Source organism: Arthrobacter globiformis, assembly GCF_003261175.1.
Classification (GTDB): Bacteria; Actinomycetota; Actinomycetes; order Actinomycetales; family Micrococcaceae; genus Arthrobacter; species Arthrobacter globiformis_A.
Genome location: NZ_QLNP01000097.1, coordinates 1 through 42,556 on the forward strand (window position 1 = coordinate 1; position 42,556 = coordinate 42,556).

Genomic DNA, 42,556 nt, shown 5'->3' on the forward strand with positions numbered 1-42,556 from the left:
CAGCTGATCCACCCCGGCATCAACGAAGCCGGCGCCGTGGCAGCCTTCACCGCCGCCGGCACCGCCTACGCCACCCACGGCGTGCCCCTGGTCCCGGTCTACGTGTTCTACTCCATGTTCGGCTTCCAGCGCACCGGCGACGCCTTCTGGGCCGCCGCCGACCAGATGACCCGCGGCTTCATCATCGGCGCCACCGCAGGACGGACCACCCTCACCGGCGAAGGCCTCCAGCACGCCGACGGACACTCCCCGCTGCTGGCCTCCACCAACCCGGCAGTGGTCACCTACGACCCCGCCTACGGGTACGAAATGGGCCACATCGTCCGCGACGGCCTCGAGCGCATGTACGGTCAGGCCGCGAGCGGCCAAGGAACCGGAACTGCATCCGATAAAAACTTGATGTACTACATCACCGTCTACAACGAGCCGATCGTCCAGCCCGCGGAACCGGAGAACCTCGACGTCGAAGGTGTCCTCAAGGGCATCTACAAGCTCGCAGCCTCCACCGCCGAAGGCCCCAAGAGCCAGATCCTCGCCTCCGGCGTCTCCGTCCCCTGGGCCCTCGAAGCCCAGCGGATCCTCGCCGAAGACTGGGGCGTCTCCGCCGACGTCTGGTCCGTCACCTCCTGGAACGAACTGCGCCGCGACGGCCTCGCCGCCGAAGAGAAAGCCTTCCTCAACCCCGGCAAGGACGTCCGCCAGCCATTCGTCACCCAGCAGCTCGAAGGCGCCCAGGGCCCCGTCGTCGCCGTCTCGGACTACATGAAGGCCGTCCCGGACCAGATCCGGCAATTCGTCCCGAACGAGTTCGCCACCCTCGGCGCCGACGGCTTCGGCTTCTCCGACACCCGCGCCGCCGCCCGCCGCTTCTTCAAAAACGACATCCACTCCATCGTCGTCAAAACCCTCCAGCTGCTGGCGGCGAGGGGCGAAGTGCAGGAGGGGGCGCCGTCGTACGCCATGGACCGCTACAAACTCCTGGACGTCACGGCCGGAACAACAGGAGGAGCCGGCGGCGACTCCTGACCCAAACAAAAAATCGACGGCGGCCCTCACCTGATGGTGGGGGCCGCCGTCGTGCTTCTTTGGGTTAGGTCAGGGACGCCTGCGATCGACAACGAAGCCGGTTGCTGCGCTCTCGCGGACCGCCGTGATTCCGGCAGTGACTGCCTTGATGTTGGAAAAGCTGGGCGAAACCGCCACCACGGTTCCGTCATCGGCCGTCAGCCTGAACCGGTATTGCCCTGCGCCTGCTGTCTCGATTACGAATGTGCCTGCCATAGATGCTCCTTCCGACAACTGCACCATTGCAGCCGCCATTACGACCCCCAATTGCCAACACGACATGTCCGACGTTAGCCGCCGTTCACTGGACAAACCACCCCTACTACCGGGTAATCTTTGCGCCTTAAGGTAGTAAGCATGGTTTCCTTCCTTCCGTCCACCACTGGTGTGCTGCTGTCAGCGGGTGCCGGCACCCGCTTGGGCCGGGGCCCAAAAGCCCTGCTTCCGTTCCGGGGCCGCACCCTTGTAGAGGTGCTCGCCGACGTGCTGCTCGACGGCGGCTGCCGCGAGGTTGTGGTGGTGCTGGGTGCAGGTGCCGCGGACGTCGTAGGGCGGACGGACCTGGCCCGGCACACCGTCGTGGAGAACCCGGAGTGGGCCGGCGGAATGGGCAGTTCGTTCACCGCGGGACTGGACCGTGCACGCCCAGAAGACGATGTGCTGGTAGCGCTCGTGGACCAGCCGGGGCTGACGGCGGAAACTGTCACCCGGCTCCTCCGGGCGCACCGGCCGGGCCGGGTGACGGCCGCCGCGTACGCCGATGCATCCGGGACCCTCCGCCGCGGCCACCCGCTGCTGCTCGATGCAACGCTGCGGGCCCGGGCCTCCGAATCTGCAAAGGGCGACGCCGGCGCCCGGCTTTTCCTGCAGGCGCACCCGGAGCTGATCGACCTGGTGGACTGCACTCTGCCACCCGGTTCAGGCCAGTCCGGCGGCGAAGACCTGGATACCCCGGACCAACTGCACCTGTTGGGCTAGTTCGTGGCCTTAACGGCCTACCGGATCATCCCCGCCGCGTGAAGTTCCTGCAACCCCTGTTTGAAGAGGGCCCTTCCGCCATGGGCAGGGTGCCTTATTTTCGGCACGTCCAGGCCGCTGCGGCGGAGGCTGGTGTGCGCGACGTTCCCCACGGCCACGACGGCTTCGACGGGAAAGATCCCTGTCAGGGCCTGCCAGAACGGGGTGCCCAGCGCGGCTTCCGCGGGTGTTGGCGTGCGGTTGGACAGCGGCTTTCCCGGCACATGCGTGTGCCAGGGGCAGGCACTCCATAGCAGAGGAAGGAAGTCGACCTCGGCCAGCACCTCCCACATCACCGTGGCCGTGGGCTCGGCGGCGATGCCGGCGGCCTCCGGCGGCAGCACGTACCCCTTGCCGGAACCGAACAGCCCGAGGGAATTGGCCGGCCCCTGGAACATGGTGCGGTTGGTGAAGGGAACACCGGTAATCCGCATTCCCCGGAAGCCCGGCGCCTCCCCCACCAGGAGCACCCTCGGTTCCCGCTCCAGCATGTCCCCGAGATAGGCCGCAAGGTTCTGCCGGCGCAAAGCGTTCGCGGGGACCGAATGGTCGAAGAAGTTGTTGCAGCCCGGCGGCGTTTTGACGGCCGCGAGCCGGTCTATGAAGTCCTCGATCGACGATGAGGTCATTCGCCCGTCTCCCTTCAGCCCCTGGATCAAAGCAACGCGGGGTCACATAGCGCCCAATGAAGGCCCCTCATTGGGCGCTAAGTGACCCCGCGTTGCACTTACCAGCGGGGGTGGACGGCCTCGCGGAAGTAGTGGTCATAGATCCAGCGCACGCCTTCATCGAACTCCGGGCTGAGCACAGTTGCGGCCGCGGCGGCGTTGGCCCGGGCCTGCTCCACCGAACGGGCACCGGGAATGACGGACGTGACGCCGTCCTGCGCGGCGACCCACGCGATCGCGGCCTGCGCGGTGCCCGAGCCCTCCGGTACCAGCTGCTCGAACTCGGCCACTGCCTTGAGCCCCAGCTCGTAGTCCACTCCGGAGAAGGTCTCTCCGACGTCGAAGGCGTTCCCGGCGCGGTTGTAGTTGCGGTGGTCGTCCTCGGCGAAGACAGTTTCCTTGGTGTACTTCCCGGACAGCAGGCCGGAGGCGAGCGGAACGCGGGCGATGATGCCCACGCCGGCGGCCTTCGCGGCGGGGAGCACCTGCTCCAGCGGCTTGAGCCGGAAGGCGTTCAGGATGATCTGCACGGATGCGGTGCCCTCGTGGCGCAGGGCTTCGAGGGCTTCATCGGTCCGCTCCACGCTGACGCCGTAGTTCCGGATGGCCCCCTCGGCAACGAGGGTGTCCAGGGCGTCGTACACCTCGGCCCGGCTGTACACCGCGGTGGGCGGGCAGTGCAGCTGAACGAGGTCCAGGGCCTCGGTCCGCAGGTTGCGCCGCGAACGGTCCACCCACTCGCGGAAGTTGGCGAGGTTGTAGTTTTCCGGGCGCTGCTCCAGCCGGCGGCCCATCTTCGTGGCCACCGTGATGCCTGTGCCCGGGTTGTCGGCGAGGAACGCTCCGATGGCCTGCTCGCTGCGGCCGTCCCCGTAGACGTCGGCCGTGTCGAAGAAGGTCACGCCGGCCTCGGCAGACGCCGCGAGGATGGCCTGCGCCTGTGCCGGGTCAACGTTGCCCCAGTCCGCACCGAGCTGCCAGGTTCCCAGTCCAACGACTGAAACGTTCCGTCCGGTCTTGCCTAAGATGCGCTGTTCCATCCCCCGACTATATGTTGCCGAGCCCACGCGGGCTCACTTCGCGCGCCCGGTCGCGGTTCATGGGGCGCAAAGTGACTCCGCATTGCCCGGACCAGCGTAAATGCTCTCCGCAGCAGGAACGCTGTCTGCAGGAACGCTGGAAGAAACGAGTCCCGCTTCCTTCAACCCCAGGTAGATCTTGTCCCGGGCGATCGGCAGTTCGGCGAACCGCACGCCGGTGGCATTGCGGATGGCGTTGGCCAGCGCCGGTGCCACGGGGTTGAAAGGGCTTTCGCTCATGGACTTGGCCCCGAGCGGTCCCATCGAATCGTTGGTGTCGGCGAAATACACCTCGCTGCGCGGCACGTCCGCGAAGGAAGGGATATGGTACTGCCGGAGGATGTCCGTGGTGACCCGGCCGCCGTCGTCCACGCGGACCTCCTCATACAGTGCGGCACCCAGGGCCTGGGCAATCCCGCCCTCGATCTGGCCGCGGCACTGCCGCGGATTAACCACGACGCCGGCGTCGGCCGCCTGCACGCTCTGCAGGATCCGCAGCTCACCGGTCCCGGTGTTCACCGCCACGCGGAACCCGTGGACGTTGAACGCCACCGAGCGCGGCGTTCCGCCCCAGCGCCCCTCGGCCTCAAGTTCGACGCCGGCCTGCCGGGCGGCGTCGAACAGCTCCGTGAGCGGCACCCGGGTTCCCTCGCAGAAGACCGCGTCGCCGTCGAGCACGCACCCGGACGACTGGATCTGCCGGACGCCGGCAGCGAACGCCCGGATCCGGACGGCCAGTTCCTCGGCCGCGGCGAGTGTTGCCTTGCCGGCCACCACCGTTCCGGCCGAACCGAACGCGCCGGTGTCGTGCTCGATCAGGTCAGTGTCGGACTGCCGGACGGCGACCCGCGAGGCCACCGTGGACAGCGCCGTCGCCGCCAGTTGCGCGTGCACCGTGGTGGTGCCGTTGCCGAATTCGGCGGTTCCGACGTCGGCCGCGTACGTGCCGTCCGCCAGGAGCCGGAGCCTGGAATGGGCAAAATGGCCCCGCGGCGGAACGGTGTCGATCATGGACAATGCCGTACCCTCCCCCGTGACCCAGTCCGGCCCCAGGTCATCCAGCCCGGCGGACCGGTAACGTTCGCGGCCGCGCTCCAGCGCGTCCTGCACCAGTCGCGTGGACTGGTCCAGCCCGTAGCTGCCGTAATGGACGTCCTCCTCCGGTTCGGCATGGGTGGAGAGCATGTCGTCGCCTTCGCGGACCATGTTGCGGCGGCGGAACTCCAGCGGGTCCATGCCGATGCCCGCCGCCAGTTCGTCGATGGCCGACTCGATGGCGAAGATCATCTGGCTGAGCCCGTAGCCGCGGAAGGCGCCGGACGGCACGGTGTTCGTGTAGACGGCGAGCGCGTCGACTTTCTTGTTCGCGCACTTGTAGACGGCCAGGGATTCACCGCAGCCGTGGAACATGACGCCGGGGGCGTGGTTGCCGTAAGCCCCCGTGTTGGTGAGGACATCCAGCTGCAGCGCCGTGAGCCTGCCGTCACTGCTGGCGCCCGCCTTGAGCTTGATGGTGAACGGGTGCCGCGTGGTGCTGGCGGTGAACTGCTCGGTCCGGGTGAACTCCAGCTGCACGGGCCGGCGCAGTTTCAGGGCCGCGAGCGCGGCGATGTCCTCGGTCAGGACCTCCTGCTTTCCGCCGAAGCCGCCGCCCACCCGGCCGGCCACCACGTGGACCTGGTCCTCCGGCAGCCCGAACACGCGGCAGAGCGTCCGGCGCACCAGGAACGGAACCTGGCTGGACGTGCGCACCTGCAGCCGGCCGTCGTCGTCCACCGAGGCAATCGCAGCGTGGGTTTCCAGCGCCACGTGCTGGACGCGCTGGGTCCTGTAGGTCTGCTCATGGATGAAGTCGGCCGCCGCGAAGCCGTCGCTGACACTGCCAAGTTCGGAGTGCAGCTCGGCCACGATGTTCCGCTCGGGCTGGGCGATCCGCGCCGTCCCGGCATCCTTGTCCCCGTGCACTGCAGGAGCACCGGGCCGGATGGCGTCCTGCGGGGTGAACACCGCTTCGAGCTCCCGGTATTCAACCCGGACCGCGCGGACGCCCGCCTCCGCCGCCCCCACCGATTCGGCGACGACGGCAGCTACCCGCTGTCCGCGGAACCTCACCACGGTGTCCAGCAGCCGAGTGTCGTCGGGATCGTCGGTGTAGAGCTCGTGCTGGGCGCTGGAATACAGCTGGTCCGGGGCGTCCTCGGCGGTAAACACGGCCACCACTCCCGGCACCTCCATGGCAGCCGAGGTGTCGATGGACAGGACCCGGGCGTGCGCATGCGGCGAGCGCACGAGTTTCATGTGGAGCAGGCCGGGCAGCGCCTCGGCCGGGACGTCCAGCGTGTAGCGCGCCTGCCCCGTGACCACCGCGCGGCTGGCGGGGGCCGGAACGTCGTCGCCCAGCCGGCCGGGCTCCGGGGCGGGCTGCCCCTCGCCGGCGATTCCCGAGCCCGGGCCTTCCGGGGCCGGGTGGCCTTCGTGGCCGCAGACGGCGTCCGCGATGGCCCGGTATCCGGTGCACCGGCACAGGTTTCCCTTCAGGTTGCGCGGCAGGTTTTCCTTCTGTGCGTCGTCGAAGGTGGCCGCCGTCATCACCATGCCCGCGGTGCAGAAGCCGCACTGGAAGCCCTGGCGGTCCAGGAACTGCTGCTGCACGGGGTGCAGGTCAACGCCCTCCCTCGTGGCCGCGAGGCCTTCGATGGTGGTGACGGCATGGCCTTCGGCGCGCACGGCCGGGTAGATGCAGCTGTGCACCGGGGTGCCGTCCACGTGCACGGTGCAGGCACCGCAGTCGCCGCCGTCGCAGCCCTTCTTCACGCCGAAGTTGCCCTGCTCCCGGAGGAACGTGCGCAGGCACTGGCCCGGCCGCGGCTGCGCCTCTACCGGCGCGCCGTTGATTTCCATGGCCATGCTCAGGCCCCTCTCTTCGTCTGCCTGGTTGGCTGCGTCTGCGTCGGCTGCGGCGGCCAGAAGTCACCGGAGACTGCTGCCGGCGCTCCTGCCGGCATGCCCAGTTCTGTCCGGATTTCCTCGGCCAGGCGGTGCGTCATGTCGCGGCGCCACGCGGGCAGCCCGTGGATGTCGTCGTGGTACAGGCCAGCCGGGATGGCGGCCGCAAGTTCGTCCGCCAGCTCCGGCGCGTCCGGCAGGGAAGCGAACCGAAGCTGCACGGGCCTCTTGGTGGCGGCGGTGACTGTCAGCATGAACCGGCCCCCGCCGTCGAGCCTTCCGATCAGCAGCACGCCCGACCTGCCGAGGTTGCTCAGCGAGAGGCGGCGGAAAGCCACCCGGGAGGACAGTGCCGACGCCGGCAGGCTGACGCTGCGGAGCAGCTCTCCGGGTGCCAGGGCGTTTTGCCCGTCCCCTGTGATGAAGTCGGCCACCGGGAGTTCCCGGCGGGAGCCTGCCGGGCCGAGGACCGTGGCCATTCCGTCCAGTCCGGCGCACAGCGAGATCATGGGCCCGGCGGGCAGGGACGTGCACAGGTTGCCGCCCACAGTGGACATGTTCCAGACCTTGAAGGACGCCACGAAGGAGTCGCAGCAGGGCCGGATGAGGTCCAGGCCGGGCCAGTCCTGAGCATTCACTGCCCAGTCCGCCGTGCCGCTGGCCTCTTCTGCCAGCTTCTCCGGGAGCGCGTACAGTTCGGCGACGGTGCAGGTGGCGGCGAGCTCGATGCCGGCCGCGGTCACGGCCACTGGCTGCCAGCCGGCGGAGCCGAGATCCAGCAGGCGCCGCAGCGGCTCGGGACCGAAGGCCGTGCTGCCGTAGGAAAAGAGGACGGTGCCGCCCGCTAGCCAGGCGTCGCCCTCGCGCCAGTCGGCGGGGTCGGTGGTGCGGACCACCGCCTCGATGGTGTTCATGTCCATGCGATCTCCTGGGATGCCTGTTCTTTATTGAGTGCCGGTTGGTGGCTTATCGCGGGCTCTGTGCCCCCGGCGGGAAGGGAATGGATGGGTCCGCTGCCGTCCCGCAACGGAATGCAGGCGGCGGCACCGGTGCGCGCCGCGATCAGCTCCGCGGTGATGGAAACGGCCACCTCCGCCGGCGTGACGGCGCCGAGATCCAGGCCGATCGGCGAATGCAGCCGGGCCAGCCTCTCCGGTGCCACGCCGGCCTCGAGCAGCCCGTCGATGCGCTGCCGATGGCTGCGCCGCGAGCCCATGGCGCCGACGAAGGCAATGTCCAGTTCCAGCGCTTCCTGCAGCAGTGGGATGTCGAACTTGGGGTCGTGGGTCAGGACGCAGATGACAGTGCGGGAGTCGATGCGCCCCGCAGCGGCTTCCGCGGCGAGATACCGGTGCGGCCACCCGGTGGCCACCTCGTCTGCCGCGGCAAAGCGCTCCTGTGCCGAGAACGCCGGCCGGGCATCGCACAGCGTGACGCGGTAGCCGAGCAGTTTGGCGGCCGGCACCAGGGCGGCGCCGAAGTCGTTGGCGCCAAACACGAGCAGCCGTGCCTGTGGCAGGCGGCTCTCCACCAGCAGGGTCACGGGCTCGGTCGGCTGCACTACACCCTCTGTACCCTGGGCGCCCCGGGCCGGAACACCGCTGCAGCCCTGCGCCGGCGCCAGCCGGACCAGCCCCGTCCGGCCGCCGCGCAGCAGCGGCTCGAGCTGGGCCGCGGCCGCCAGGAGTGCTTCTCGCCAGGCCTCCGCGTCCAGATTCAGGGCGTCCAGCCCCAGCAGTGACGCGAGCTCCGCTGATTCCGCCGCCCGGAAGCTCCCCGGATCAGGAACCACGACGACGGCGGGCAGTTCAGTTTTACCGCTCCCGGCGTCGATGCGCCGGATCAGCGCCAGCGGCCGTTCGGGGTCCCCGCCCGCGAACTTCCGGAGGGCTCCGAGCCCGGCGGCACTGCCGTCCAGGGGCTGGATATGGACCTCCAGCTCGCCGCCGCAGGTGAGTCCGACGGCGAACGCGTCCTCGCTGCTGAAGCCGAACGCCTCAAGGCGCGTGCCGCCGTCGGCCATCACTTCCAGCGCCGAAGCAACCACGGCACCCTCAACACAGCCGCCGGAGAGGCTGCCGAGGATCTCGCCCGACTCGGACACCAGCATGGAGGTCCCGGGCGGCCGCGGCACGGAGCCGCTGGCGGTGATGATGGTGGCGACGGCGCACCGTTCCCCGGAAGCCGCCGGGCGCCAGCCGGCCAGAGAAGGCATCAGATTCAGCATGGCAGCACTCCCTCTTTCCGTGCGATGGTGCCCATTCTCGTTCCTATCCTTGGTAGTGGAAAGCGTTCGACGCCGGTCCGGCCCAGCGACGCGCAAACGGTCCGGGGATGTGCGGATTCCCGTGTCCTCCGGCCGTTTGCGCGTCGCGGGGCATTTTCCGCGTCCCTAAGCCGCTAAGCCCCGGCCGCTAAGCCCCGAGCAGTGCGCTGACCGGACCCCGCGCGAAGTAGACCACGAAGCCCACGGTCACCACCCACATCAGCGGGTGGATCTTCTTCGCCTTGCCTGAGGCCGCGCCGATCACCGCCCAGCTCACGAAGCCCACGCCGATGCCGTTGGCGATCGAGTAGCTAAGCGGCATGGTGACGATCGTCAGGAAGGCCGGCAGCGCCACCGCGAACTTGGTGAACTTGATTTCGCGGATCTGCGCCATCATCATCGCGCCGACCACCACCAGGGCGGCAGCTGCCACCTCAAGCGGCACCACGCTGGTGAGCGGGGTGAGGAACATCGATCCCAGGAACAGAGCGCCGGTGACCACCGAGGCGAGCCCGGTGCGCGCCCCCTCGCCGATCCCCGCGGCGGAGTCGATGTACACGGTGTTGGAGGAACCCGACGTGCCGCCGCCCACGACTGCGCCCACGCCTTCGACGATGAAGGCGGACTTGAGCCGGGGGAACGTGCCGTCCTTGTGCGCCACGCCTGCGCTCTTCGCGAGCCCGGTCATGGTGCCCATGGCGTCGAAGAAGTTGGTGAACACGAGCGTGAACACCAGCATCGTCGCGGCGAGGCCGCCGATCCGGCCGAAGGCGCCGAACAGGTCGAACTGCCCCACGAGGCCGAGGTCCGGCGCGGAAACGAGGTGGCCCGACAGCACCGGCGTGTTCAGGTGCCAGCCGCCGGGGTTCGCGTCGCTGGCGGGGCCGATGTGCAGGAATGCCTCGACGACGGCGGCCAGCACGGTGGTGGCCACGATGCCGATGAGCAGGCCGCCCTGGACCTTCCGTGCCACCAGGATGCCCATGACCAGCAGGCCCACGATGAACACCATGGTGGGGATGGAGGTGATGGAGCCGTTGTCGCCGAGCTGGACCGGCGGGCCGCCGGCGGTGGCCTTGACGAAGCCCGAGTCCACGAAGCCGATGAAGGCGATGAACAGGCCGATGCCCACCGTGATGGCGGCCTTCAGCTCCTTGGGCACGGCCCGGAAGATCGCGGTCCGCGCGCCGGTGACACCGAACAGGACGATCAGGATGCCGTTGATGACCACCAAGCCCATGGCCTCGGCCCAGGTGACTTCCTGGATCACCGCCACCGCGAGGAAGGAGTTGATGCCCAGTCCCGCGGCCAGGCCGAACGGCAGGTTGGCGATCAGGCCGAAGGCGATGGTCATGACGCCGGCTGTCAGCCCGGTGACGGCGCCAACCTGCGCGGCGGAAAGCCAGCCGCCGGCGACGTCAGTCGGGGCGTTGTCCGCGCTGAAGCCCCCGAGGATCAGGGGATTCAGGATGACGATGTAGGCCATCGTGAAGAAGGTGACCAGTCCGCCGCGCACCTCGCGGGCCACGGTGGAACCGCGCCGGGTGATGTGGAAGAAACGGTCAAGGAACGAGTTCGACGCCGGGGGCCTGGGGCTGCTGCCCCGCTGCGCCTTGCCGGTTGTATGATGCATTTCGAGTGCCGCTGTCTGCCCCGCACCCTCAAGCGCAGCCTGCTTTTCAGCGGAATTGTCCAGGATTGTCATGTCAGCCACCGGCCCTAGTAATCAATCCTGGAGTCGAGCGTGTTCCAGGTGTTGAACGGCTCCAGGATGGCCGGGGCTTCTGGATGGCCCAGCTCGAGCTTGGAGACCGGCATCAGGGTGTGCCGGTCCTCGTTGTCGAAGTACTCGTAGAAGACGGCGTCGTCGAAGCCCACGGAGGCGGCGTCGTGCCGGTCCGCGGCGAAGACCACGCGGTCGATGCGGGCCCACAGCGCCGAGGCGAGGCACATGGGGCATGGCTCACAGCTGCTGTAGAGGGTGGCTCCGCGGAGGTCGAAGGTGCCAAGCCCGCTGCACGCGCGGCGGATGGCCGTGACCTCGGCGTGGGCGGTGGGATCGTTGTCGGCGGTGACCCGGTTGACGCCGTCGAACGCCTGACCGTCGGCGGTGACGATCACGGCGCCGAACGGGCCGCCGCTGTTCAGGACGTTGGCGGTTGCCAACCGGATGGACCTGGCCAGGAATGCCTCGGCCGTGACGGTGGTACTCATGATGCGACTCCCTTTGCTGTGGAAGCCGGTACCCCGCGACGGAACGGAAAGGACCAAGTGCGACGGTTACCAGGCTTCAGCATGTGCTTTTGAAGGTTAAGTTGCGCCTGGTAGATAGCTTCCCCGGAGTCCGGGTGCCCGCCTTTGGCAACTCGAGATTAGCACCCGAATGTGGTCCGCGCCATAGTTTCTGGAAACTTAATTTCGCAATGTGAAATGCGTGTTACCGGCGGCTCACGGCTGGCTGCTTCCGGGCCGCCGCTTCCCGCGCAGTCACAAAGCGCACCCATTGACCGTCCTCCCGCGCCCGCCCTACGCTGGTGCCGACTCGTCGCCCGCACGTCACGTTGCAGGGCAGCGTGTCCCCTGGATCAGCAGACAGGACCACTGAGCTGGAAAGTATCAGCACGCTCAGACAAGGACCCTCATGACCCAGCTTTTTGACCTTCCATCGACGCACCCCGCCGCCGAATCCAGGCTCTGGATCCGGAACCCGCTGGCCGCCTTCACCGCGAACAGCCTCGACGCCTCGGGCGGTCTGGTGGTCAGCGGCGGAAGGATTGTGGAGGTGCTTGCTGCCGGGCAGACGCCCTCCGCCCCCTGCCAGCAGACCTTCGAGGCCGGCAGCCATGTCCTGCTGCCCGGCCTGATCAACACCCATCACCACTTCTACCAGACGCTCACCCGCGCCTGGGGGCCGGTGGCCAACGCTCCCCTGTTCCCCTGGCTGCGGAACCTCTACCCGGTCTGGGCCAGGCTCACCCCGCGCGACCTTGAACTCGCAGCCACCGCGGCCCTCGCCGAACTGCTGCTCTCCGGCTGCACCACCGCCGCCGACCACCACTACCTGTTCCCTGCCGGCCTGGAGGACGCGGTCGACGTCGAAATCGGTGCCGTCCGGCGCCTCGGCATGCGGGCCACGCTGACCCGCGGTTCCATGACACTGGGAGAGGACGACGGCGGGCTGCCGCCGCAGTCGACGGTGCAGGCACCCGATGTGGTGCTGGCGGACAGCGAACGGCTGATCCGCGAGTACCACGAGCGCGGGGACGGCGCCGTGATCCAGATTGCGCTGGCGCCCTGCTCGCCGTTTTCCGTCACCAAGGAGATCATGGCCGAGAGCGCCGCGATGGCGGAGCGGCATGACGTCCGGCTGCACACGCATCTCGCGGAGACCCTCGACGAGGAGCAGTTCTGCCTGGAGACGTTCGGGCTGCGCACCGTGGACTATCTGGACAGTGTGGGCTGGCTGACTGACAGGACGTGGCTGGGCCACGGCATCCATTTCAGCGACGCCGAAATTGCCCGGCTGGGAGCGGCCGGAACCGCCGTCGCCCACTGCCCGACGTCGAACATGCGGCTCGCGTCCGGCACCGCCCGGGTGCTCGAACTGGAGGAAGCGGGAGTGCCCGTGGGGCTGGGAGTGGACGGATCGGCGTCGAACGATGCCTCCAACATGATTCTCGAGGCGCGGCAGGCGCTGTACCTGCAGCGGCTGCGCTATGGCGCGCATGTGCCGGTGGAGCGGGCACTGGGCTGGGCGACGCGGGGATCCGCCGCAGTGCTGGGCCGGGCGGACCTGGGCCAGCTGGCCCCCGGGATGCAGGCGGACCTGGCCCTTTTCCGGCTGGACGACCTGCGGTTCTCCGGCAGCCACGATCCTCTCGCCGCCCTGCTGCTGTGCGCCGCCGACCGGGCGGACCGCGTGATGGTGGGCGGCGAGTGGCGCGTGATCGACGGGCAGATTCCGGGACTGGACGTGGTCGGCCTGATCGCGGAGCATTCGGCGGCGGCGCGGCGCTTAGTGAAGGGCTGACCTTCGCCGTTTCGACGGTTCCCTGCGCAGACGACGTTTCGCCGCAACGTCGAGTGGGCAGGGAACCATCGAAACGGGGCCGGTCAACTGCTAGCGTGGCGGCATGACTCCGTCGAAGACGCCGGCCGAGACCCTGGACATCGCCGGCACCGAGGTCCGCATCTCGAGCCCGGACAAGGTGGTGTTTCCTGAGCCCGGGCTGACGAAGCTCGACCTGGTGCGCTACTACCTGGCCGTCGCGGACGGCGCGCTGCGGGGGGCAGGCGGCCGGCCGATGGTGCTCAAGCGCTTCCCGAAGGGGATCGACGCGGAGGCGTTCTTCCAAAAGCGCGTACCCGACAACCATCCCGATTTCATCGACACGACCACGCTGCACTACGCGTCGGGGACGTCGGCGGAGGAGGCGGTCATCCGGGATGCCGCGGGCCTGGCGTGGGTGGTGAATCTCGGCTGCCTCGACCTCAACCCGCATCCGGTGCGCGCCGAAGACCACGACCACCCGGACGAGCTCCGGGTGGACCTGGATCCGATGCCGGGGGTCGACTGGTCCCAAATCGTTGACGTCGCGTATGTGGCGCGGGAGGTGCTCGACGACGTCGGACTCGTGGGCTGGCCGAAAACGAGCGGGTCGCGGGGACTCCACATTCTGGTGCGCATCGCACCGGAGTGGTCTTACCGCGATGTTCGGCTGGCTGCCGAGACCCTGGCCCGTGAGGTCGAAAACCGCGCCCCCGGCCTCGCCACCGCGCGGTGGTGGAAGGAGGAGCGCGGCGAGAGTGTGTTCGTCGACTTCAACCAGAACGCGAAGGACCGCACCGTGGCATCGGCGTACTCCATCCGGCCGCTGCCCGACGCCCGGGTTTCGACGCCACTCACCTGGGACGAGGTCCGCTCCGCAAGGCCCGAACAGTTCACGGTACTCACTGTGCCGGAGCGCTTCGCCGAGGTGGGGGACCCACACACCGGCATCGACGACGCCGCCGGCAGGCTCGATGGGCTTCTCGCCCTGGCTGCCGAGCTCGGGCCCGCCGAGAAGGCGCCGCGCGGGGGCAACGGCTCCGGCCGCCGGCAGTCAGTGATGCCGCTCATCGAGGTGGCCCGCACCAGAACCAAGCCGGAAGCACTCGCCGCGCTCGACGACTGGAAGGCACGGCACGCGGACGTGTTGCCGTCGCTGCATCCGGCCGACGTGCTGGTCGACGGAATGCGCGGGTCAAGCTCGCTCTGGTACCGGGTGCGCGTGAACCTCCAGCATGTCCCCGAGACGGAGCGCCCGCCCCAGGAGGAGCTCATCGCCGACTACGATCCCTGGGCTGGCAAGGAGTGGCCGGGCCGCCCGGTGTCCTGACGTCTTCCCGCGAGGGCTAGGGCCGCCGCCCGAAGACCGGAAGCGCGCGGAGCCACCGGGACAGGCCGGAGCGCCGGTCGCAGTCCGCCGGAATGTAGAAGTCGGGATCGGTGGCGCCGAACGGCAGGTACAGCTCCTGGCCGGGTGCCGGGAATTCCACGACGTTGTTTTTATCCTGCGAGTCCATCTGTTCCTCCTCGTTTTCTTGCCCTAGTCCGCTTGGTATTTTTCGTATAGCGGAAAATAGTTTTTGTTATGCGAAATCATACGGATGAGCCGTGGAAGCCGTCAAGACCCCTCCGCCCGGCCATCCGCCGTCGTCGGTCACAATCAGTTTTTTGAATCTGTGATGTACACCACCGGAATGCTGCGCTACGCTTTAAGTCAATTCGTGGCGTACGTCACGTAACCTGGGAGCAGCAGGCAGGGTCGTAATGAGCTGGCATCAACTGATGTCGGCTCATTTTTTGTTTGGGTCGACGCCATACGAAATGCGTGGGAAACACGCACTTAATTTCTATGTGGGACTTTCGTTCCACATACGGGAAGTTGGGAACAGACCATGAGCAACAAGATCGTCCTCGGCCACAACCAGTACGGCAAGGCCGAAGTCCGCGTCGTCAAGATCACCCGCGACACCGACCGCCATGAGATCGAGGACCTGAACGTCACCTCGCAGCTCCGCGGTGACTTCGAAGCCGCCCACCTCGAGGGAGACAACGCCCACGTGGTGGCTACCGACACCCAGAAGAACACCATCTACGCCTTCGCCCGCGAAGGGGTCGGCTCCCCCGAGGCATTCCTGCTGCGCCTCGGCGAGCACTTCACCTCCAGCTTTGACTGGGTCACCGGCGGCCGCTGGGAAGCCGAGTCCTACGCCTGGGAACGCATCCAGGCGCACGGCAGCGCGCACGACCACTCCTTCGTCCGCAAGGGCCAGGAAGTCCGCACCGCCGTCCTGGTCCGGGACGGGGCCGCCACCCACCTGATCTCCGGGCTCAAGGACCTGACCGTCCTGAAGTCCACGCAGTCCGGCTTCGTCGGGTACCCCAAGGACAAGTACACCACCCTGCCGGAGACCAAGGACCGCATCCTGGCCACCGACGTCTCGGCCCGCTGGCGCTTCAAGGCCGGCACGGATTTCAGCTCGCTGGACTTCAACAAGAGCTACGACGACGTCAAGGGCCTCCTGCTTGAAGGCTTCACCGAGAACTACTCCCACGCCCTGCAGCAGACCCTGTTCGACATGGGGGCCAAGGTCCTGGAAGCCCACAGCGAGATCGAGGAAATCAAGTTCTCGATGCCCAACAAGCACCACTTCCTCGTGGACCTCTCGCCGTTCGGCCTGGACAACCCCAACGAGGTCTTCTTCGCGGCCGACCGCCCGTACGGGCTCATCGAGGCCACCGTCCTGCGCGACGACGCCGAAGCAGCCGACGCTGCCTGGTCGGGCATCGCCGGCTTCTGCTAAACCCGAGCCGGCCGACCCGCGGAAACCAAGGTCCTCGGGTTCGGCCGGCACAGCCAGCAACACCCGAAACAAGAACGCATCGGGGCTCCAGGCCCCACCACAAGTCTCAAATTGTTAGCCAGACATTGTTAGCCAGACGAAGGCGTCTGCCATGAACCAAGAAAGTCTGCCATGAACATCACCAAGAAAAGCCGCCCAGCGGCAACCCGCCCGGAAGACCAGCGCCTCTCGATCGGCAGCACTTTCGCCTACGGGTTCCAGCATGTCCTCACCATGTACGGCGGCATCATCGCCCCGCCCCTCATCATCGGTGCCGCGGCCGGCATGTCCTCCCAGGACATCGGCCTGCTGATTGCCGCCTGCCTCTTCGTCGGCGGACTGGCCACCATCCTGCAGACCGTCGGCATCCGCTTCTTCGGCTCCCAGCTCCCGCTGGTCCAGGGCGTCTCCTTTGCCGGCGTCTCCACGATGGTGGCGATTGTCCACGGCGGGGGCGGAATCCAGTCGGTCTTCGGTTCGGTGATCGCGGCCTCGCTGATCGGGCTGCTCATCACCCCGCTGTTCTCCAGGATCATCAAATTCTTCCCGCCGGTTGTCACCGGCACGGTGATCACCACCATCGGCCTTACGCTGATGCCGGTGGCCGCCAACTGGGCGATGGGCGGCAACAAGACGGCCCCGAACTACGGCAGTACGGCCAACATCGGCTTGGCCGCCGCCACCATGGCGATCGTCCTGTTGCTGAGCAAGGTGGGCAACGCCGCCATCTCAAGGCTGTCCATCCTGCTCGCGATGGTTCTGGGGACCCTGATCGCTTTCGCCTTCGGCATGGCTGACTTTTCCAAGGTGGGCACGGGCGAGATCGTCGCGTTCCCCACCCCGTTCGCCTTCGGCCCGCCAACATTCGAGATCGCGGCGATCATCTCCATGCTCATCGTCATCCTGGTGACGCTCACCGAGACCTCCGCGGACATCATCGCCGTGGGCGAGATCGTGGGCACCAAGGTTGACTCGAAGCGGATCGGCGACGGACTGCGGGCTGACATGCTCTCCAGCGCCATCTCCCCGCTGTTCAACTCCTTCACCCAGAGCGCGTTCGCCCAGAACGTCGGCCTCGTGGCCATCACCGGCGTCAAGAGCCGGTTCGTCGTCAGCGCCGGCGGTCTCATCCTGGTCATCCTCGGCCTGCTTCCGGTCCTTGGCCGGGTGGTCGCGGCGGTGCCGACGCCCGTCCTGGGCGGTGCCGGCGTCGTACTCTTTGGAACTGTTGCCGCCAGCGGCATCCGGACGCTCTCCAAAGTGGAGTACCGCAACAACATGAACCTGATCATCGTGGCCGCGTCCATCGGCTTCGGCATGATCCCGATCGCGGCACCGGCGTTCTACGACCAGTTCCCGTCCTGGTTCAGCACCATCTTCCACTCCGGCATCAGCTCGGCCGCGGTCATGGCCATTCTGCTGAACCTGCTGTTCAACCACCTCAAGGCGGGCAACTCGGACAACCAGTCAGTGTTCGTGGCGGGTACCGGGCGCCTGGTCAAGGAGGAGGACCTGCACTGCCTGGCCGACGGCGACCGCTTCGAAGGCGGGAAACTGATCGACTGCGACGGCAAGGAAGTCCCCATCCAGTCGTCGTCCAAGTCAGAGCACTAACAAGCGCGAACAAGCAGGTAATGCCCTCAAATCCCGGATTTGAGGGCATTACCTGCGCGTTCGCACTGTAGTGAAGGACGACGGCGGGGGTCAGTTTTGGTTGAGCTCGTCCGAGATTGCCTGGGCTGCTTCGCGGAGGAGCGGCACGGCGCGGTCGGCGAACGACTGGTCCACGCGGGAGACCGGCCCGGAGACGGAGATGGCGGTGGGCGTGGGGGCGTTGGGCACGGCCATGGCGAAGCAGCGCACGCCGAGCTCCTGCTCCTCCTCGTCGATCGAGTAGCCGCGTTCCCGGATCCGGTTCAGGTCTGCGATCAGGGAGTCGAAGTCGCCGATGCTCTTGGCCGTGGGCGTTGGCATGCCGGTGCGGGTCACGATGCCGCGCACCACCTCGTCGTCCAGCTGCGCCAGGATCGCCTTGCCGACGCCGGTGTCGTGCGTGTGGGCGCGGCGGCCCACCTCGGTGAACATGCGCATCGAGTGCAGCGACGGCACCTGGGCCACGTAGATCACCATGTCCGAGTCCAGCACGGCCATGTTGGACGTCTCCCCCAACCGGTCCACGAGGGACTTCAGCTGCGGCCGCGCCAGGGCGCCAAGCTGCTTGTTGGCACCTTCGCCGAGCCGGATCAGCCGCGGGCCGAGGGCGTAGCGGCGGTTGGGCAGCTGGCGGATGTATCCCAGTGCCACGAGCGTTCGCAGCAGCCGGTGGATCGTGGGGAGAGGCAAATCTGTTGAGGAGGAGAGCTCGCTGAGCGTGACGTCGCCGCCGGCGTCGGTGATCAGTTCCAAAAGTTCAAAGACGCGCTCAACGGACTGCACGCCTCCGGAGGCCTTCTCAGCCATGTAGCACTCTCCTGTTGTCTTGAATACGACAACTCTTATCCGCATCGTGAAAAAAGTTGCTTAGACAGCCAAAGATACAGCACACCCAACCGCCACGTCGATGCAACGACCCGGGGCTTGTATTTCCATAAAGTAGATAATAATATCCATAATACGAAAACATTGATCAGCCGAGCCCACCGCAGCGATGGGCCCAACCAGGAGGACATTCAATGGCGAACCCGAACCCCGGAAACTCAATCACCCTGCGCGTGGAGGCACCGTCGAGCTTCACGGCCACCAGCGAGCTCGCAGCCGCCGTCGGCGCGGCCGGAGCGGCCATCACCGCGCTGGATGTGACCGAGTCACACCACGAGACGCTCGTTGTCGACGTCACCTGCAACACCACCGACCAGGACCACGCGGACCGTGTGAAGGATGCGCTCAACGCGCTCGACGGCGTCACCGTGCGCAACGTCTCGGACCGCACCTTCCTGATGCACCTCGGCGGCAAGCTCGAGGTGGTCCCGAAGGTGGCGCTGCGCAACCGCGACGATCTCTCCCGCGCCTACACCCCCGGCGTCGCCCGCGTCTGCCTCGCCATCGCGGAAAACCCCGACGCCGTCCGGAACCTGACGGTCAAGCGGAACACGATCGCCGTTGTCACCGACGGTTCCGCCGTCCTGGGACTCGGCAACATCGGCCCGGCCGCCGCGCTTCCGGTCATGGAAGGCAAGGCCGCCCTCTTCAAGCAGTTCGCCAACGTCGATGCCTGGCCCGTCTGCCTGGACACCCAGGACACCGAGGAGATCATCAAAATCGTCAAGGCCCTCGCCCCCGTCTACGGCGGCGTGAACCTCGAGGACATCGCCGCGCCGCGCTGCTTCGAGATCGAGAACCGGCTCCGCGAGGAACTGGACATCCCGGTCTTCCACGACGACCAGCACGGCACCGCCATCGTCACGCTCGCCGCGCTGGTCAACGCCCTGCGGGTCGTGGGCAAGAAACTCTCCGAGGTGAAGATCGTGGTTTCCGGCGTCGGCGCCGCCGGCTCCGCGATCATCCAACTCCTCAAGGCCCAGGGCGCGCAGCACATCGTCGCCGCCGGCCGCTCCGGCGCCATCCACTCAGGCGAGAAGTACGACGACGAGCACCGCACCTGGATTGCCGCGAACACCAACGCGGAAGGCTTCGACGGAACGCTGCACGAGGCCCTCAAGGGGGCCGACGTCTTCATCGGCGTGAGCGCCCCGCACGTGATCGGCGAGGAGCAGGTTGCCTCGATGGCGGACAAAGCCATTGTCTTCGCCATGGCCAACCCGACGCCGGAAATCGACCCGACAGTGGCCTCCAAGCACGCAGCCGTCGTCGCAACCGGCCGCAGCGACTTCCCGAACCAGATCAACAATGTCCTGGCCTTCCCGGGTTTCTTCCGCGGGCTGCTGGACGCCGGGGCATCGGACATCACGCCGGAGATGCTGGTGGCTGCCGCCGAGGCGATCGCCAACCGGGTGTCTGACGACGAGCTCAACGCCAGCTACATCATCCCCAGCGTCTTCGACCCTCACGTGGCCGCCGACGTCGCTTCTGCGGTAGCAAACGCAGCCGCCGCGGCCCACGCCGCCGCAGGTACTGGCATCGCGACCGCAACAGCGGAAGACTCAACAGAAGAAGCAGCTTCTGCTGCGGCAGGCACAGCAGCTCTCGCCAACGCCTGAATCAGCCCTGGAAAGGACCCACAATGGCTATCACAGTCACAGACCCCCGGCCGATCGAGCGTGCGGAGGAGATTCTCACCCCGAAGGCCCTCGCGTTCGTGGAGGAGCTCCACAAGCGCTTCGCCGGCCGGCGCGGCGAGCTGCTTACGGCCCGCAAGGCCAAGCGCGAGCAGGTGGCCAGGACCGGCAGCCTGGATTTCCTGCCGGAAACCAAGAACGTGCGCGACGGCGACTGGAAGGTTGCGCCGGCACCGGCGGCCCTGCAGGACCGCCGGGTCGAGATGACCGGCCCGGCTTCGCCGGCCAAGATGGCCATTAACGCGCTGAACTCCGGCGCGAAGGTGTGGCTCGCCGACCTGGAGGACGCCAGCACGCCCACCTGGGACAACGTCATTGACGCCATCCTCAACCTCCGCGATGCCGCCACCGGGACGCTGAGCTACACCTCGCCCGAGGGCAAGGAGTACCGGCTCCGCACCGACGCCCCGCTGGCCGTCGTCGTGGCCCGCCCCCGCGGCTGGCACATGGAGGAGCGGCATCTGCTGCTCGACGGCGAACCCGCCGTCGGCGCGCTGGTGGACTTCGGCCTGCACTTCTTCCACATCGCCAAGCAGCTGGTGCTCAACGGCCAGGGCCCGTACTACTATCTGCCGAAGATGGAGGGCCACCTCGAGGCCCGGCTGTGGAACGACGTGTTCGTCTTCGCCCAGGACTTCCTCGGCCTCGGCCAGGGCACCATCCGCGCAACCGTCCTGATCGAAACCATTCCCGCTGCGTTCGAGATGGACGAGATCCTCTACGAGCTGCGGGACCACGCCTCGGGCCTGAACGCCGGCCGCTGGGACTACCTGTTCAGCATCATCAAGTACTTCCGTGACGCTGGCGCCAGCTTCGTGCTGCCGGACCGCGCCACCGTGGCCATGACGGCGCCGTTCATGCGGGCCTACACGGAGCTGCTGGTCAAGACCTGCCACCACCGCGGCGCGTTCGCGATGGGCGGTATGGCCGCGGTCATCCCCAACCGGCGCGAACCCGAGGTCACCGCGCAGGCCTTCGAGAAGGTCCGCTCGGACAAAACCCGTGAGGCGAACGACGGCTTCGACGGCTCCTGGGTGGCCCACCCTGACCTCGTGCCCGTCTGCCAGGAGGTCTTCGACTCAGTGCTCGGTGACCGCCCCAACCAACTGGACAAGCAGCGTCCCGAGGTCTCGGTCACGGCCGGCCAGCTGCTGGACATCGCTTCTGCCGAGGGCCAGGTCACCGAAGCCGGACTCCGCCTGAACCTCTACGTCGCCGTGGCCTACACCGCCGTCTGGATCTCCGGCAACGGCGCGGTGGCCATCCACAACCTGATGGAGGACGCTGCCACGGCGGAAATCTCCCGTTCGCAGGTCTGGCAGCAGATCCGCAACGAGGTGGTCCTCGCCGACACCGGCAACAAGGTCACCCGCGAGCTGGTCACCCGGATCCTGGCGGAGGAAACCGAGAAGCTGCGCGGCGAGGTGGGCGAGGAAGCGTTCGCCCGCTACTACCAGCCCGCCAGCGCCCTGATCGGCGACATCTGCCTGTCCGAGGACTACACAGACTTCCTCACCACCCCCGCCTACGAACTGGTGGGCTGAGGCATGGCGGTACCCGAAACATCGCTGACTGCGGCGGACCTGGCCCGGATTGACGGGCAGCTGGCGGACACCGACCGGCTGCTCGAGCAGAACTACCCGGGCGACGACGGCTCCCGCCAGCCCGTCCACACCGTGTACGTCCCCGCTGACCGGTTCACGCCGTCGCTCGCCGCCGACTGGGGAACCCAGGCGCTGGCGGCGGCGGCCGCCCACGGCGGGCTGGCCCGGTTGGGTGCGCTGCTGGGCCAGGACGCCGAGCTCGCCGAGGCCGTCGCTTCCAGGGTGGAAACGAAGCTGGCCAGCGAGCCGATCGAGGACCTCCGGCTCGACTTCGAGGACGGGTTCGGGGACCGGGGCGACGACGCCGAGGACGCCGCTGCCGTTGCCGCGGCGTCCGCCGTGGCCGCCGCAGTCTCGGCCGGGTCCGTGCCGCCGTTCATCGGCATCCGGTTCAAGTGCTTCGAGGCCGCCACCCGCGCCCGCGGGCTGCGCACCCTCGACCTGTTCGTCTCCGGCCTGGCCGCCGCGGGCGAACTGCCCGAGGGCTTGGTCCTGACGCTGCCCAAGGTCACTACCGTGGCCCAGGTGCGGGCCATGGATTATGCGGTCTCCCGGCTCGAGGACATTCATTCCCTCCCCGCCGGCCGGCTCCGGTTCGAGGTGCAGGTGGAGACGCCGCAGCTCATCCTCGGCCCGGAGGGGACGTCCCCGGTGGCACAGCTGCCGCATGCCGTTCCCGGCAGGATCAGCGGCCTGCACTACGGCACGTACGATTACTCCGCTTCCCTGCAGATCTCCGCCGAGTACCAGTCGATGGAACACCCGGTGGCCGACTTCGCCAAGGAGGTCATGCAGCTGGCCGTGGCCGGCACCGGCATCCGGCTGTCCGACGGATCCACCAACATCATTCCCGTGGGCGACAACGTGGAAAACGCGTGGCAGCTGCACGGCCGCCTGGTGCGCCGTTCCCTGGAGCGCGGCTTCTACCAGGGCTGGGACCTGCACCCGGCCCAGCTCCCCAGCAGGTTCGCGGCAACGTATGCCTTCTACCGGCAGGGCCTGCCGGCCGCGGCGGCCCGGCTGCGGAACTACGTGGAGCAGACGGAAGGCGGCGTCATGGACGAGCCGGCCACGGCCCGCGCGCTCGCCGCGTTCGTGCTGCGCGGCGTCCAGTGCGGCGCCGTGGGGGCCGAAGAGGTCCAGGCACTCGCCGCCGTCGGGATCCCCCAGCTGACTGCCCTGGCCCACCCGCGACTGGCTACCACTTCCAACTCCTAGGTAAGGAATCTCCCCATGGGAAAGTACTACTCCCCCGAAGGCGGACTGCCGCCGCAGACCCACCTGACCACTGAGCGGGCCATCGTCACCGAGGCCTACACGGTCATTCCCAAGGGCGTCATGACCGACATCGTGACCAGCAACCTGCCGGGATTCAGCAACACCCGCTCCTGGATTATCGCGCGCCCCATTTCCGGTTTCGCCACCACATTCTCACAGCTGATTGTCGAGATCGGCCCGGGGGGCGGGGCGCCTAAGGCCGAATTCGAGGCCGGCGTCGAAGGCGTCATCTTCGTGACCCGCGGCAAGGTCAGCCTCACCCTCGACGGCGAACTGCACCAGCTGGAGGAGGGCGGCTACGCCTACCTGGCCGCCGGTGCGGAATGGGGCCTGGAGAATGTCTCCGACGACGTCGTGTCCTTCCACTGGATCCGCAAAGCCTACGAGCGGCTCGAGGGGTATGAAGCCAAGTCCTTCGTAACCAACGAGAAGGACGTGGAGCCGACGTCGATGCCGGACACCAATGACGTCTGGAAGACCACCCGCTTCACGGACTCCAGCGACCTGGCCCACGATATGCAGGTGAACATCGTGACGTTCCAGCCGGGCGGAGTAATTCCGTTCCCGGAAACCCATGTCATGGAACACGGCCTGTACGTCCTTGAGGGCAAGGCCATGTACCTGCTCAACAACGACTGGGTGGAGGTGGAGGCCGGCGACTTCATGTGGCTGCGCGCCTTCTGCCCGCAGGCCTGCTATGCCGGGGGCCCGGGCGAGTTCCGCTACCTGCTCTATAAGGACATGAACCGCCAGGTCCGCCTCACCTAGTCCCGCCACGGACCTCACTGCCGCCGAAATCGCCGGAAACCTGCCAGTACGCTGGAAGCTTCCGGCGATTTCGCGTTTCCGGCGTCTCCGGTTTCCGCCAACCCTTGCGTCACAACTGCACGCAGGGAAGCATGAAGGCATGCTGACGATCGGAACGACTGTCCTCGGCGTCGACGACGTCGCCCGCGCCACCGCCTTCTGGTGCGACGCCCTCGGCTACATCCCGCGGGAGGACGGCGACGAGACGTGGGTGGTGCTCGTCCCGCAAAAGGGCGACGGCGCCCGGCTCGCCCTCATGCTCAGCGAGACTCCGGTGCAGTCCCATCCGCGCCTTCACCTGGACCTCTACGCCGATGACCAGGCAGCCGAGGTGGAACGGCTCGTCGAGCTCGGGGCAGCCAGGGTGGCCTGGGACTCGTATCCGGATGACCCGGATTTCATCGTGCTGGAAGACCCGGACGGAAACCGCTTCTGCGTTGTGGATGCGGCAGCTTGACCCCTCGAACCTGACCTCTTAAAAAGGGACGCGCGGAAGGACGCACCATGAATCTCTCGCCCGATTTCTCGCCCCGCACTGCCATCGTCACGGGCAGCGATTCCGGGATCGGCCGCGCCACCGCGGTTGCCCTGGCCCGGGCCGGCCTGGACGTCGGCGTCACCTGGCACTCGGACCGGGACGGTGCCGAACGGACAGCGGAGGAGGTTCGCGCCGAGGGCCGGAACGCGGTGGTCCGGCAGCTCGACACCACCGACCTCCTGGCGTGCGCCGGTGTCATCGACGGCCTGGCAGAGGACCTGGGCAGCGTCGACGTGTTCGTCAACAACTCCGGCACGGGCGACGGCACCAAGTTCCTCGAGCTGAACTATGAGACCTGGGCGAAGACCCTGGACACCAACCTCAACGGCGCCTTCCTCTGCATCCAGGCGGCAGCCCGCCGGATGGTCGACGCCGGGCGGGGCGGCCGCATCATCGCCGTCACGAGCGTCCACGAGACGCAGCCGCGGGTGGGCTCGTCGGCCTACGACGCGTCCAAGCACGGGCTGGGCGGACTCATCAAGACCATTGCGCTGGAGCTGGCCACCCACGGCATCACGGCCAACTCAGTGGCTCCAGGCGAAATCGCGACGCCGATGACGGGCCAGACCGATGAAGACCCCCGCACCACGGACCGGCCCGGTGTTCCGCTCGGGCGGCCCGGCGATGCGCGGGAGGTGGCCGCGGTGATTGCGTTCCTTGCCTCTCCGGCGTCGAGCTATGTCACCGGGGCGTCGTGGGCGGTCGACGGCGGGATGCTCCAGATGGGGCCGCAGGCCGGCTCACATATCACCGGCCATGAGTGGCGCGAGCAGGTTCCAGCCGCCACGCGAGCCGCCGGACAGGTCCCGCAACGGAAAGCGGCTGGCGGGTGAGTCGCCCGCCAGCCGCCGTCCCGGACCTCGCTGCTAAAGCCCGGTGTCTATATATCCCGGTGCCTCACTTGCCCGTCAGGGCTTGAGGACCACCTTGATGCAGCCGTCCTCTTTCTTCTGGAACTTCTCATAGAGCTCCGGCGCTTCGGCGAGCCCCGCGGTGTGGGTGACCAGATCCATCACACCCAGCGGATCGGCGTCGTCCTCCACCAGCGGGAGCAGCTCGTCCGTCCACCGGCGGACGTTGCACTGGCCCATGCGGAGCTGGATCTGCTTGTCGAACATGGTCAGCAGCGGCAGGGGGCTGGCCGTGCCGCCGTAGACGCCGCTCAGGGAGAGTGTGCCGCCGCGGCGGACCGCGTCAATGGCTGTGTGCAGCACGGCAAGGCGGTCGACGCCGGCGGTTTCCATGGCCTTCTGCGCCACCTTGTCGGGAAGGAGCCCCAGCGCCTGGTGCGCGAAGGCAGCCACCGGCGAGCCGTGCGCCTCCATGCCGACGGCGTCCACCACCGCGTCCGGTCCCCTGCCGCCGGTCATCTCGCGCAGTTCGTCGCCGATCCCCTTCGCATAGTCCAGAACCTCGACGCCGTGCCGCGCCGCCATCTCACGGCGTTCCGGAACCGGATCCACGCCGATCACCCGCTGGCCCAGGTAGGTGCCGATCCGGGAGGCAAACTGCCCCACCGGGCCCAGCCCGAAGACCGCCAGCGTGCCGCCGGCCGGAACATCGGCGTATTTCACGCCCTGCCAGGCGGTGGGAAGGATGTCCGAAAGGAACAGATACCGCTCGTCCGGCAGCTCCTGCCCCACCTTAACGGGGCCGTAGTCCGCGAACGGCACCCGCAGGTACTCCGCCTGTCCGCCGGGAACGGAGCCGTACAGCTCCGAGAACCCGAACAGCGCGGCCCCGGAATTCCTCTCCCGGACCTGGCTGGTTTCGCACTGCGACTGCAGGCCCTGGGAGCACATGTAACAGTGGCCGCAGGAAATGTTGAAGGGAATGACCACACGGTCTCCCTTTGCCAGGTTGGTGACGGCGCTCCCCACCTCCTCCACGATGCCCATGGGTTCATGGCCCAGCACATCGTCCTTGTGCATGTAGGGGCCGAGCACCTCGTACAGGTGGAGATCCGAGCCGCAGATCGCGGACGACGTGATTCTCACGATCGCGTCCGTGGGCTCCTTGATGACCGGGTCCGGTACTTCCTTCACGCTCACCGAGCGCTTGCCTTGCCAAGTCAGTGCCTTCAATGGAATGCCTTCCTGTAGCTGCACGTCGCGTCCTTTCGACCGTAACGTGCCCGGGTCCCAATGTGAAGGTCAGTATGCTTATCAATTTCCCGGAACTCGCAATCGGAGGGTAAGCATCGTTGCTTTTTCACTTGTTTCAGCCGGCGTACGCTCCTAGCGTAGGAACTGTTCTTGCCCCAAAGGAAAGGCGCCCGTCATGTCGCTGTACCAGCCCGAACCGGTGGAAATCTCCACGCGCATGCGCCCCGGCGAATGGACGGAGGCCAGCCTAGAAGAACTGGTGAGCACCTACCAAGCAAAAATCGTCGCCATGGGGGCGGCGGTTTCGGACGTGCTTACCGAGGTGGTCCGGAACGACGACGGCTCCGTGGCGGTCGCGGTGTCGTGGAACAGGGGGACCTACGCCGACGAGCCAGAGGGTGGCGGGTTCACCAACACCGAGTCCACGAACACCCAGTCGGGGGCGGACACGGCCGGGGCCTGACCGCGCCCCGACCCTCAAGCCCGGACCCTTCAAACCGGGACACCCTATCCGGCCAGCAGCCTGCCGATCGCGCTGCCGCCCAGGTTGTCGAGGAGCTCCCGCGGACCGTCATAGACCTCCACGGCCCCTGCTTCCCGCAGCTCAGCTTCGCTGGTGCCGCCGCAGGTGAGGGCAATGGTGGGGATGCCGAGCCTGCCGGCCGCCATCACATCCCACACCGCGTCCCCCACATAGACGGCCCCGGAGGCGTCAAGCCCCACGGCCTCCAGCGCCGCCACCAGGATGTCCGGCTCGGGCTTGCTGTTCTCCGCATCATTGGAGCTCGTAGCAGCGTCGATGAAGTCATCCGCCGACAGGGCGGAGCGGAGCGCTTCGAGATCCTGTTCCCTCGCAGACGAGGCCAGAGCCACCGCCAGTCCCTTTTCACTGCACTTGGCCAGCAGGTCCCGGGCCCCGTCCAAGGGGCGGAGCGAGGGCCAGTACGTGCCGAAAACCCCGGAATGGGCGGACAGGATAGCCTCGTCCACGTCCTTGTTTCGGGAGTCCGGCAGCAGACTGTCGACCAGTCGCGCCCCACCCATCCCCACACAGCGGTGGATCCGGGCCATGGGCACATCGAAGCCCGACTGGCGGAACGCCTGCCACCAGGCAAGGGTGTGGATATAGGCGGAGTCGATCAGGGTCCCGTCAACGTCGAACAGGACCCCCTTCTCCCTGCGCTGCCCCGGTGACAACTGATTCCGCGGCTCTTTGCCTTCTGACACTCCAGCCGGCCTCAGCGCTCGGCCAGCAGCGGAGCGGACACGCGCTGCGGTGCGGTCTTCCGGGACCCGTGACCTGCACCCACCGAGGACTTCACTGCCTGCCGGAGAGGCCAGGCATGGCGCTTTTGCGCCGGTCGCTTGACTGCATCCTTGCAGCAGTCCCGGATCAGGCCCGTGCCGGCAATCTCCCTGGCCTGGGCAACCCCGGCAACTGCTGCGCGCTTCGTCGGGAAGGTGACGGATACGGCCATCAGCGCCCCCGTTCCATCCAGCAGCCGGATCCTGTAACCGCCGTCGGGAGCGTCCACCAACTCGAAATATCCAGCCATTTTGGCTTTCCTCCTTCTTCACCCTTCGGTGACGTGTTAGTAAGTATACTTACCTAGCACCAAAGGTGAGAGTTGTCACCCGGTACCGGCCTTTGACGGGAGCGGCCTGTCGCTCCGGCGGGACCGGTGCTGGTTGAGTTCCAAGGCACTGGTCACCAGCGCGAAATGGCTGAACGCCTGGGGGGTGTTCCCCAGGTGCCGCCCGCTCTGGACGCCCCATTCCTCACTCAGCAGGCCGACGTCGTTGCGCAGGGACAGCAATCGTTCGAAAAGTTCCGTGGCCTCTCTGCGCCGGCCTGCTCCCAGCAGGGCCTCCACCAGCCAGAAGGAGCAGGCGAGGAATACCCCCTCATCCCCCGGCAGGCCGTCGTCGCTCGCCTGGGGCCGGTACCGCAGCACGAAGCCATCCTCGGTCAGTTCGCGCTGGATGGCCTCGATGGTGCCGATCACCCGCGGATCGTCGGGCGGAAGGAAGCCGACGCGCGGAATCAGGAGCAGGCTGGCATCGAGTTCGGGGCGGCCGTAGCTCTGCGTGAAGGTGTTCCGGCCGGCGTCGAAGCCGTTCGCCATGACCTCGGCGTGGATGGTGTCGCGGAGCGCCTCCCAGCGGTCTGCCGGGCCGGGAAGCCGGGAATCCCGGACCCCCTTGACCATCCGGTCCGCCGCCACCCATGCCATCACCTTGGAGTGGGTGAAATGGCGCCGCGGACCGCGCATCTCCCACAGCCCGTTGTCCGGCTGGTCCCAGGCGCCTTCGAGGTATTCCATCAGCGCCACCTGGACGTCCCAGGCTTCGTCGGTGTGCTTCAGCAACGAGTTGCGGGTCAGGGCAAGGCAGTCCAGCACTTCACCCCACACATCCAGTTGCAGCTGGCCCGCGGCGGCGTTGCCCACCCTCACCGGCGCCGAATTCTCATAGCCCGCCAGCCAGGGGAGTTCCATTTCCGGCAGCCGGCGTTCGCCGTGGATCCCGTACATGATCTGCAGGTCGGCCGGGTCGCCTGCCACGGCCCGCAGCAGCCAGTCGCGCCAGGCCGCCGCCTCGGAGGTGTAGCCGGCGGCCAGCAACGCCTGAAGTGTCAGGGTTGCATCACGCAACCAGCAGAAGCGGTAATCCCAGTTCCGGGGCCCGCCCAACTGCTCCGGCAGCGACGTGGTCACGGCCGCAACGATGCCTCCGGTGGGCGCGTATGTGAGGGCCTTCAGTGTGATCAGCGAGCGCTGGACGGCATCTTTGTAGGGTCCTGATACCTTGCATTTGCCTGCCCACTCCTGCCAGAAACGCTCGGTGGAATCCAACACTTCTTCCGGATCCACGGAACGGGGACGGCGCACATGGCTGGGCGCCCACGTCAGCACGAACGGCACCCGTTCGCCGGCCTTCACGGTGAAGTCGCTGACGGTGTGCATGCGTTCGCCCCGCAGCGGGGCAGTGGTCACCAGGTAGGCAGAATCAGGACCGGCGATGGCGTGCAGACCGTGGCTGTCCCGACGCACCCACGGCATGATGTGGCCGTAATCGAAGCGCAGGGCCAGCTCGCTTCTCATCCGGACATGTCCGTGCAACCCCACCACGATCCGCACAATGTCCGCCACCTCGTCGCGGGGCGGCATGAAGTCGATGACCCGGACGGCGCCGTCGTCGGTTTCCCACTCGGTTTCCAGAATGAGGGTGTGCCGGCGGTAGCGGCGCCGTGTGCAGCCGCCCCCGGCTGCCGGGGCGAGGAGCCAGCGGCCGGATTCGGGGGTGTCCAGAAGCGCATTGAAGCAGGCCGGCGAATCGAACCGCGGCAGGCACAGCCAGTCAATCGAGCCTTCAGTGCTGACCAGGGCCGCGGTGTGCAGATCCCCGACCACCGCGTAATCCTCGATGCGTACCATGCCCTTACAGTGCCACAGCGGGCCCCGCGGCACGAGGGGCGACCGGGTGTAGCCTGAGGTTAGGCGGAGCTGCCGCCGGAGCCTACCCAGCCAGCCTTGCCTCGTTATTCCGGCGGTGCCGGTCTGAAGGGCGGAAGTGGAGCCTTGCGTGGATAGTCGCCTGAATGAAGCTGACGTGGTGGCGCATGTCCAGGACATGTTGCTGGACACCCAGGATGTCCAGGATTTCCTTGACGAGTTGGCCCGGTACTCTGCCGAGAGCATGTCGGGGCCGCGCGGCCGGATCTATTGCGGCATCACCCTCCTGCGGCACCGTTCGGCGGCCACCGTGGCCAGCAGCAGCGAGCACGCCCAGGCGGTGGACGAGATCCAGTACCAGTTTGGCGACGGCCCCTGCCTGCGCTCCTGCCGGGAGGGCGTCCTGGTCCACGTACCGGACTTCGAGCTCGATTCGGAGTTTCCGGATTACAACGACACCGTGCTGAAGAACGGCATCCGTTCGGTTTTGGCGGTCCCTTTCGAGTTGCCCGGCGCAGACGCGCGGGCGGGACTCAACCTGTACTCCGAAAAGCCGAATGTCTTTGACGCCTCCGCCGTAGAGAGTGCCATCAGCTATGTCCGCCAGGCGTCCAAGGGCCTCCGGCTCGCGGTCCTGCTCGCCCAGCGCAACGACAACGCCGACAACCTGAGGCGGGCGATGGAGTCGCGGACCATCATCGACACCGCCGTCGGGATCATCATTGCGCAGAACCGCTGCAGCCAGGAGGACGCCATCAACCTCATCAAGTCGGCATCCAGCACGCGCAACCTGAAGCTGCGCGACGTCGCTGCGGCCATCGTGGAGTCCGCCGGCGGCGGCACCGTGACAACCCACTTCGACTGAGTTCCCACGGATGAACATCCACATCGGTACGTCCGGCTGGAGCTACGACCACTGGGAACATGTGCTGTACCCGCCGGGGCTTCCCACCCGGGACCGGCTGCAGCACTACGTGTCACGGTTCAGCACAGTGGAGCTGAACGCCAGCTTCTACCGCTGGCCGCGGGACACCACGTTCGCCGGCTGGCGGACCAGGTTGCCGGCCGGTTTTGCCCTGTCCGTCAAAGCCCCGCGCGGCCTCACCCACGGCAAGAAGCTGTACGCCCCCGAAGTCTGGATCGAACGGATCTCGCGGTGCTGGCACGAGCTCGGCGACAAGCGCGCGGTGCTGCTGGTCCAGTTGCCTCCCGGCATGGCTAGGGATGACGCCCGCCTGGACTATTTCCTCGGCGCCGTGCCCGAGTGGATCCGGGTGGCCGTGGAATTCCGCCATCCGAGCTGGGAGCAGCCGGAAGTGTACGGGCTGCTGGAACGGCACGGGGCCGCGTACACCGTCATGAGCGGTGCAAACCTGCCCTGCAACCTGCAGGCGACCGCCCCGTTCGTCTACGTCAGGCTGCACGGGCCCGACCACCGGCACCTGTACGGCGGCTCCTACTCGGACGAGGAACTGGGCTGGTGGGCGGACAGGATCCGGGAGTGGCGAGGCTCCGGACGGGAAGTCTTCGCGTATTTCAACAACGACGGCGGCGGCAACGCCGTGCGTAACGCCGACACCCTGCGCGGCATGCTGGGAGACGGCGGGGAGTAACAGAGAGCAGGACGGCAACCCAAGGGCCCCTGCCCTGTGGCAGAGTGAAGGCATGGACATGGCGTCACAGGAATCACCGTTGTCAGGGGCGAGTCTGTCAGGGAAGCGCGTCTTCCGCCTGGCCCACCGGCTCTCGGATGCGATCAACACGTCGCGCCTGAAGGCCGCCCGGCGCTGGAAGTTCGAGCCCAAGACCATCGCCTACCAGGGCTACGGCTCCACGGAGTGGGTCCGGGTCCTGGGCAGGGTGGTGCTGGCCAGCAAGCCCGTGCCCGGCAGCCGCGCCGACCATGCCGCCCGGAACGGCACCGAGAATGTGCGCGGCTGGCGTGCCTTCACCAGCGTTCCCATTCCCGGCTCGGACGTGGAGATCGAGATCGGCGGAACAGTCACGAAGGTCAAGGCGGACCGCGGCGGGCTGGTGGACATCGATATCCCGGTGTCCCTTGCCCCGGGCTGGCACACGGCTGTGCTTCGCTCCGCGGGCACCGAACCCACGGAAGCCAGCATCTTTGTGATTGCCCCGGACACAAAGTTCGGCATTGTCTCCGACATTGACGACACCGTCATGGTCACGGCACTGCCCCGGCCGTTCCTGGCGCTCTGGAACACCTTCGTCCTGAGCGAGCGGGCCAGGATGGCCACCCCGGGCATGGCGGTGCTGCTGGACCGGCTGACAGTTGAGCATCCCGACGCGCCGGTCATCTACCTCTCAACCGGCCCCTGGAACGCAGCGCCCACGCTCGCACGGTTCCTGACCCGGAACATGTATCCGGCCGGCCCGCTGCTGCTCACGGACTGGGGACTGACCCAGGACCGGTGGTTCCGCAGCGGCCAGGAGCACAAGCGCCGCAACCTTGAGCGGCTGGCGGCGGAGTTCCCGCACATGCGCTGGCTGCTGATCGGCGACAACGGCCAGCATGACGAGCAGATCTACTCGCAGTTCACACAGCACAACGCGCACAAGGTGGCGGCCATCGCCATCCGGCAACTGTCCGTGAGCGAGGCCGTCTTCGCCGGCGGCCACTCCGAAGACGGGGACCACAGCGCCTCAACGGTGCCGTGGATCTACTCTCCCGACGGGGCGGGCATAGCCCGCCAGCTCAGGGAGCTCGAACTGCTCTAGGTGCCCCGACCGCTTCAGGTGACCGGCCCGCCGTCGGGCGTTCCGCCGTCGGACATCCCTGCGTCTGTCAGCATTCCGTCAGCCACGGCTCCGTCCGGCCCTGCTGCCGCAGCCGCGACGGCGGCATCCGCGGACGCGGCCAGCTTGCGTTCCTCCTGGAGCTCCTGGAACCAGTAGAACGAGGCCTTCGGCGTGCGCACCTGCGTCTCGAAATCCACGTGCACCAGGCCGAACGGCTGCTTGTACCCGCCGGACCATTCGAAGTTGTCCATGAAGGACCAGACGTAATAGCCGCGCAGGTCGATCGCCTCGGCCTCGCCGCCGGGGGCCGTGGCCCGGAGGGCGGTGCCGAGGTGGTCGGAGAGGTAACGGACCCGCCGCTCGTCGGGGATGAAGGTCCGGTTCGTGGACTTGTCGAGGACCCTGATGTCCTCAAAGCTCGCCCCGCCCTCCGTGATGATGACGGGCGGAAGGTTCGGGTACCGTTCGGCCATTTCCTTGAGCGCCACGGCCATGTACTCGGGCTTCACGGGCCAGCCGTAGGCAGTGGTTTCGGTGTCCGGCCACGGTTCGATGTGGAGCGGGGCACCGGGCGTGGCGTCCTTGAGGTCATCCCCCATCGCCTCCGCCATCGCCGCCGGAACGGGGCTGTCGCCCCCGCCCGCTGCCACCCGCGTGGGCATGTAGTAGTTCATGCCGTAGAAATCCAGCGGCTGGGAAATGACGGCCATGTCCTCGTCCGGATGGTCGAAGGACGAGAAGAATTTCCCGAGGCGGATGAGGTCCGGATACTTCCCGGTAAGCACGGGGTCCGCATAAAGCCGGTTCTGCGCCATGTCCATCGCTCCGGCACTCATCCAGTCAAGGGGGTTGCCCGAGTTGGGCACCACGGGCGAGTACACGTTGGTCATGCCGATTTCTCCAGGCACCCTGGCGGCCCGAAGGGCCTGCAGGGCCAGGCCGTGGCCGAGCAGCTGATGGTGCACGGTGGGCAGACCGTTGGCGAAGTCGGCCTTCCCCGGAGAGTGCAGGCCCAGGGCATAACCGTTGGTGGTCACGGTGGCGGGTTCATTGATGGTCACCCAGCGGGCCACCCGGTCCCCGTACGCGGCCGCGGCGATGGCGGCGAACTCCCCCAGCCGGTAAGCCGTGTCCCGGTTGAGCCAGCCGCCGTCCTCATCGAGGGCCAGCGGAGTGTCCCAGTGGTAGAGCGTGACCATCGGCGAAATCCCGTTCGCCAGCAGCTCGTCCAGCAGCCGGTCATAGAAGTCGAGGCCGGCCCGGTTTACCGCTCCACGTCCGTCCGGCTGGATCCGCGGCCATGCCAGTGAGAACCGGTAGGAATCGACGCCGAGCTCCTTCATCAGGGCCACGTCCTGCGGCATGCGGTGGTAGTGGTCGCACGCCACCGCGGGGCTGTGGCCGTCCACGATCGTCCCGGGCTTGGCGGCAAAGACGTCCCAGCCGGCGGGTCCGCGGCCGTCCTCATCGAGCGCCCCTTCAATCTGGAAGGCGGCTGTAGCTACCCCCAGGGTGAAATCGGCCGGAACCATGGCTGCCAATTCTTTGGCGGAAGGATGCATCGCTGGACCTCTGTGACGTTGTGAAAGGCCGTTTGGCCAAAACTTCAGATTGCCGGAGTCTACCGCTCAGGGCGCCGCACTGCCCGGATTAAGCGCTGTCAGGATTAATCACGGACATCACGTTCGTCCACGCTAAAGCTGGAAAACGAACCCTTGGGCGCAAACATGGCCTTCTCCTACGACGGCTCCGGTCCTTCCACAGCTCCGATCCTTCAGCAGCTCAAGACGACTGGGGTACCTCTGGACTGGGGTACCTCCCAGAATGGCACAGGCCGGGGCCGCTGACGAGGGGCCTGAACGGGGTTCCTGGCGTCGCCCCGCCTCCGGCCCCGGCAGGGTCTTGACCGGCGCTGGTAGGGTCTGCGGCATGGATGAAAAATTGGGGAAGTTCATCGATGATTTCGCGCAACTGGTGCAGATCGCCCAGTCCGGGCAGCACCGCGTGAAGGCCGGAACGCAGCTGCTGACAACAATCACCGAGCATCTGGCGGTGCCGGCCGAATCACTTGCGGTGGTGGTGGAGGAGGTGCCGGCGCACCGGTTCGTGGACGCGGACATCCTGATGGCCGAGCTCGCCGGTGAGGACCCGGAGTTCCGGCTGGTGGGCATCGGCGGCGGAGACCAGCGCCACCACCAGTCCCTGAGTGACATGCTGCAGCAGTCGCAGTTTTTCCCGCAGTTCCCGTTGTCCCAGCCCGACTACATCAACCTGGCTGTGGGCCCGGACGAACAGCGGCAGGCCGTGGCACTGGGCCTGTGGCTGTTCCGGCACGCGGGCAGCCCTGTTGCGGTCCTGCAGCGGGACGCGGCGCCGCGGTACGGGCGGCAGACGGCATGCCTCGAGGTTCTGGCTGCTGATGCGAAGAACGCGGCGGACTTCCTGGCGGAGTTCCGCCGGCGCATGCAGCGCGGCAGCGTCCTGAAGGGCCAGGTCATTTCCCTGGTCATGGGAGAGTACGGGCCCAGCACCGGAGGCGTGACGTTCCACGCCCGCCCGGAACTCACCGCCTCCGACGTCATCCTGCCGCAGGGGCTGCTCCAGAAAGTGGCTGATCACGCCCTCGGCATCGCCGCACACCGGGAGTCGCTGAACGAGTACGGCCAGCACCTCAAGCGGGGCATCCTGCTGTACGGCAAACCGGGGACCGGCAAGACCCACACGGTGCGGTACCTGCTGAGCCAGAGTGCCGGCATCACCGCAATCCTGCTGTCCGGAGGATCCCTGGCCCGGATTTCCGAGGCGGCCGCCATGGCCCGGGCCCTTCAGCCTTCGATCGTTGTGCTGGAGGACTGCGACCTGATCGCCGAGGACCGGAGCTTCGGGCACGGGCCGCAGCCGCTGCTGTTCGAGGTGCTGGACGCCATGGACGGCCTGGACCACGACGCCGACGTCGCGTTCGTCCTCACCACCAACCGTGTGGACATGCTCGAACGCGCCCTTGCCCAGCGCCCCGGCCGCGTGGACCTCGCCGTGGATATTCCGCTGCCGGCCGCGGACGAGCGCGTCGGGCTGGTGACGCTGTATGCGCGCGGCATTCCGTTCAGCCCGCAGGCTGTCCGGGACGCCGCCGCCCGCACCGAAGGGACAACGGCCTCATTCGCGCGCGAACTGGTCCGCCGCGCCGTCGTGCGTGCCGCACTGGACGGCGCACCCGTGTCGGACAGCCACCTGCTCGGGGCGGTGGAAGAACTGATGGCCGACGGCGAGACCCTCACCAGGAGCCTGCTGGGCAGCGGCCCGGCCGGCGCCGGGGACGGGCAGGGCGGCTTCGCTGTTCCTGCCTTCCCTGGCCCGGGAATTGGCGGGCCGGGTTCTCCCCGGCCGGGCTTCTTCCCAGGGCCTGATTTTGGCAGCGTTGGTTTCGCCGGGCCGGGTTAGTCCAGTTACGGGTCAGTCCACCAGCGGCGGCGGCCCGAAGAGGAATTCGTTGGCGTGGGACACGGCCTTGCGGAAAGCATCATTCCGCAGGCCCACCAGGTTCGCCGAGCCGGCCTCGCCGGGCTCAAGGAACTGGGTGAGGCCTGGGCGAAGCACCCAGATATCCCCAGCCGGCGGCAGGTAGAACACTCCGAACGTACGGTGCTGGCGGTCGTCGTCGGACCAGATGGGCACCACGGCCAGGGCGGCACCGGTTGTGGGATTGATCCACTGTGCGCGGGGAAGCGGCTCCTCATGGGCCTCGGGATCCAGGAACGGCGCTGTGCCCTTGCCCCAACGCTGCTCGAAGCGCTCATGGAAGGCCGGGATCAGGTGGGAGTCGTAGCGGCGCCAATCGCTCATGGCTGTGGTTCTCCTCTGACGTTCAGGTCGGATTCAGGCCCAGGGTCCGCTCTCCCACCTGACGCGGGTGACGCGCAGCGGCGGTTCACGGTGCCGGACTACGTGGACTGGAATGCTGTGTGGCTGGCTGGCTGATGGGTCGGGGCCCCCGGCACGAAGGATCTCGCGGTCGTAGGCTGCCCGGCGCTTCGGGTCCCGAAGCACGGAGAAGGCCTGCATGACGAGTTGCAGTTCGGCTGGCACCGCGTCACCGTTGGCGAGATCCGGATGGTGGCGGCGCATCAGCGCGCGGTAGGCACGGGCGACTTCCTGCTGCGACGCGCCGTGCGGAATCTGCAGCACCGCATAGTAGTCCGGTGCGGGTCTGGTCATCACTGAAGCCTGTTGAAGTGGTTGTTCCTGTTGCCGTGGCCGGGGCGGCCTTCGGGTTAGGTGGAGGCCGCCCCTGCCAGCGCTGCGGCCGGCTACGTCCCGATCTGATGCAGCTGGCCCTTGCTTTCGATCTCGATCTTCCGTGGCTTTGCCTGCTCGGCGACCGGGATCCGGAGTGTCAGCACTCCAACGTCGTAGCTGGCCTTGATGTTGTCCGCGTCCAGCGTGTCACCGAGAATGAGCTGCCGGCTAAAGACGCCGCGTGGCCGCTCGGAAACCACCATTTCGACGTTCGGCTGGGTGGCATCCCGGCGCTCCGCCCGGACAGTGAGGACGTTCCTTTCAACGTTCAGATCCACGGCGTCCGGCGAAATCCCCGGCAGGTCAAAGGCCACCACAAATTCCCCGTCTTCCTGCCACGCATCCATCGGCATGGCCGCCGGACGGGCTGCTGTTCCGAAGACCTGCTGGGTGAGACGGTCCAGCTCACGGAACGGGTCGGTACGGATTAGCATCATTTCCCACTCCCTTCAGCATGTAGGTTCAATGGCTATCCATCACCGCTTATCTATGGTGGTGGATATAGATTTTTTATAGCACCAGTGACAAACTGGGGCAAGGGGCAAATCAGGAAAAGTTTGGACGGGGAATCACATGGCCAACCGGGGCAGCACTGGGCGCGGGCTGTACGCCATTTCGGTGGTGGCGGAGCTCGTGGGAACAGGCCAGCAAAACATCCGGCTCTATGAGCGCCGCGGCCTGCTGACCCCGGAAAGGACCGACGGCGGCACCCGCCAGTACAGCGAATCCGACCTGGCCGTCCTGCGCCGCATCGGAGAACTCCTGGACGAAGGGCTCAACCTGGCGGGCGTGGCGAAGGTGCTGGAACTGGAAATGGACAACGCCCGTCTCCGGCGGCAACTGAAGCTTGCCCGGGCCCGGAGCGCCCGCCCGGACGACGGCGATTGATCCGTAGCTACAGCCGTCCGCCGGCGAGCAGGAAGGAATCCTCCAGCAGCTCGGCGAGCAGGCCGCCGTCGACCCTTGAAAGCCGGACGAGGACCAGCTGCGGCGAACGCTCATGGTGCGGCGTCCAGAAAAACGTCTCAGGATCCGTGCCCGCGAGAGCCTCCCGCTCCGCGGTTTTGACCGTGAGCACGTCCGTTTCCCAGATGCGGGCCATCAGGGTTTTAGCGAACCAGGCCGGCTGGTTCCAACTGGCGCGCTCGGTCACGCCCGGCAGTGCAAGGCAGATCCTGCGGACATCGGCTTCGGTGGCCATGCTTTCAGTCCGGGGCGTCCGCCTTGGAAAGCTCGCCCGTAACTTCTTCGCCCGGCACCCGGGCAGTGCGCCAGGTGTCGACGGCTATCACGGCACCGAGCACCACCAGCGAGAGTGCCACGGAAGCCACGGCGTCGCTCACCCAGTGATAGCCAAGGTACAGCCTGCTGACGGACGCCAGGATCACTCCGATGATGGCGCAGACAAAACCGACCACTGTTGTCTTTGGTTTCCGGTGGCGGGAAAACACCAGGAACGCCGTTATCAGCAGGAAGTCGGAGGCCCCCAGAACGTGGCCCGACGGAAACGAAAAGGTGTGATCCGCGCCGAACAGCATCTGGTCCACTGGAGGGCGTTGCCTGTCGACCGACCTGCCGATGAGCTGCGCCAGTCCCACGCCCGTGAGCATTGCCGCCGCCAGCAGAATCGGCCGCCAGGCATGCTTCGCCAGGATGCCCCATGCCACCGTGACAACGAGGACGATGATGGGCAGCGCCACGGGCCCGAAGATGACAGCCAGGACAATCATCACCACGGTCAGCACCTGCGAGCGCGTCGTCAGGAGCCACCTCCATGCCTCGTCATCAGCACTGGCCACCCCGTCATGACCCTGAACTCCGGAGAGAGCCAAGAAGAAGACGGCTGCCCCCACAACTGCGAGGACGACCGCCGTCACGTAGAGCGCCTTCCGCGCGCCGGGTTCCATGTAGCGTTCTTCAACCACAAACTTGTCATGGAAGACGCGCCACCAGCCCTGCTTGTCCGCCGATTCTTCTGCCACCTGAAAGACCGCCTGTGTGCGCTAAGGAAAACTGCCTTTGAAGTGAAATCCTAAGCCCCCTTACGGATGTCCTTCGCCGCTGTTACGGTAAAACTTCCAGCCCCGCGAGGTCTCAGGAGACGACATGAGCACAGAAGGAACCGGCCAGGAAGACCAGAACAGCGGACCCTCACCGCAGACCCAAGGGGATGGCGTCCCGGACTCCGGCGACGGCGTCGCCGTGGGCGCAGGCGAGCCGAACACGTTCGAACCGGAAGAGGGCAAGGACAGCCCGCGGGCCGGAACGCCCAGCAACAGCCAGATTGCCACGGCAGAGGACACACCGGACGTCGAGGAAACACCGGTGGACACCACCGAACCCAGCTGACCTGGCTGCGGCTCCCGAGCAGTACGCAGAACAACAAGGCCCGTTCCGGTAGCCCTGTCCTGATTGGCAGCCCCGGTGGATAATTAGTCACACATTGAAGTGGCAACGGGGCTACGGAGGCTGCCGTGAGGATCATCGGACTGCTTGTGGTCATCTGGCTCATCATCGGCGTGTTTGCCGCGTTTCAGCGGGGCTACTTCAGCGGCTCCCCGGACTCGTGCACAGAGGCCGGAACCGTGGCGATCACCATCGCCGCCGGACCGCTGAACTACATGGGCGCCAACCCCAAGCTGACCTGCGAAGTGCCCCAGCCTTCCAAGTAAACTCAGCCTTCCAAGCAGCGGCCTGCCCGGTAAAACAACGGGCCGTTTACCCCGACGGGGCGCTACCGTTCACTCGCGATTAACGCGCGCGTCCTCGCCTGTCCAAGCTGCCCCGTTAGGTTCGGGGCCATGGACATCACTCGCAGAACACTCATCACCAGCAGCCTCGGCGCCGGCCTCGTCATCGCCCTGCCCGGCACCGCCGTCGCCGATCCCCGGAACGCGGAAGCGAGCCTCCCCACAGATCCCTTCACCCTCGGCGTCGCGTCCGGCGACCCCTGGCCCGACGGCTTCGTGCTCTGGACCCGGCTCGCGCTCAACCCGCTCGCAGAAGACGGGCTGGGCGGCATGCCCTCCCGCGTCGTAGCCGTGGCCTGGGAGGTTGCCGAGGATGCGGCGATGCGGCACGTCGTCCAGCGCGGCGTGGAGCAGGCCCGGCCGGAAAGCGCCCACTCCGTCCATGCGGAACTGCGCGGCCTGAAGCCGGGGCGCGAATACTTCTACCGGTTCCGCGCCGGCCGGCACATCAGCCCTGTCGGCCGCACACTGACCAGTCCGGCCTGGTACGAGACGCCGGCCGCCCTGTCCATGTCCTTCGCCAGCTGTGCCCAGTACGAGCACGGATTCTTCACGGCCTACCGCCGCCTCGCCGAGGACCAGCCGGACCTGGTGCTGCACCTCGGCGACTACCAGTACGAGTACAAGAAGGGCTCCTACGTGACCGGCGGCGGGAACGTCCGCAACCACGAGGGCCCGGAGACGGTGACGCTGGAGAACTACCGCCAGCGCCACGCTCAGTACAAGGCCGACGCCGACCTCCAGGCCGCGCATGCCGCGGCGCCGTGGCTGGTGGTCTGGGATGACCACGAGGTGGATAACAACTGGGCGGACGAGGTCCCGGAAAACGCGGACCCTGCCCAGCTGAACGACACGGCAGCCAACTTCAGGAAGCGCCGGGCCGCCGCCTTCCGGGCGTACTACGAGAACATGCCGCTCCGCGCACCCTCCATGCCCGCCGGGGCAGACATGAAGATCTACCGCACGGTTCAGTGGGGCCAGCTTGCCAACTTCCATATGATGGACACCCGCCAGTACCGCGACGACCAGCTGGCCGGGGACGGGTGGCGGAAGAACGTCCAGGAGCGCCTGGCGGAGAACCGGACCATCACCGGGGCCGACCAGGAGCAGTGGCTGCTGGACGGTTTCCGGAAGTCCAAGGCGCGCTGGGACCTGCTGGGCCAGCAGGTGTTCTTCGCCGAGCGGGACCGCAACCAGGCCGCCGACATCGACGACGTGTCCATGGACGGCTGGGACGGCTACGCATCCTCCCGCCGCCGCATCACCCAGGGCTGGGTGGACGCCAAGGTGCGCAACGCCGTCGTCCTCACCGGCGACGTCCACCGCAACTGGGCCAACGACGTCAAGGTCGACTACAAGAACCCGGACGCGCCGGTGGTCGGGTCTGAACTGGTGTGCACGTCCGTTACCTCCTCCGGCAACGGGACGGGCTCCGTCACGGACCCCACCATGGCCTGGAACGAACACCTGAAGTTCTACAACGACCAGCGCGGCTACGTCCGGACCACGATCACCAGGGACTCCCTGACAGCGGATTTCCGGGTGCTGGACTACGTCAACGCACCAGGTTCGGCGGTTAGCACCAAGGCGTCCTTCCGGATAGACGACGGCGTGCCCGGCCTCCAGCCCCGCGCCTAGCTGCCGCCTCCCGCAGGACAGCGCTCACCAGTCGTGGACGGTTCCGTCGACGAGGCGGTTGTAGGGCAGGTAGGCCTGCTGGTAGGGGTAGGCGGCGGCGGCTTCCTCGTTGAATTCGACGCCGATGCCGGGCTTGTCGCCCGGGTGCAGGTAGCCGTCGGTGAACGTCATGGTCTGCTCGAACACCTCGTTCGTGGCGGCCGAGTGCTGCATGTATTCCTGGATGCCGTAGTTGTGGATCGCCAGGCCCACGTGCAGCTGCGCGGCGAACCCGACCGGGGAAATATCCGTGGGTCCGTGGAAGCCGGACTTGATCTGGTACTGCGCGGCGAAATCCATGACCTTCTTCAAAGGGCTGATCCCGCCGAAGTGCGTGGAGGCTGCCCGGACGTAGTCGATCAGCTGTTCCTTGATGATGGTCTGGTAGTCGTACACGGTGTTGAAGATTTCACCGATGGCCAGCGGGGTGGTGGTGTGCTGGCGGACCAGGCGCAGCGCCTCCTGGTTCTCCGCCGGGGTGCAGTCCTCCAGCCAGAACAGGTCATACGGCTCCAGGGCCTTGCCCAGCTTCGCGGCCTGGATCGGCGTCATCCGGTGGTGCCCGTCATGCAGCAAAGGCAGTTCCGGTCCGAACTCGTTCCGGACCGCCTCGAACACCGACGGCAGGTGGCGCAGGTAGGCCCGGGTGTCCCAGTCCTCCTCCACCGGGAACGCACCGCGCCCGGCCGGTTCGTAGTCGTACCGCTCCCCCGACGCCTGGGCCTGCGCGGCCACCCCGTACACGGCCTTGATCCCGGGCACCGCGGTCTGGATCCGCACCGACTTGTACCCGAGCTCCAGGTGCTCCCGGACCGAGTCAAACAGCGAGGGGATGTCCGAACCGGACGCGTGCCCGTACGCCCGCAGCCCGTTCCGGGACGCCCCGCCGAGCAGCTGGTACACCGGCATGCCGGCCAGCTTGCCCTTGATGTCCCACAACGCCATGTCCACCGCGGCGATCGCGGCCATCGTCACCGGGCCCCGGCGCCAGTACGAGGACCGGTACAGGAACTGCCAGGTGTCCTCGATCCGGTGCGGGTCCTTCCCGATCAGCAGCTGCGCGACGTGCTCCTTCAAATAGGCAGCAACGGCAAGCTCACGCCCGTTCAGGGTGGCGTCACC

42 protein-coding genes are annotated in these 42,556 nt (G+C 67.2%); 21 read left to right on the forward strand and 21 right to left on the reverse strand.

The window, feature by feature from the left end; all coding sequences use genetic code 11:
* Positions 1 to 1,026 (forward strand): transketolase-like TK C-terminal-containing protein (locus DBZ45_RS16375; protein ID WP_440130528.1); only part of this gene is annotated, 1,026 nt, incomplete at its 5' end.
* A 69-nt stretch (positions 1,027 to 1,095) separates the two neighbouring features.
* Here the strand turns inward: DBZ45_RS16375 and DBZ45_RS16380 are convergent.
* Positions 1,096 to 1,281 carry a YegP family protein gene (locus DBZ45_RS16380; protein WP_102974445.1) on the reverse strand — a complete coding sequence of 62 codons (186 nt, stop codon included), beginning with the start codon at positions 1,279 to 1,281 and terminating at the stop codon, positions 1,096 to 1,098.
* A gap of 141 nt (positions 1,282 to 1,422) precedes the next feature.
* Here DBZ45_RS16380 and nboR point away from each other — a divergent pair, with 141 nt between their 5' ends.
* Positions 1,423 to 2,043: a nicotine blue oxidoreductase gene (nboR, locus tag DBZ45_RS16385; protein WP_111904939.1), complete on the forward strand. Its 621-nt coding sequence runs from the start codon at positions 1,423 to 1,425 to the stop codon at positions 2,041 to 2,043.
* 17 nt (positions 2,044 to 2,060) lie between these two features.
* On the opposite strand, the gene DBZ45_RS16390 is transcribed toward nboR, so the two are convergent.
* The 7 genes from DBZ45_RS16390 to DBZ45_RS16420 form a co-directional block, all read right to left on the reverse strand.
* Positions 2,061 to 2,711: a uracil-DNA glycosylase gene (locus DBZ45_RS16390; RefSeq protein ID WP_111904940.1), complete on the reverse strand. Its 651-nt coding sequence runs from the start codon at positions 2,709 to 2,711 to the stop codon at positions 2,061 to 2,063.
* 98 nt (positions 2,712 to 2,809) lie between these two features.
* On the reverse strand, positions 2,810 to 3,790 hold the full coding sequence (locus tag DBZ45_RS16395) for an aldo/keto reductase (protein WP_111904941.1): 981 nt from the start codon (positions 3,788 to 3,790) through the stop codon (positions 2,810 to 2,812).
* Between the two features lie 57 nt (positions 3,791 to 3,847).
* Positions 3,848 to 6,736 carry a molybdopterin-dependent oxidoreductase gene (locus DBZ45_RS16400; RefSeq protein ID WP_111904942.1) on the reverse strand — a complete coding sequence of 963 codons (2,889 nt, stop codon included), beginning with the start codon at positions 6,734 to 6,736 and terminating at the stop codon, positions 3,848 to 3,850.
* Positions 6,737 to 6,738: 2 nt separating this feature from the next.
* Entirely contained in the window at positions 6,739 to 7,695 is a 957-nt protein-coding gene (locus DBZ45_RS16405; protein WP_111904943.1) for an FAD binding domain-containing protein, read from the reverse strand.
* Positions 7,686 to 9,002, reverse strand: coding sequence for an XdhC family protein (locus tag DBZ45_RS16410; protein WP_111904944.1), 1,317 nt, complete (start codon positions 9,000 to 9,002; stop codon positions 7,686 to 7,688). The genes DBZ45_RS16405 and DBZ45_RS16410 overlap by 10 nt, the downstream gene beginning before the upstream one ends.
* A gap of 187 nt (positions 9,003 to 9,189) precedes the next feature.
* On the reverse strand, positions 9,190 to 10,755 hold the full coding sequence (locus DBZ45_RS16415) for an NCS2 family permease (protein WP_111904945.1): 1,566 nt from the start codon (positions 10,753 to 10,755) through the stop codon (positions 9,190 to 9,192).
* A gap of 5 nt (positions 10,756 to 10,760) precedes the next feature.
* On the reverse strand, positions 10,761 to 11,255 hold the full coding sequence (locus DBZ45_RS16420) for a nucleoside deaminase (protein ID WP_111904946.1): 495 nt from the start codon (positions 11,253 to 11,255) through the stop codon (positions 10,761 to 10,763).
* A gap of 427 nt (positions 11,256 to 11,682) precedes the next feature.
* Between DBZ45_RS16420 and DBZ45_RS16425 the strand changes: the two genes are divergently transcribed.
* Positions 11,683 to 13,071, forward strand: a complete 1,389-nt coding sequence (locus tag DBZ45_RS16425) for an 8-oxoguanine deaminase (RefSeq protein ID WP_111904947.1) — start codon at positions 11,683 to 11,685, stop codon at positions 13,069 to 13,071.
* A gap of 103 nt (positions 13,072 to 13,174) precedes the next feature.
* Positions 13,175 to 14,419 carry a non-homologous end-joining DNA ligase gene (gene ligD / locus DBZ45_RS16430; RefSeq protein ID WP_111904948.1) on the forward strand — a complete coding sequence of 415 codons (1,245 nt, stop codon included), beginning with the start codon at positions 13,175 to 13,177 and terminating at the stop codon, positions 14,417 to 14,419.
* Positions 14,420 to 14,435: 16 nt separating this feature from the next.
* On the opposite strand, the gene DBZ45_RS22995 is transcribed toward ligD, so the two are convergent.
* Entirely contained in the window at positions 14,436 to 14,606 is a 171-nt protein-coding gene (locus DBZ45_RS22995) for a hypothetical protein (protein WP_190243161.1), read from the reverse strand.
* Between the two features lie 375 nt (positions 14,607 to 14,981).
* Between DBZ45_RS22995 and pucL the strand changes: the two genes are divergently transcribed.
* Complete coding sequence (gene pucL, locus DBZ45_RS16435) at positions 14,982 to 15,890, forward strand: factor-independent urate hydroxylase (protein WP_111904949.1); 909 nt, start codon at positions 14,982 to 14,984, stop codon at positions 15,888 to 15,890.
* Between the two features lie 171 nt (positions 15,891 to 16,061).
* Positions 16,062 to 17,543 carry a nucleobase:cation symporter-2 family protein gene (locus tag DBZ45_RS16440; protein ID WP_111904950.1) on the forward strand — a complete coding sequence of 494 codons (1,482 nt, stop codon included), beginning with the start codon at positions 16,062 to 16,064 and terminating at the stop codon, positions 17,541 to 17,543.
* A gap of 90 nt (positions 17,544 to 17,633) precedes the next feature.
* Here DBZ45_RS16440 and DBZ45_RS16445 read toward each other — a convergent pair whose 3' ends face one another.
* Entirely contained in the window at positions 17,634 to 18,389 is a 756-nt protein-coding gene (locus DBZ45_RS16445) for an IclR family transcriptional regulator (RefSeq protein ID WP_111904951.1), read from the reverse strand.
* Positions 18,390 to 18,601: 212 nt separating this feature from the next.
* Between DBZ45_RS16445 and DBZ45_RS16450 the strand changes: the two genes are divergently transcribed.
* From DBZ45_RS16450 to DBZ45_RS16475, 6 genes are all read left to right on the forward strand, one after another.
* Positions 18,602 to 20,086, forward strand: coding sequence for an NAD-dependent malic enzyme (locus tag DBZ45_RS16450; protein ID WP_111904952.1), 1,485 nt, complete (start codon positions 18,602 to 18,604; stop codon positions 20,084 to 20,086).
* A 23-nt stretch (positions 20,087 to 20,109) separates the two neighbouring features.
* Positions 20,110 to 21,708: a malate synthase A gene (aceB, locus tag DBZ45_RS16455; protein ID WP_111904953.1), complete on the forward strand. Its 1,599-nt coding sequence runs from the start codon at positions 20,110 to 20,112 to the stop codon at positions 21,706 to 21,708.
* Between the two features lie 3 nt (positions 21,709 to 21,711).
* Positions 21,712 to 22,986: a DUF6986 family protein gene (locus tag DBZ45_RS16460; protein WP_111904954.1), complete on the forward strand. Its 1,275-nt coding sequence runs from the start codon at positions 21,712 to 21,714 to the stop codon at positions 22,984 to 22,986.
* A 15-nt stretch (positions 22,987 to 23,001) separates the two neighbouring features.
* Positions 23,002 to 23,814 (forward strand): bifunctional allantoicase/(S)-ureidoglycine aminohydrolase, encoded by an 813-nt coding sequence (locus DBZ45_RS16465; protein ID WP_111904955.1) that lies wholly within the window; start codon positions 23,002 to 23,004, stop codon positions 23,812 to 23,814.
* A gap of 139 nt (positions 23,815 to 23,953) precedes the next feature.
* Positions 23,954 to 24,310 carry a VOC family protein gene (locus DBZ45_RS16470; RefSeq protein ID WP_111904956.1) on the forward strand — a complete coding sequence of 119 codons (357 nt, stop codon included), beginning with the start codon at positions 23,954 to 23,956 and terminating at the stop codon, positions 24,308 to 24,310.
* A gap of 47 nt (positions 24,311 to 24,357) precedes the next feature.
* The gene (locus DBZ45_RS16475; protein ID WP_111904957.1) at positions 24,358 to 25,224 is read left to right on the forward strand and encodes an SDR family oxidoreductase; all 867 of its coding nucleotides are present in this window, start codon (positions 24,358 to 24,360) and stop codon (positions 25,222 to 25,224) included.
* Positions 25,225 to 25,299: 75 nt separating this feature from the next.
* Here the strand turns inward: DBZ45_RS16475 and DBZ45_RS16480 are convergent, their stop codons facing one another.
* Entirely contained in the window at positions 25,300 to 26,475 is a 1,176-nt protein-coding gene (locus DBZ45_RS16480; protein WP_111904958.1) for a zinc-dependent alcohol dehydrogenase, read from the reverse strand.
* A gap of 196 nt (positions 26,476 to 26,671) precedes the next feature.
* On the opposite strand from DBZ45_RS16480, the gene DBZ45_RS16485 reads away from it, so the two are divergent.
* Positions 26,672 to 26,959, forward strand: a complete 288-nt coding sequence (locus DBZ45_RS16485; RefSeq protein ID WP_111904959.1) for a hypothetical protein — start codon at positions 26,672 to 26,674, stop codon at positions 26,957 to 26,959.
* A 44-nt stretch (positions 26,960 to 27,003) separates the two neighbouring features.
* Here DBZ45_RS16485 and DBZ45_RS16490 read toward each other — a convergent pair whose 3' ends face one another.
* The 3 genes from DBZ45_RS16490 to DBZ45_RS16500 form a co-directional block, all read right to left on the reverse strand.
* The gene (locus DBZ45_RS16490) at positions 27,004 to 27,693 is read right to left on the reverse strand and encodes an HAD family hydrolase (RefSeq protein WP_111904960.1); all 690 of its coding nucleotides are present in this window, start codon (positions 27,691 to 27,693) and stop codon (positions 27,004 to 27,006) included.
* Positions 27,694 to 27,734: 41 nt separating this feature from the next.
* The gene (locus DBZ45_RS16495) at positions 27,735 to 28,052 is read right to left on the reverse strand and encodes a YegP family protein (RefSeq protein ID WP_111904961.1); all 318 of its coding nucleotides are present in this window, start codon (positions 28,050 to 28,052) and stop codon (positions 27,735 to 27,737) included.
* Positions 28,053 to 28,127: 75 nt separating this feature from the next.
* On the reverse strand, positions 28,128 to 29,933 hold the full coding sequence (locus DBZ45_RS16500) for a glycoside hydrolase family 15 protein (RefSeq protein ID WP_111904962.1): 1,806 nt from the start codon (positions 29,931 to 29,933) through the stop codon (positions 28,128 to 28,130).
* A gap of 148 nt (positions 29,934 to 30,081) precedes the next feature.
* Between DBZ45_RS16500 and DBZ45_RS16505 the strand changes: the two genes are divergently transcribed.
* The 3 genes from DBZ45_RS16505 to DBZ45_RS16515 are packed head-to-tail and all read left to right on the forward strand — an operon-like array spanning position 30,082 to position 32,690.
* Positions 30,082 to 30,816: a GAF and ANTAR domain-containing protein gene (locus DBZ45_RS16505; RefSeq protein WP_111904963.1), complete on the forward strand. Its 735-nt coding sequence runs from the start codon at positions 30,082 to 30,084 to the stop codon at positions 30,814 to 30,816.
* A 10-nt stretch (positions 30,817 to 30,826) separates the two neighbouring features.
* Positions 30,827 to 31,564 carry a DUF72 domain-containing protein gene (locus DBZ45_RS16510; RefSeq protein WP_111904964.1) on the forward strand — a complete coding sequence of 246 codons (738 nt, stop codon included), beginning with the start codon at positions 30,827 to 30,829 and terminating at the stop codon, positions 31,562 to 31,564.
* A gap of 52 nt (positions 31,565 to 31,616) precedes the next feature.
* Positions 31,617 to 32,690, forward strand: coding sequence for an App1 family protein (locus tag DBZ45_RS16515; RefSeq protein WP_190243162.1), 1,074 nt, complete (start codon positions 31,617 to 31,619; stop codon positions 32,688 to 32,690).
* A 14-nt stretch (positions 32,691 to 32,704) separates the two neighbouring features.
* Here the strand turns inward: DBZ45_RS16515 and DBZ45_RS16520 are convergent, their stop codons facing one another.
* Complete coding sequence (locus DBZ45_RS16520; protein ID WP_223257123.1) at positions 32,705 to 34,273, reverse strand: glycoside hydrolase family 1 protein; 1,569 nt, start codon at positions 34,271 to 34,273, stop codon at positions 32,705 to 32,707.
* Positions 34,274 to 34,640: 367 nt separating this feature from the next.
* On the opposite strand from DBZ45_RS16520, the gene DBZ45_RS16525 reads away from it, so the two are divergent.
* Positions 34,641 to 36,152, forward strand: a complete 1,512-nt coding sequence (locus tag DBZ45_RS16525; RefSeq protein WP_111904966.1) for an AAA family ATPase — start codon at positions 34,641 to 34,643, stop codon at positions 36,150 to 36,152.
* A 12-nt stretch (positions 36,153 to 36,164) separates the two neighbouring features.
* Here DBZ45_RS16525 and DBZ45_RS16530 read toward each other — a convergent pair whose 3' ends face one another.
* From DBZ45_RS16530 to DBZ45_RS16540, 3 genes are all read right to left on the reverse strand, one after another.
* Positions 36,165 to 36,554, reverse strand: coding sequence for a hypothetical protein (locus tag DBZ45_RS16530; RefSeq protein WP_111904967.1), 390 nt, complete (start codon positions 36,552 to 36,554; stop codon positions 36,165 to 36,167).
* Between the two features lie 33 nt (positions 36,555 to 36,587).
* Entirely contained in the window at positions 36,588 to 36,926 is a 339-nt protein-coding gene (locus DBZ45_RS16535; protein ID WP_111904968.1) for a J domain-containing protein, read from the reverse strand.
* Between the two features lie 92 nt (positions 36,927 to 37,018).
* On the reverse strand, positions 37,019 to 37,441 hold the full coding sequence (locus DBZ45_RS16540; RefSeq protein ID WP_111904976.1) for an Hsp20/alpha crystallin family protein: 423 nt from the start codon (positions 37,439 to 37,441) through the stop codon (positions 37,019 to 37,021).
* A 139-nt stretch (positions 37,442 to 37,580) separates the two neighbouring features.
* Here DBZ45_RS16540 and DBZ45_RS16545 point away from each other — a divergent pair, with 139 nt between their 5' ends.
* Entirely contained in the window at positions 37,581 to 37,895 is a 315-nt protein-coding gene (locus DBZ45_RS16545; protein ID WP_111904969.1) for a MerR family transcriptional regulator, read from the forward strand.
* A gap of 7 nt (positions 37,896 to 37,902) precedes the next feature.
* Here the strand turns inward: DBZ45_RS16545 and DBZ45_RS16550 are convergent, their stop codons facing one another.
* Positions 37,903 to 38,208, reverse strand: coding sequence for an MmcQ/YjbR family DNA-binding protein (locus DBZ45_RS16550; protein ID WP_111904970.1), 306 nt, complete (start codon positions 38,206 to 38,208; stop codon positions 37,903 to 37,905).
* A gap of 4 nt (positions 38,209 to 38,212) precedes the next feature.
* Positions 38,213 to 38,989, reverse strand: coding sequence for a phosphatase PAP2 family protein (locus DBZ45_RS16555; protein ID WP_440130529.1), 777 nt, complete (start codon positions 38,987 to 38,989; stop codon positions 38,213 to 38,215).
* A gap of 124 nt (positions 38,990 to 39,113) precedes the next feature.
* Between DBZ45_RS16555 and DBZ45_RS16560 the strand changes: the two genes are divergently transcribed.
* From DBZ45_RS16560 to DBZ45_RS16570, 3 genes are all read left to right on the forward strand, one after another.
* A complete protein-coding gene (locus DBZ45_RS16560; RefSeq protein WP_111904971.1) occupies positions 39,114 to 39,356 on the forward strand; it encodes a hypothetical protein in 243 nt (80 codons plus the stop codon).
* Between the two features lie 125 nt (positions 39,357 to 39,481).
* On the forward strand, positions 39,482 to 39,679 hold the full coding sequence (locus tag DBZ45_RS16565; protein WP_111904972.1) for a hypothetical protein: 198 nt from the start codon (positions 39,482 to 39,484) through the stop codon (positions 39,677 to 39,679).
* A 129-nt stretch (positions 39,680 to 39,808) separates the two neighbouring features.
* On the forward strand, positions 39,809 to 41,395 hold the full coding sequence (locus DBZ45_RS16570) for an alkaline phosphatase D family protein (protein ID WP_111904973.1): 1,587 nt from the start codon (positions 39,809 to 39,811) through the stop codon (positions 41,393 to 41,395).
* Positions 41,396 to 41,419: 24 nt separating this feature from the next.
* Here DBZ45_RS16570 and manD read toward each other — a convergent pair.
* Positions 41,420 to 42,556, reverse strand: a 1,137-nt coding sequence (gene manD, locus DBZ45_RS16575) for a D-mannonate dehydratase ManD (protein WP_111904974.1), incomplete at its 5' end; no start/stop codon positions are given.

What these genes read in the sequence shown, in the direction of transcription:
- DBZ45_RS16530 (WP_111904967.1), bottom strand. Translation starts at nt 36,554, where the DNA reads ATGAGCGATTGGCGCCGCTACGACTCCCACCTGATCCCGGCCTTCCAT.
- DBZ45_RS22995 (WP_190243161.1), bottom strand. Translation starts at nt 14,606, where the DNA reads ATGGACTCGCAGGATAAAAACAACGTCGTGGAATTCCCGGCACCCGGC.
- DBZ45_RS16500 (WP_111904962.1), bottom strand. Translation starts at nt 29,933, where the DNA reads ATGGTACGCATCGAGGATTACGCGGTGGTCGGGGATCTGCACACCGCG.
- DBZ45_RS16410 (WP_111904944.1), bottom strand. Translation starts at nt 9,002, where the DNA reads ATGCTGAATCTGATGCCTTCTCTGGCCGGCTGGCGCCCGGCGGCTTCC.
- DBZ45_RS16390 (WP_111904940.1), bottom strand. Translation starts at nt 2,711, where the DNA reads ATGACCTCATCGTCGATCGAGGACTTCATAGACCGGCTCGCGGCCGTC.
- DBZ45_RS16545 (WP_111904969.1), top strand. Translation starts at nt 37,581, where the DNA reads ATGGCCAACCGGGGCAGCACTGGGCGCGGGCTGTACGCCATTTCGGTG.
- DBZ45_RS16560 (WP_111904971.1), top strand. Translation starts at nt 39,114, where the DNA reads ATGAGCACAGAAGGAACCGGCCAGGAAGACCAGAACAGCGGACCCTCA.
- DBZ45_RS16475 (WP_111904957.1), top strand. Translation starts at nt 24,358, where the DNA reads ATGAATCTCTCGCCCGATTTCTCGCCCCGCACTGCCATCGTCACGGGC.
- DBZ45_RS16450 (WP_111904952.1), top strand. Translation starts at nt 18,602, where the DNA reads ATGGCGAACCCGAACCCCGGAAACTCAATCACCCTGCGCGTGGAGGCA.
- DBZ45_RS16515 (WP_190243162.1), top strand. Translation starts at nt 31,617, where the DNA reads ATGGACATGGCGTCACAGGAATCACCGTTGTCAGGGGCGAGTCTGTCA.
- DBZ45_RS16465 (WP_111904955.1), top strand. Translation starts at nt 23,002, where the DNA reads ATGGGAAAGTACTACTCCCCCGAAGGCGGACTGCCGCCGCAGACCCAC.
- DBZ45_RS16420 (WP_111904946.1), bottom strand. Translation starts at nt 11,255, where the DNA reads ATGAGTACCACCGTCACGGCCGAGGCATTCCTGGCCAGGTCCATCCGG.
- DBZ45_RS16440 (WP_111904950.1), top strand. Translation starts at nt 16,062, where the DNA reads ATGAACATCACCAAGAAAAGCCGCCCAGCGGCAACCCGCCCGGAAGAC.
- DBZ45_RS16470 (WP_111904956.1), top strand. Translation starts at nt 23,954, where the DNA reads ATGCTGACGATCGGAACGACTGTCCTCGGCGTCGACGACGTCGCCCGC.
- DBZ45_RS16395 (WP_111904941.1), bottom strand. Translation starts at nt 3,790, where the DNA reads ATGGAACAGCGCATCTTAGGCAAGACCGGACGGAACGTTTCAGTCGTT.
- DBZ45_RS16570 (WP_111904973.1), top strand. Translation starts at nt 39,809, where the DNA reads ATGGACATCACTCGCAGAACACTCATCACCAGCAGCCTCGGCGCCGGC.
- DBZ45_RS16425 (WP_111904947.1), top strand. Translation starts at nt 11,683, where the DNA reads ATGACCCAGCTTTTTGACCTTCCATCGACGCACCCCGCCGCCGAATCC.
- DBZ45_RS16510 (WP_111904964.1), top strand. Translation starts at nt 30,827, where the DNA reads ATGAACATCCACATCGGTACGTCCGGCTGGAGCTACGACCACTGGGAA.
- DBZ45_RS16460 (WP_111904954.1), top strand. Translation starts at nt 21,712, where the DNA reads ATGGCGGTACCCGAAACATCGCTGACTGCGGCGGACCTGGCCCGGATT.
- DBZ45_RS16400 (WP_111904942.1), bottom strand. Translation starts at nt 6,736, where the DNA reads ATGGCCATGGAAATCAACGGCGCGCCGGTAGAGGCGCAGCCGCGGCCG.
- DBZ45_RS16495 (WP_111904961.1), bottom strand. Translation starts at nt 28,052, where the DNA reads ATGGCTGGATATTTCGAGTTGGTGGACGCTCCCGACGGCGGTTACAGG.
- pucL (WP_111904949.1), top strand. Translation starts at nt 14,982, where the DNA reads ATGAGCAACAAGATCGTCCTCGGCCACAACCAGTACGGCAAGGCCGAA.
- DBZ45_RS16485 (WP_111904959.1), top strand. Translation starts at nt 26,672, where the DNA reads ATGTCGCTGTACCAGCCCGAACCGGTGGAAATCTCCACGCGCATGCGC.
- DBZ45_RS16445 (WP_111904951.1), bottom strand. Translation starts at nt 18,389, where the DNA reads ATGGCTGAGAAGGCCTCCGGAGGCGTGCAGTCCGTTGAGCGCGTCTTT.
- DBZ45_RS16380 (WP_102974445.1), bottom strand. Translation starts at nt 1,281, where the DNA reads ATGGCAGGCACATTCGTAATCGAGACAGCAGGCGCAGGGCAATACCGG.
- ligD (WP_111904948.1), top strand. Translation starts at nt 13,175, where the DNA reads ATGACTCCGTCGAAGACGCCGGCCGAGACCCTGGACATCGCCGGCACC.
- DBZ45_RS16535 (WP_111904968.1), bottom strand. Translation starts at nt 36,926, where the DNA reads ATGACCAGACCCGCACCGGACTACTATGCGGTGCTGCAGATTCCGCAC.
- DBZ45_RS16405 (WP_111904943.1), bottom strand. Translation starts at nt 7,695, where the DNA reads ATGGACATGAACACCATCGAGGCGGTGGTCCGCACCACCGACCCCGCC.
- DBZ45_RS16525 (WP_111904966.1), top strand. Translation starts at nt 34,641, where the DNA reads ATGGATGAAAAATTGGGGAAGTTCATCGATGATTTCGCGCAACTGGTG.
- DBZ45_RS16540 (WP_111904976.1), bottom strand. Translation starts at nt 37,441, where the DNA reads ATGCTAATCCGTACCGACCCGTTCCGTGAGCTGGACCGTCTCACCCAG.
- nboR (WP_111904939.1), top strand. Translation starts at nt 1,423, where the DNA reads ATGGTTTCCTTCCTTCCGTCCACCACTGGTGTGCTGCTGTCAGCGGGT.
- DBZ45_RS16520 (WP_223257123.1), bottom strand. Translation starts at nt 34,273, where the DNA reads ATGCATCCTTCCGCCAAAGAATTGGCAGCCATGGTTCCGGCCGATTTC.
- DBZ45_RS16550 (WP_111904970.1), bottom strand. Translation starts at nt 38,208, where the DNA reads ATGGCCACCGAAGCCGATGTCCGCAGGATCTGCCTTGCACTGCCGGGC.
- aceB (WP_111904953.1), top strand. Translation starts at nt 20,110, where the DNA reads ATGGCTATCACAGTCACAGACCCCCGGCCGATCGAGCGTGCGGAGGAG.